At 41.4% G+C, this 57,671-nt stretch carries 40 protein-coding genes, 4 tRNA genes and 2 pseudogenes (2 of these 46 only partly in view); 35 read left to right on the forward strand and 11 right to left on the reverse strand.

What is annotated here, in order from left to right; translation table 11 throughout:
- The 4 genes from JK628_RS10395 to JK628_RS10410 form a co-directional block, all read left to right on the forward strand.
- Positions 1-1,643, forward strand: the 3' portion of a protein-coding gene (locus tag JK628_RS10395; protein WP_202289397.1) for an efflux RND transporter permease subunit. The gene continues 661 nt to the left of window position 1, outside the view; the window shows 1,643 of its 2,304 coding nt (coding positions 662-2,304); its start codon lies beyond the left edge, outside the window; it ends in the stop codon at positions 1,641-1,643.
- A 261-nt stretch (positions 1,644-1,904) separates the two neighbouring features.
- Positions 1,905-6,749: an NAD-glutamate dehydrogenase gene (locus tag JK628_RS10400; RefSeq protein WP_202289398.1), complete on the forward strand. Its 4,845-nt coding sequence runs from the start codon at positions 1,905-1,907 to the stop codon at positions 6,747-6,749.
- A 59-nt stretch (positions 6,750-6,808) separates the two neighbouring features.
- On the forward strand, positions 6,809-7,828 hold the full coding sequence (gene pyrD, locus JK628_RS10405) for a quinone-dependent dihydroorotate dehydrogenase (protein ID WP_202289399.1): 1,020 nt from the start codon (positions 6,809-6,811) through the stop codon (positions 7,826-7,828).
- Positions 7,829-8,003: 175 nt separating this feature from the next.
- Positions 8,004-8,537 carry a cell division protein ZapC gene (locus tag JK628_RS10410; RefSeq protein ID WP_202289400.1) on the forward strand — a complete coding sequence of 178 codons (534 nt, stop codon included), beginning with the start codon at positions 8,004-8,006 and terminating at the stop codon, positions 8,535-8,537.
- A 136-nt stretch (positions 8,538-8,673) separates the two neighbouring features.
- Here the strand turns inward: JK628_RS10410 and JK628_RS10415 are convergent, their stop codons facing one another.
- Positions 8,674-9,270: a peptidylprolyl isomerase gene (locus JK628_RS10415; RefSeq protein ID WP_202289401.1), complete on the reverse strand. Its 597-nt coding sequence runs from the start codon at positions 9,268-9,270 to the stop codon at positions 8,674-8,676.
- 411 nt (positions 9,271-9,681) lie between these two features.
- On the opposite strand from JK628_RS10415, the gene rlmKL reads away from it, so the two are divergent.
- The 5 genes from rlmKL (at position 9,682) to rmf (ending at position 16,229) form a co-directional block, all read left to right on the forward strand.
- Positions 9,682-11,817: a bifunctional 23S rRNA (guanine(2069)-N(7))-methyltransferase RlmK/23S rRNA (guanine(2445)-N(2))-methyltransferase RlmL gene (gene rlmKL, locus JK628_RS10420; RefSeq protein ID WP_202289402.1), complete on the forward strand. Its 2,136-nt coding sequence runs from the start codon at positions 9,682-9,684 to the stop codon at positions 11,815-11,817.
- On the forward strand, positions 11,807-12,046 hold the full coding sequence (locus JK628_RS10425; RefSeq protein ID WP_202289403.1) for a glutaredoxin family protein: 240 nt from the start codon (positions 11,807-11,809) through the stop codon (positions 12,044-12,046). Before rlmKL ends, JK628_RS10425 begins: the two co-directional genes overlap by 11 nt.
- Position 12,047: 1 nt before the next feature.
- Positions 12,048-13,958 carry an ABC transporter ATP-binding protein gene (locus tag JK628_RS10430; protein WP_202289404.1) on the forward strand — a complete coding sequence of 637 codons (1,911 nt, stop codon included), beginning with the start codon at positions 12,048-12,050 and terminating at the stop codon, positions 13,956-13,958.
- A 29-nt stretch (positions 13,959-13,987) separates the two neighbouring features.
- Positions 13,988-15,868: a DUF3466 family protein gene (locus JK628_RS10435; RefSeq protein WP_202289405.1), complete on the forward strand. Its 1,881-nt coding sequence runs from the start codon at positions 13,988-13,990 to the stop codon at positions 15,866-15,868.
- Positions 15,869-16,052: 184 nt separating this feature from the next.
- Entirely contained in the window at positions 16,053-16,229 is a 177-nt protein-coding gene (gene rmf, locus JK628_RS10440; RefSeq protein ID WP_202289406.1) for a ribosome modulation factor, read from the forward strand.
- Positions 16,230-16,301: 72 nt separating this feature from the next.
- Here the strand turns inward: rmf and fabA are convergent, their stop codons facing one another.
- Together fabA and JK628_RS10450 are read right to left on the reverse strand one after the other, a co-directional pair.
- Positions 16,302-16,817 carry a bifunctional 3-hydroxydecanoyl-ACP dehydratase/trans-2-decenoyl-ACP isomerase gene (gene fabA, locus JK628_RS10445; protein WP_202289407.1) on the reverse strand — a complete coding sequence of 172 codons (516 nt, stop codon included), beginning with the start codon at positions 16,815-16,817 and terminating at the stop codon, positions 16,302-16,304.
- Positions 16,818-16,883: 66 nt separating this feature from the next.
- Positions 16,884-18,593, reverse strand: coding sequence for a S16 family serine protease (locus tag JK628_RS10450; RefSeq protein ID WP_202289780.1), 1,710 nt, complete (start codon positions 18,591-18,593; stop codon positions 16,884-16,886).
- A 228-nt stretch (positions 18,594-18,821) separates the two neighbouring features.
- Between JK628_RS10450 and JK628_RS10455 the strand changes: the two genes are divergently transcribed.
- The 10 genes from JK628_RS10455 to rplY all read left to right on the forward strand — a co-directional run bounded on the left by JK628_RS10455 (position 18,822) and on the right by rplY (position 26,276).
- Positions 18,822-18,912 (forward strand) — tRNA-Ser (locus JK628_RS10455).
- 199 nt (positions 18,913-19,111) lie between these two features.
- Positions 19,112-19,756, forward strand: a complete 645-nt coding sequence (gene uvrY / locus JK628_RS10460; RefSeq protein WP_202289408.1) for a UvrY/SirA/GacA family response regulator transcription factor — start codon at positions 19,112-19,114, stop codon at positions 19,754-19,756.
- 27 nt (positions 19,757-19,783) lie between these two features.
- Complete coding sequence (gene uvrC, locus JK628_RS10465) at positions 19,784-21,613, forward strand: excinuclease ABC subunit UvrC (RefSeq protein ID WP_202289781.1); 1,830 nt, start codon at positions 19,784-19,786, stop codon at positions 21,611-21,613.
- A 47-nt stretch (positions 21,614-21,660) separates the two neighbouring features.
- Positions 21,661-22,209 carry a CDP-diacylglycerol--glycerol-3-phosphate 3-phosphatidyltransferase gene (gene pgsA / locus JK628_RS10470; RefSeq protein WP_202289409.1) on the forward strand — a complete coding sequence of 183 codons (549 nt, stop codon included), beginning with the start codon at positions 21,661-21,663 and terminating at the stop codon, positions 22,207-22,209.
- Between the two features lie 152 nt (positions 22,210-22,361).
- Positions 22,362-22,437 (forward strand) — tRNA-Gly (locus JK628_RS10475).
- Positions 22,438-22,447: 10 nt separating this feature from the next.
- Positions 22,448-22,521: transfer RNA gene (locus JK628_RS10480), tRNA-Cys, on the forward strand.
- An 82-nt stretch (positions 22,522-22,603) separates the two neighbouring features.
- Positions 22,604-22,689, forward strand: a tRNA-Leu gene (locus JK628_RS10485).
- Between the two features lie 1,098 nt (positions 22,690-23,787).
- The gene (locus tag JK628_RS10490; RefSeq protein ID WP_202289410.1) at positions 23,788-25,191 is read left to right on the forward strand and encodes a L,D-transpeptidase family protein; all 1,404 of its coding nucleotides are present in this window, start codon (positions 23,788-23,790) and stop codon (positions 25,189-25,191) included.
- 96 nt (positions 25,192-25,287) lie between these two features.
- On the forward strand, positions 25,288-25,836 hold the full coding sequence (locus JK628_RS10495; protein ID WP_202289411.1) for a DUF882 domain-containing protein: 549 nt from the start codon (positions 25,288-25,290) through the stop codon (positions 25,834-25,836).
- 152 nt (positions 25,837-25,988) lie between these two features.
- Entirely contained in the window at positions 25,989-26,276 is a 288-nt protein-coding gene (gene rplY, locus JK628_RS10500; protein WP_202289412.1) for a 50S ribosomal protein L25, read from the forward strand.
- Positions 26,277-26,337: 61 nt separating this feature from the next.
- Here the strand turns inward: rplY and JK628_RS10505 are convergent, their stop codons facing one another.
- The 5 genes from JK628_RS10505 to nhaB all read right to left on the reverse strand — a co-directional run bounded on the left by JK628_RS10505 (position 26,338) and on the right by nhaB (position 33,757).
- Positions 26,338-27,867, reverse strand: coding sequence for a SpoVR family protein (locus JK628_RS10505; RefSeq protein ID WP_202289413.1), 1,530 nt, complete (start codon positions 27,865-27,867; stop codon positions 26,338-26,340).
- 9 nt (positions 27,868-27,876) lie between these two features.
- Positions 27,877-29,145: a YeaH/YhbH family protein gene (locus JK628_RS10510; RefSeq protein ID WP_202289414.1), complete on the reverse strand. Its 1,269-nt coding sequence runs from the start codon at positions 29,143-29,145 to the stop codon at positions 27,877-27,879.
- A 52-nt stretch (positions 29,146-29,197) separates the two neighbouring features.
- On the reverse strand, positions 29,198-31,132 hold the full coding sequence (locus JK628_RS10515) for a PrkA family serine protein kinase (RefSeq protein WP_202289415.1): 1,935 nt from the start codon (positions 31,130-31,132) through the stop codon (positions 29,198-29,200).
- A gap of 439 nt (positions 31,133-31,571) precedes the next feature.
- Positions 31,572-32,081: a disulfide bond formation protein DsbB gene (gene dsbB, locus JK628_RS10520; protein ID WP_202289416.1), complete on the reverse strand. Its 510-nt coding sequence runs from the start codon at positions 32,079-32,081 to the stop codon at positions 31,572-31,574.
- 89 nt (positions 32,082-32,170) lie between these two features.
- The gene (nhaB, locus tag JK628_RS10525; protein ID WP_202289417.1) at positions 32,171-33,757 is read right to left on the reverse strand and encodes a sodium/proton antiporter NhaB; all 1,587 of its coding nucleotides are present in this window, start codon (positions 33,755-33,757) and stop codon (positions 32,171-32,173) included.
- A gap of 304 nt (positions 33,758-34,061) precedes the next feature.
- On the opposite strand from nhaB, the gene fadR reads away from it, so the two are divergent.
- Positions 34,062-34,781: a fatty acid metabolism transcriptional regulator FadR gene (gene fadR, locus JK628_RS10530; protein WP_202289418.1), complete on the forward strand. Its 720-nt coding sequence runs from the start codon at positions 34,062-34,064 to the stop codon at positions 34,779-34,781.
- Between the two features lie 86 nt (positions 34,782-34,867).
- On the opposite strand, the gene tamB is transcribed toward fadR, so the two are convergent.
- Both tamB and JK628_RS10540 read right to left on the reverse strand, forming a co-directional pair.
- Positions 34,868-38,878: an autotransporter assembly complex protein TamB gene (gene tamB, locus JK628_RS10535; RefSeq protein ID WP_202289419.1), complete on the reverse strand. Its 4,011-nt coding sequence runs from the start codon at positions 38,876-38,878 to the stop codon at positions 34,868-34,870.
- A complete protein-coding gene (locus tag JK628_RS10540; protein ID WP_443020002.1) occupies positions 38,875-40,719 on the reverse strand; it encodes an autotransporter assembly complex protein TamA in 1,845 nt (614 codons plus the stop codon). Before JK628_RS10540 ends, tamB begins: the two co-directional genes overlap by 4 nt.
- A 97-nt stretch (positions 40,720-40,816) precedes the next feature.
- Between JK628_RS10540 and JK628_RS10545 the strand changes: the two are divergent.
- The 8 genes and pseudogenes from JK628_RS10545 to JK628_RS10575 all read left to right on the forward strand — a co-directional run.
- Positions 40,817-41,563, forward strand: a pseudogene (locus JK628_RS10545) (isoaspartyl peptidase/L-asparaginase family protein); the annotation flags it as partial.
- A 65-nt stretch (positions 41,564-41,628) separates the two neighbouring features.
- A complete protein-coding gene (locus JK628_RS10550; RefSeq protein ID WP_202289420.1) occupies positions 41,629-43,290 on the forward strand; it encodes a recombinase family protein in 1,662 nt (553 codons plus the stop codon).
- Positions 43,291-43,634: 344 nt separating this feature from the next.
- On the forward strand, positions 43,635-44,195 hold the full coding sequence (locus tag JK628_RS10555; RefSeq protein WP_202289421.1) for a recombinase family protein: 561 nt from the start codon (positions 43,635-43,637) through the stop codon (positions 44,193-44,195).
- Complete coding sequence (locus JK628_RS23465; RefSeq protein WP_272931653.1) at positions 44,192-44,317, forward strand: hypothetical protein; 126 nt, start codon at positions 44,192-44,194, stop codon at positions 44,315-44,317. The genes JK628_RS10555 and JK628_RS23465 overlap by 4 nt, the downstream gene beginning before the upstream one ends.
- A 426-nt stretch (positions 44,318-44,743) precedes the next feature.
- On the forward strand, positions 44,744-45,508 hold the full coding sequence (locus tag JK628_RS10560) for a hypothetical protein (protein ID WP_202289422.1): 765 nt from the start codon (positions 44,744-44,746) through the stop codon (positions 45,506-45,508).
- 538 nt (positions 45,509-46,046) lie between these two features.
- Positions 46,047-46,316 (forward strand): HTH domain-containing protein, encoded by a 270-nt coding sequence (locus JK628_RS10565; protein ID WP_202289423.1) that lies wholly within the window; start codon positions 46,047-46,049, stop codon positions 46,314-46,316.
- A gap of 755 nt (positions 46,317-47,071) precedes the next feature.
- Entirely contained in the window at positions 47,072-47,533 is a 462-nt protein-coding gene (locus JK628_RS10570; RefSeq protein ID WP_202289424.1) for a hypothetical protein, read from the forward strand.
- Position 47,534: 1 nt separating this feature from the next.
- Positions 47,535-48,182: a hypothetical protein gene (locus tag JK628_RS10575; RefSeq protein ID WP_202289425.1), complete on the forward strand. Its 648-nt coding sequence runs from the start codon at positions 47,535-47,537 to the stop codon at positions 48,180-48,182.
- Between the two features lie 118 nt (positions 48,183-48,300).
- On the opposite strand, the gene JK628_RS10580 is transcribed toward JK628_RS10575, so the two are convergent.
- Complete coding sequence (locus JK628_RS10580) at positions 48,301-49,770, reverse strand: GIY-YIG nuclease family protein (protein WP_202289426.1); 1,470 nt, start codon at positions 49,768-49,770, stop codon at positions 48,301-48,303.
- A 529-nt stretch (positions 49,771-50,299) separates the two neighbouring features.
- Between JK628_RS10580 and JK628_RS10585 the strand changes: the two genes are divergently transcribed.
- The 7 genes and pseudogenes from JK628_RS10585 to hrpA form a co-directional block, all read left to right on the forward strand.
- Complete coding sequence (locus JK628_RS10585; protein ID WP_237524186.1) at positions 50,300-51,328, forward strand: isoaspartyl peptidase/L-asparaginase family protein; 1,029 nt, start codon at positions 50,300-50,302, stop codon at positions 51,326-51,328.
- A 134-nt stretch (positions 51,329-51,462) separates the two neighbouring features.
- The gene (locus JK628_RS10590; protein WP_202289428.1) at positions 51,463-52,200 is read left to right on the forward strand and encodes a hypothetical protein; all 738 of its coding nucleotides are present in this window, start codon (positions 51,463-51,465) and stop codon (positions 52,198-52,200) included.
- A gap of 159 nt (positions 52,201-52,359) precedes the next feature.
- Positions 52,360-52,734: pseudogene (locus JK628_RS10595) on the forward strand (isoaspartyl peptidase/L-asparaginase); the annotation flags it as partial.
- A 94-nt stretch (positions 52,735-52,828) separates the two neighbouring features.
- Positions 52,829-53,128 (forward strand): hypothetical protein, encoded by a 300-nt coding sequence (locus tag JK628_RS10600; RefSeq protein ID WP_202289429.1) that lies wholly within the window; start codon positions 52,829-52,831, stop codon positions 53,126-53,128.
- 62 nt (positions 53,129-53,190) lie between these two features.
- Positions 53,191-54,195: a Solitary outer membrane autotransporter beta-barrel domain gene (locus JK628_RS10605; RefSeq protein WP_202289430.1), complete on the forward strand. Its 1,005-nt coding sequence runs from the start codon at positions 53,191-53,193 to the stop codon at positions 54,193-54,195.
- Between the two features lie 245 nt (positions 54,196-54,440).
- The gene (locus JK628_RS10610; protein ID WP_202289431.1) at positions 54,441-54,854 is read left to right on the forward strand and encodes a CBS domain-containing protein; all 414 of its coding nucleotides are present in this window, start codon (positions 54,441-54,443) and stop codon (positions 54,852-54,854) included.
- An 85-nt stretch (positions 54,855-54,939) separates the two neighbouring features.
- Positions 54,940-57,671: the 5' portion of an ATP-dependent RNA helicase HrpA gene (hrpA, locus tag JK628_RS10615; RefSeq protein ID WP_202289432.1), read on the forward strand. Its footprint extends 1,150 nt past the window's final position; 2,732 of the gene's 3,882 nt are visible here — the first part of the coding sequence; its start codon is at positions 54,940-54,942; the stop codon falls past the right edge of the window.

Consider the following 57,671-nt stretch of genomic DNA (forward strand, 5'->3'; position numbering starts at 1 on the left):
TTGCCGAAGGTGCCAAAGGCGTATTGCTGTTTTTCCTCATTGCCATTCTTGTCACCGCTGTCATGGTGTACTTTTTCTCTAAATCAATTGTGCTGACTGTTTTACCACTCGTGTGTAGTTTAATTGCTGTTGTGTGGCAACTTGGTTTGTTAACCGTTGTTGGTTTTGGCTTAGATCCTATGTCCATCTTGATACCATTCTTGGTATTTGCGATAGGAGTAAGTCATAGCGTACAGATGATTAACGCAGTTAAGCGCAGAGTGGGTGACGGACAAAGTACTAAAGCTGCGGCTGCGTTAGCGTTCAGAAGTCTGTTGATCCCAGGTGGTGTGGCGCTGTTATCGGACACAATAGGATTTTTGACCCTTCTGGCGATTGATATCGGTATTATTCGCGAACTGGCAATTTCTGCGTCTCTAGGTGTCGCGGTCATTATTTTAACCAACCTGATTCTATTGCCACTTGTTATTTCTTATACCAATGTGCAAGCTCCACAGAGCAGCGCCGCGGTTAAAGTAAATAATATTTGGGTCAAGCTATCAAAGTTCGCAACGCCTAAATATGCAGTATGGGTATTGCTCATTACTACTGCTTTATATGCTGTAGGGTTACAGCAAGCGAATCAAATGAAAATCGGTGATCTTCAGGGCGGGGCACCCGCACTGCATTTAGATTCTCGATATAATCAGGATACTTTCTTCATTACAGATAAGTTTTCAATTACCACAGATGTAATGACTATTATTGTAGAAGCATTCCCAGAAGCGTGTACTTACCACTCGGTACTAACTCAAATTGATGAGTTTGAGTGGCAAGTGAGTAACACTGCAGGTGTTGAGTCGACTGCGAGCTTGGCTTCGGTAGCTAAAAGAGTCAACGCTGGCTTTAATGAAGGTAATCCGAAGTGGCAAGTCTTGCCTAGAAACACCGCAAGTCTTGTACAAGCGGTAGGGCGTGTACCCACAACTTCAGGTTTATTAAACAGTGATTGCTCCGTTATGCCTGTGTATCTTTTCCTAAAAGATCACAAAGCAGAAACCATTGAAGTCGTTATCGCCAAGGTTAATGAGCTGCAAACGAAGATGAATAATGAACAACTCATGTTCAGGTTAGCATCAGGCCCTGTCGGCGTCATGGCGGCAACTAACGAAGCGGTTGCTGAAGCCCAACTGCCAATGATGCTGTATGTCTATGGTGCTGTGTTTGTATTGTGCTTGATAAGCTTCCGCTCTTTACGTGCCACTATTGCGGTTATTTTACCTTTGTATGTGGTATCGACTTTAGCGCAAGCATTGATGACACAACTTGATATCGGTCTTGCGGTAAGTACTTTGCCGGTTATTGCTCTAGGCGTCGGTATTGGTGTTGATTACGGGATCTATATTCTATCGACAATGGCGGTAAGGTTACGAGATGGTATGCCGGTACAGCAAGCGTACTATGAAGCATTAGTCGAGCGTGGCAGTGCGGTAATATTTACCGGCTTAACACTTGCAATAGGCGTGAGCACTTGGTTCTTCTCTGCGCTTAAGTTCCAAATGGACATGGGTATATTGCTCACGTTTATGTTTTTAGTAAATATGTTAGGTGCCATAATTATCCTACCGGCAATAGCAGCGGTATTTTGGCGGCAACCCAAGTAAAGGCTGAAAAAAGAGAAGCGAAAGCTTCTCTTTTTTTTGCATAAAAAAACGCTATCAGCGATTGTTATTTCACCGGATAGCCATAAAAGCTGCGAAGCATTCTTTTTAGGAGGCACTACCACTAAAATAGTTCTCGAATTATGGCAGATTTAGTAATAGACTTCGCGCTATGACCTAGGTCACAGAAATAGGCTCAGGTCAGATTTGAAGCATCCATAAAAATATAAAAGCGCTGCCATAGCCCCCTAAGGAAACAGCAACATGGCCTTGAAAGATGCAATGCCTTCAGTACTACTAGAAAATGTAGTCAACCTTATTCACTCTAAAGTACCCAGTTCACAAGCAAAGCAAGTAGAACAGTTTGCGACTTGCCTATACGCGCATATGTCGAAAGATGACCTTAATGCCCGTAATGACAGCGACCTCTATGGTGCTGTTTTGAGTCAGTGGAACGCCCTTAATAAAACATCCATTGGGGAAGGGCACATTCGTGTGTTTAACCCAAGCCAATCGAAACATGGTTGGGAGTCAACTCATTCGATCATTGAGATCATTCAGCCCGATATGCCTTTCTTAGTAGATTCTGTCGGTATGGCAATTAATCGACTGGGTATTACGGCACACATGATGCTCCATACTCCCATGGCGATTGAGCGTAAAGATGGCTCAGTGATCCGAGTCAGTTATAGCGCTGATGAACAAGCTGATGTTGATAAAGTTGCTGTATTTTTAATTGAAATCGATAGACAAAGCAGCGAAGCGGATATAAAAGCGTTAACCAAAGAGATTGAGTCTATTATTGCCGACGTCGCTGCATCAGTACAAGATTGGGACGTTATGTCTGCCAAGTTGGGCGAGACGATAAACGAACTGGCTAGTCGACCATACCCCGGCACGAAAGAAGAGCTAAGTGAAACGACTAAATTTCTTGAGTACCTCAATAACCACCACTTTACCTTACTAGGTTACAGACGTTACGATTTACGTAAAGTGGAAGGTGATTTAGAGTTGGTAGCAGACAAGAGTACAAGTTTAGGCTTGATGACAAAGTCCGCAAAAACCAATACCGAAACCGGCTTATTACTGTCTAACTTCTCAGAAAGTGCCCGTAAAGAAGCGCTTGATAGCAGTTTGTTGGTATTGACTAAAAGTAGCGAAAAGAGCCGTGTTCATCGCCCAGCTTACGTAGATTATATCGGCGTAAAACGTTTCGATGAAGAGGGGAATGTTATTGGCGAAGACCGCTTTATTGGTCTGTACGCATCTAACCTGTATAACCGCAGCCCTCGTGAAATTCCACTGCTTGCTGAAAAAGTGCAGCGCGTGCTTGATCGCTCAGGCCTAGCGCCTCGTTCTCACGATTATAAAGCATTGATGCATATTCTTGAGACGTTACCGCGTGATGAACTCATTCAAGCAAATGTTAAAGAGCTTGCTCGTGTTGCACACGGCGTGCTTGAGATGCAAGATCGCGACAAACTAAAACTGTTTGTCAGAAAAGATGGTTTTGGCCGCTTCCTATCTTGCTTAGTATATGTGTCTAAAGAGCGTTACAACACTAAGTTACGTGAAGATACCCAGCGGATTTTGGCTCAACATTTTAATAGTAGTGAAGATGTTGAGTTTACAACATATTTTTCAGAGTCAACCTTGGCTCGCACTCATTACATTATCAAAGTTGATAACAATAATATGGATGTCGATGTGGCAGCGATAGAAAATAATTTGACTGAAGCAGCTCGCTCTTGGGAAGACAAACTGGGTAGTGCTTTAATTAGTGCTCAAGGTGAAGAAATTGGAACAAGCCTGATTAAGAGTTACGTCGATGCGTTTCCTCGTAGCTATAAAGAAGATGTATTGCCAAGTTCTTCTGTCGTTGATATTCAACATCTTGAAGCGTTAGATGATGATCATAAGCTAGGCATGTTGTTTTATCAGCCGCAGGAAACAGCACTTAAAAATAGCAAAGTGCGTTTAAAACTATTCCATAAAGACGAGCCGATTCATCTTTCTGACGTGTTACCTATGTTGGAAAACTTTGGATTACGGGTCATTAATGAGCGTCCATATGAAGTGATTACCGCAGACGGTGATACTTATTGGATCCTAGATTTCTTAATGACAACTCAAGCAGTTGCCACTGATAATTTGGCTGATAGCCAAGAGCGATTCCAAACTGCATTGTCGCAAGTTTGGAGAAAAGAGCTTGAAGATGATGGCTTTAACCGCTTGGTATTATCAACCAGTTTGACAGGGCGCGAAGTCTCCGTACTGCGAGCCTACGCTAAATATATGCGTCAAATTGACTCTACCTTTAGCCAAGCTTACATCGAAGAAACTTTTTCGAGCTATCCTCAAATAGCTGATTTACTCGTTAAAATGTACATTCGTAAATTCAACCCAAAGTTGAAAACACGTACATTAAACAAATTTATTGAGCAGATTGATCTTCGTCTCGATGACGTTTCAAGCTTAGATGATGACAGAATTATTCGTCGCTATCTTGATTTAATCAATGCAACCAATCGTACTAACTTCTATCAAGTTTCCGCTTCTGGTAGCCCTAAATCATATATCTCTTTCAAGTTCGAACCGGAACTTATCCCTGAGATGCCAAAGCCATTACCTAAGTATGAAATTTTCGTCTATTCCCCTCGGGTTGAAGGTGTTCATCTACGCGGCGGAAAAGTGGCACGTGGTGGACTGCGTTGGTCTGACAGACGAGAAGATTTCCGCACCGAAGTGCTTGGCCTAGTGAAAGCACAGCAAGTTAAGAACACTGTAATTGTTCCTGTCGGTGCTAAAGGTGGTTTTGTTTGTAAGCAACTGCCGACAGATGGCGGTCGCGAAGCCTTTTTTGCCGAGGGACAAGAGTGTTACCGATTGTTCATTCGCGGCTTGCTCGACATTAGCGATAACATTATTAATGGCGAAGTGGTTGCTCCTGAAAATGTCGTTATACACGACGAAGATGACCCATATTTAGTGGTTGCAGCCGATAAGGGTACCGCTACATTCTCTGATATCGCTAACGAAATCGCTGAAGAGTATAACTTTTGGTTAGGTGATGCATTCGCTTCTGGTGGCAGTAACGGTTATGACCACAAGAAGATGGGAATTACCGCCCGCGGCGCTTGGGAATCCGTTAAGCGTCACTTCCGCGAAATGGGCGTTAATTGCCAAACGACAGACTTTAGCTGTGTAGCAGTTGGAGACATGGCGGGTGATGTATTTGGTAATGGTATGTTGCTGTCTAAGCATACACGCTTAGTAGCAGCATTTAACCATATGCATATCTTTATAGACCCAAATCCAGATGCAGCGACGAGTTATGTTGAACGTGAGCGCTTATTCGCATTGCCTCGTTCAAGTTGGGAAGATTACAACGCTGAGTTAATCTCAAAAGGCGGCGGCATATTCCTACGTTCTGCTAAATCGATTCCACTGTCTGCAGAAATGAAGAAGATGTTAGGCACTCAAAAGGCCTCGATGCCACCGCTCGAGTTGCTCAAAGAGTTACTAAAAATGCAGGTCGATTTGATCTGGAATGGCGGTATTGGCACTTATGTTAAAGCAACAAAGGAGACCCATGCAGAAGTGGGCGACCGCGCCAACGATGCTATCCGTGTCAACGGCACCGAAGTTAGAGCCAAAATTATTGGTGAAGGTGGCAACTTAGGTTGTACTCAATTGGGTCGTATTGAATACTGCGCTAATGGCGGCCGTATGAATACTGATTTTGTTGATAACGTCGGTGGTGTTGATTGTTCTGATAACGAAGTCAATATTAAGATCTTGCTTAATGCGCTAGTCGCTGATGGTGAAATGACTGTTAAGCAGCGTAACCGTTTGTTGGTCGAGATGACCGACGAAGTCAGTCGTATCGTGCTGCAAGACTGTAAAGATCAGACCCGTACAATCTCTGTTACTCAAGTGCGTGGGGCTGAGCAGTTAAAAGAGCAGATCCGTTTTATCCATTACCTCGAAAAAGCAGATAAGCTAGACAGAGCGCTTGAGTTCTTGCCTAATGAAGATGAGCTTGCAGAACGCTTAGTTAATGGTAAGTCGCTGACTCGCCCTGAGCTTTCTGTACTTGTTGCTTACGCAAAGATGGTTCTTAAAGAGCAGTTATTAACGACTGAGATCACTGAAGACAGTTTCTTAAGTCAGTTACTTATCGAATACTTCCCTAAGCAGTTGCAAGAGAAGTACACCGACAATATGGCTGCACACCCATTGCGTGGTGAAATTATAGCAACTTCGTTAGCCAATGAACTCGTTAATGATATGGGCCTTAATTTCGTACAACGTATGCAAGATGAGACTGGTGCCTCAGTAGCAGAAGCTGCTATTTGCTATACTATGGCTCGCGAAGTGTTTGGTTTAGCAGATTTAACTAAGTCAATTACTGATCTAAATGGCATTATTCCGGCAGTTGTACAGTGCGAAATGTTGCATCAGTTACGACGTAATATTCGTCGTGCTAGCCGTTGGTTCCTACGTCATCGTAACCGTAATCTAAATATTGAACAGACGATTGAGTTCTTTAGACCTGTTTTTGATGAGCTTAAAGCGAATGTGCATCAATATATGGTTAATGATGAAGTCGCTGGCATACGCGCAGAGTCTGATGCACTGATTAAAGAGGGTGTACCAGAAGATGTAGCAATGGTGGTCGCTAACGTTAGTACACTATTTTCTGCGTTAGATATTGCACAGATTTGTGATCTTGAAGCCAAACCGGTTCCGTTGGTTGCTGAAACTTACTTTAAGTTAGGCGCGAGCGTTGATCTGCATTGGTTCCTCGAGCAAATTAGTGCACAACCAGTATCGAATCACTGGCAAGCACTGGCAAGAGCAGCATTTAGAGAGGAGCTTGATTGGCAACAGCGTTCACTAAGTTCTGTGGTATTACGAACTTGTACTGAAAGCTGTGATGCTAACAAGATCATTTCAGAGTGGATTGAATTGAATCAAGGCTTGTTGGAACGTTGGTTCCATATGCTGGCTGATTTCAAAACTTCGCAAAGCCATGAGTTTGCAAAGTTCTCTGTAGCCCTACGTGAACTTAATCTTTTGATCCTTCACTGTGAAGGTCAAAAGTAATCTGATATAAATCAGAGGCCCTGGCAATTGCCGGGGCTTTTTTCGGTCTAGGAGAAAGCATGTTTTATAAAATAGCACAAAAGTTCATGTTTCAGATGGATCCTGAAGTCGCCCATAATTTGGCGATCGGCAGTTTAAAAGCTACGGGCCATTCGCCCCTAAACTGCTTCTATGCACAGAAAATTAAACTAGCCCCGGTGACTATGATGGGACTGACATTTCCAAACCCAGTCGGTCTAGCTGCGGGAATGGATAAAGATGGCGAATGTATTGATGCTTTTTATGCGATGGGATTTGGTCACATCGAAGTTGGTACAGTTACGCCACGGCCTCAACCAGGCAATGAGCAACCAAGGTTGTTTAGACTTAAACCTGCTAAGGCTATTATCAATCGAATGGGCTTTAACAATAAAGGCGTCGATAGTTTAGTTGAGAATCTGAAAGCGGTAAAATCAGCTGCGATGGTTGGTGTTAATATAGGCAAGAATAAGGACACACCAGTTGAGCTTGGAAAAGACGATTATTTAACCTGTATGGATAAAGTTTATCCCTATGCAGCCTATATAGCGATAAATATTTCTTCACCAAATACTCCCGGTTTACGATCGCTACAATATGGAGATCTGCTAGATGATCTTTTAGGATCACTTAAGCAAAAGCAAAAAGATCTCGCCGAAAAGCATGGTAAATATGTACCGATAGCATTGAAAATCGCACCGGATCTTTCGAGCGAAGAGATTGAAAAGATTGCAGATTCACTTATTCGTAATGAATTTGATGCAGCAATTGCAACCAACACTACGTTAACTCGTGATGGTGTTAGTGGGTTGCTTAATGCCAATGAAGCTGGCGGTTTGAGTGGTAAGCCATTGAATTCATTGTCTACTGTAGTAATTAAACTGCTTGCTGATTGCCTCAAAGGTCAAATCCCTATTATTGGGGTCGGTGGTATTAATTGTGCTGCGGATGCTTTAGATAAATTAGATGCTGGCGCTCAAATGGTACAAATTTATTCTGGCTTTATTTATCAAGGCCCGCAATTAATAAAAGATATAGTGGAAGCGTATCGTATAAAATAGCAGCATTACGAACGTTAATTAATATACTTCTTAAGGAAACGATCATTTGGATCTAGTAATAGATCTCAATGATCGTTTTTTATTTTATATGATCGTGATTTTCGTTTTAAATTTATTTTGATATTGATGAAATTATCATCTATTATCCAGTTGTATCTAAATAAAGGTAAACGTTATGTTATTAATGCCAACAAGGGAATGGCAATGGGGATATAATGAAACATATGGTGTATTAACTGTTTCGTTAGACAGTGATATGGAATTTCTATCACCATATAAATTAAAGTCCCTAATACCTGATGCCAAAATTAAAACTGAGTTTAGCGTTGAACACGCTAAGTTCTATATTGCTTTGGTTGATCGTTTATCAAAAACACTTTCGCTCAACGATGCACTCATTGTCCAAATAGCACTGAACGCTACGGCTGGACATTTTTTATTAAAACCCCAAATGCCCAAATCTTGGTTTTTCGAAGTGTCACACGAATGTGTGTATAGTGGTATAGGCAAGATTTTCCAGTTGAGAACCTGTCAACATACTGTGCCTGCAATGGTTATAGAATCCGGATTACAAGCATCATTGGTGATGATCTTGTCTCAAGAGTGTCGCTTGACAGATTCAAAAACGTTAACTCAATTTGAAACAATTAAAGTCATGCATAATCGTTTAGCGCCTTTGGCTGTAGAGAGAAAAATAAACGCAGCTTAATCAGCATAGAGTTAATTGTAACAATAAGCATTCTTTTTTGATCTAGAATCAATAAAAAAACCGGGATCTGACTAATTATCAGTTCCCGGTTTTTTTATTGTTAAAGCTAAGTAACTAGAGATTAGTTATTTGCTTATTAACTTGTTGGGCAGCTAACTTCGGCAACAGTATCAATAGTAATTTCGTCAACCGGAACATCATTCCCAAGAGTAGGTACAATACTGATTTGATCAGCGATATCCATACCACTAATCACTTGACCAAATACTGCATAACCTGCATTTGACGCTGACGCATCTAAGTGTGGGTTATCTAATACATTGATAAAAAATTGCGATGTGGCTGAGTCTGGGTTAGTCGTTCGCGCCATTGCAATGGTGTTGCGTTCATTACTGATCCCGACACTTGCTTCATTAATGATAGGGTCATTAGTCGGTTTAGAAACAAGCCCAGTGGTGAAGCCGCCACCTTGGATCATGAAGTTGTTGATGGTTCGATGGAAAAGAGTGCCATCGTAAAATCCTGAATCAACATAGTCTTTAAAATTTTGTCCCGTAACCGGCGTATTGGTTAGATCAATAGCGAGTGTCATATCGCCTTTGTTTGTCGACATTAAATAGCACACATCAGCTTTTAAGGCGGGTACGACTGTAGGCGGCTCTGGTGTATCTGAACTATCTGAGCCACAAGCGGTAATGGTTAGACAGGCTAATAGTGGAAACATTTTTTTCATATTTGGACCTTATTATTATGTTTGTAATTCAGGCTAAGCCTTGTTTCGACATTGTTGCTTGAATGCGTTTTAAATGCAGTGTACATGCTGATAAGATGTGATCAATAGAGGCGGAGGGAAAGTTACAAAATGTCGCACTTTTAATAGGTTAAATCGTGTGCTTAACAAGTACAAATAGACTGTAGTGCTATAAATTGAATGCAGCTTGACGTCTAACCAAGGTTTGTCACAAGCAATATAAATCGCGTTAGCGCTGTTCGTTCTCACAAAGGAGATCGGTAAAGTGGATAAAACATCGTACTTTTATTATCTCATTTAGAATATATCGGCTTTAAGCCAAGATCTTTTTATCATTTAGTGGCGCTTACGGGTATAATCACTAACTAATTTTTATTCAGTGTCTATCTATCGATGTTAAATTTTTTTGCTGCTGCTCCTCGGGGCTACGAATACGCGTTATCGCTTGAATTAGCGGAGCTTGGCGCTTCAGATATCAAAGAAAGTGTTGCGGGGGTATATTTTACTGCTTCGCTAGAACTTGGTTATCGGATCACCTTGTGGTCGCGACTAGCCAGCAGAATCATTTTAGTGATCTATAAAGGTCCCTGTGAGTCGCCTGAGCAACTCTATAATGCTGCTTATGGTATTGATTGGCAGATGCAGTTCTCTAATCGCAGTACTTTCAGTGTTGATTTTCATGGCATGGGTGGCTTTATCAATAATACCCAATTTGGTGCTTTGAAGATTAAAGATGCGATTGTTGACCGCTTTCGTGATGATGACTTTTCTCGCCCGAATGTTGAAAAAATTGATGCTGACTACAAAATTGATGCACATTATCGTCGTGGCGAAATTACTCTAGGCATAAACTTCTCTGGGCCAGCGTTACACAAACGTGGCTATCGCTCAACAACGGGTGAAGCACCACTGAAAGAGAACTTAGCTGCAAATATGCTAGTACGTAGTGGTTGGAAAAAGTCACCGGTGACATTACTCGACCCATTCTGTGGTAGCGGTACAATCCTAATTGAAGCGGCAATGTTGGCATGTGATATTGCCCCCGGTATTCATCGCGAGCGCTTTGGTTTTGAAAAGTGGTTACCCCACAATGATAAAGTGTGGCAAGAGCTATTAGACGAAGCGCATGCCAGAGCATCTCTCGGTAAATCACGCTGTAAAGTTAAGTTTTATGGTTCTGATATCGATTCTAGAATTGTAGCGCTCGCTAAGCGCAACGCCGAAAATGCTGGAGTATTAGAGTTTATCGATTTTAATGTCGGCAATGCGTTGAATATAAATGTTCCTGAGTCGAGTGGCTATCTAATTTCAAATCCACCCTATGGTGAAAGACTCGGTAACATGACCTCTTTACTGCAGCTTTATTACCAACTCGGTGACAAATTCAAAGCAGAATTTGGCGGTTGGAGTTTGGCAATTCTTAACAGTGACGTTGAACTGCTATCTGCATTAAAGCTTAAAGCCGATAAACAGATGAAGATGAATAACGGTGCATTAGAGTGTGCTTTTAATCTTTATACTGTCCACGCAGAGAACACTCGCCGGGTGGATCCTGCCACGATAAAACGAGACGGTGATGTCAGTGATATTGCTGTACCGTTTGCCAATCGCCTTAAGAAGAATTTTAAGCAGTTACAAAAATGGGCAAAGAAAGAGGGTATCGACAGTTACCGTCTTTATGATGCTGACTTGCCTGAGTACAATGTTGCCATCGATTTGTATCTTGACCATGTGGTTATTTATGAGTATGCAGCGCCGTCAGAGATCCCTGAATCAGTGTCTAAGCGCCGACTAACTGATGTGTTGATTGCTTTGCCGCATGCTATTGGTATCGATCCCAATAATATCGTGTTGAAAACCCGTGAGCGTAAGAAAGGTATCAGCCAATACGAAAAGATGACTGCGAATAAACTTGAATTGATCACCACCGAGTATGGCGCTAAATTTAAGCTCAATCTGAAAGAGTACCTGGACACCGGTTTATTTTTAGACCATCGTTTAACCCGCAAAATGGTAGGTGCAAAGTCTAAAGGCCGCAGTGTTTGTAATCTATTTGCTTATACAGGTACAGCATCTGTCCATGCAGCGATAGGTGGCGCTACGTCGGTTACCACAGTGGACATGTCTAATACATACATTAACTGGGCGAAAGAGAACTTTGCACTTAACGGCTTGAATGATGACAAGTATCAGTTTGTGCAAGCGAACTGTTTGCAGTGGATTAAGCGTACTCATGACCGATTTGATCTTATCTTTATCGATCCACCGACCTTTTCAAATTCGAAACGCATGGAAGACTCATTCGATGTGCTGCGCGATCACGTGCCATTATTAAGCAATTTGATCAAGATACTCAATCCTGGTGGCGAGATTATTTTTTCTAACAATAAGCGCAAATTTAAGATGGAAATAGCGGATTTAGAAGCGGCTGGCATGGTTGTTAAAAACATTGATAACCAGACGCTACCGCTTGATTATAAACGCAATCCGCAAATCCATAATACTTGGCTTATTACGCATGCCGAGTAAGGGCAGTAATATAGTTTTATATCACACAGATGCTTGTCATCTGTGTGAACTTGCAGCAGAGTTACTTCAACAAACACAAGTAACCTTTGTTGCCCGAGATATTTGCGATAATGAGCAATTGGCTGAAAATTACGGCACTCGCATTCCTGTTATTAAAAAGACAGTATGCAATAGTGAACTAAATTGGCCATTTGACCTCGAAGCATTAGAAGAATTTTTAGGAGCGTAAGTTGAGTTTAGTACGGATAAATAACGGCTCTTTAGCCTATGGTTATACCCCGTTATTGCAAAAAGCTGATTTCACAATTGAACCCGGTGAACGTGTTTGTATTGTAGGCCGAAATGGTACTGGTAAATCCAGTCTTATGAAGGTACTTAGTGGCGATGTACTGCTTGACGAAGGTGAATTTAATATTGCTACCGATGTTAAAGTCAGTCGTTTACAGCAAGATCCACCTAAAGCAGAGCAGGGAACTGTTTATGCCTATATAGCCGCAGGCTTGAAAGAGGTGGGCGAAAAACTTGAGCGTTATCACCAGTTATCTCATGATGTTGCTACAGCATCGATGGATGATATGGAGCGCATGCTGAAGCAGATGGAAAGGCTTCAAGGTGATATTGATCATTTAAACGGTTGGCAGTTAGACAGTCGTATTAACCAAAACTGCGAACTATTAGGCTTAGATCCTGATGCTGCATTGTCAGAATTATCGGGTGGTTGGCAACGTAAGGTAGCCTTGGCGCGCTCATTGGTGAGCGATCCGGATCTATTATTACTCGACGAGCCTACTAACCATCTTGATATCGATACCATTGAATGGTTGGAACAGTTTTTATTGAGCTACCGTGGCGCTATCGTTTTCATTAGTCACGATAGAGGTTTTATCGATAGAATGGCGACGCGTATCGTCGATCTTGACCGTGGTGTCGCGACATCTTGGCCGGGAAGTTACCAAGCTTACCTAACGGGTAAAGCTGAATGGTTGCGAGTAGAAGCTGAGCAGAATGCACTCTTTGATAAAAAGTTAGCCGAAGAAGAGGTGTGGATCCGCCAGGGGGTAAAAGCCCGTCGAACTCGAAATGAAGGACGCGTACGCGCACTTAAAGACCTTCGAGTTGAACGTATGGCTCGGCTTAACCGTCAAGGTGGCGCTAAGATGGCCGTCGCGGATACCGATCGTTCTGGCAAACTTGTGTTTGACATAGAGAATCTAGAGTACAACCTTCCTGAAAAGAATTTGGTTAAGAACTTTAATACCACCGTTATGCGCGGCGATAGAATTGCACTTATCGGTCCTAACGGTTGTGGTAAATCGACCTTAGTTAAACTGCTCATTGGTCAGTTAGAAGCGCAGTCTGGCACGGTAAAAGTGGGTACTAAGCTCGAAATAGCCTATTTTGACCAATATCGTGAAGCACTTGATCCAGAGAAAACAGTTGAAGATAATGTCGGTGAAGGCAAGAAAACCGTCACTATCAATGGTCAAGACAGACATATTCTGAGCTACTTGCAGGATTTTCTATTTTCACCAATGCGAGCACGTACACCTGTTAAAGCCTTGTCTGGAGGTGAAAAAAATCGCCTGCTACTCGCTCGCCTGTTGCTTCGTCCTGCAAATCTTATTATTCTCGATGAACCAACAAACGATCTCGATATCGAAACGTTAGAGTTACTTGAATCTTTACTGGCTGACTATAAAGGAACCTTGCTACTGGTCAGCCACGATAGAGCATTTATAGATAACACTGTAACCAGCAGTTGGTGGTTTACGGGGAATGGTGGCTGGAGTGAATATGTTGGTGGCTACCAAGATGCCGTATCTCAGGGCGCTAAATTTTATTCTGAGGAACCTCAGGAGATAAAGAGTGTCCAACCTCCAGTTGCTGAGAAAAAACCAGTAGAAGTAGTGAAACCGATAAAGAAGTTATCGTTTAAATTACAACGAGAATTAGAGTCTTTACCTGCAATGATGGAACAGCTAGAGCAGGAAATCGAGACATTGCAAAGTATAATTAGTGGCCCTGATTTTTATGCTCAGGAGCAAAAAATAGTAAATGAGAAGCTAAAGACTTTGTCCGATAAGGAAGGTCTACTCGAGAGTTACTTCGAGCGATGGGAAGAGCTCGAATCATTGAAGTAAGCTAAAAATAAAAAATGGGAAGTGAGTTCATGAAGTTTAAGTTGGAAAAAACCCTCTCCTTAGTGGCTGTAGGCGTATTAAGCGTACTTCAAGGTGTACAAGCTGCACCCGTATATGAAATCAAAAATTTAGATGCGGATACCTTTAACCTTAATGGCACTATTGCTAATACCCGTAACGGCTATGGCATGTCAGTTAATAATAATGATGAAGCGGTTGGCGCAGCAAAAGGTAAAAAGAAGCTTACTGTAGATGAAAACGATGATGGTGTTATTGACATCGAAGATGGTGTTTCCGATGCAGAAACCATTACCTACTCTGTTAACCTGCCGATTCTAGCCAATAACTTTACATTTACCTCTATTAAGAATGATGCCAATACACCTTGGTTACCCACATTCGAGAGTGTAAATGGCACCACTGCGCCTACTTTTCCTGAAGAGGACACCGTTAACTCCGTTGATACTTTTTACTACGGTATTAACGATGCAAAGCTAAAAGTTGGCGCAATGACGGCAACTGAGCAGCAACTTGCTTATTCTGGCTCAAGCACCACACAAGAGTTTTGGTATTACCGCGAGTATGAACAGCGCGGCTTCGTCAAGGATGATACAGATACTGAAATAGCACTCATCCCGCCTTATTTTGAGTATGTATCAGAGCAGGACGATGGTGATGTTACCGTTAATATTGGTGGCTTCTCTAGTGCAACAGCTGTCAATAATGCCAATATGATTACTGGCTATGCCAGCACTGATATTAGTGCAAGCAGTGAAAGTATCATCGATTCATGCGTATCAAATAATAGTGAAACAGCACCAACCGATATTTGTGTTCAGAATAGGCAGTTTGTGAATACTTACGGTTATAGCGATATTCAATATCAAACGCGTGGTTATGTATGGCGTTATGAGAACGGTGCGATTACAGAAGCAAAGATACTGCCCTTAGGGTTGGAGCCGAAGAACGATAGTGTTTATACCAGCCAAGGCTTGGGCATAAACACTGCTGGTGTTGTCGCTGGTCGTTCATATGTTTACCGAAATGGTAATAGCGATAAACTGTACTTTGACGCCGCTTATTGGACTGAAGCTAGCGACGGTTCTTATGAATATAACTGGGTGGATGTTGATACCGTTAAAGACGTACGCTCATCAATAGCGTATGACATCAATGATAACGGTATTTTGATTGGCAGTTATAATAAGTACATCGAAGGTTATACTCGCGATAAGTTTTTCTATATCGATACCAGTGATGCAAATGCTGAAGTGGTTACCCCGAATGATTTATATAACTCACTATCGGATTTAAGTAGCCGTGGCCGCAGTATTAATAATAACGGTCAAGTGGTTGGTTATATAGAAACGACTCATGATAAAGAGAAGCCGCGGCCAAAAGCGGGCTTTCTTTATGATATCGATAAAGAGGAGTTTAGTAACTTAAATGATCTACTGACTTGTAAGTCAAAAGGCTTTGAGAAAGACGCTGAAACAGATAAGTGGGTTCGTCACCAAGTTGAAGTTGAAGATGGCTCTGGCAAGACGCTAACTTACAGCAGCGAAATCGTTATCGTTGAAGCCAATAGCATTAATGACAGTGGCACTATAGTTGGTACCGCTTTTATTCGTAAGCCTTCTTATGAATTTGATATTGACGGCAATATTGTCATCGGTGAAAATGGACTGCCATTTTTCTTACTTGATGGCTATGGTAATCCGTTTACCTCCTTTTTACCGCGCATGATGGTGATCCAGACGGATGGTACTGAAGCGAGCGATGAGTGGAAAGCGGCTAACAACTGTATTGATGAAAGTGGTGAGAGTGAAGACTACGTAAGACAAGGTGCGGCAAGCCTTGGCTGGTTGTTAATGTTACCGCTGGTTTGGTTGAGACGTAGACGGAAATAGATGAGTAGACTAAATCGAGGCAATTAGCCTCGATTTTTTTTATATTTATTTTTACCACACAACTCAATAGCTTAATATTTAAGCGCTAAGATGTGAGTTTTTTTTGATTGATCTCTGCTGCAAATAGTTTTATTCATAGTGCTGAAGCATTAGCTTCTATCATTATGGAAGAGAGGACGCTTGCATGAAGAGACAAAAAAGAGATCGATTAGACAGAGCTTTTTCGAAAGGGTTTCAGGCTGGGGTTGGGGGCCGTTCTAAAGAGATTTGTCCATATTCGACACTCGATTCAAAATCGCAATGGCTTGGTGGTTGGCGAGAAGGTATTGATGGTAGGTTAAGTGGATTGTTTAACAAGTAACGCTTAAATAGGTACAACAGAAACGCCCTCTAATTTGAGGGCGTTTTCGATCTTGGCGACTTAAATTAGAATTTAGAAGCTTGAAGTATCTTTGAAAATACCTACTTTTAAATCCTTTGCGCTGTAAATTTCACGACCATCGACTTCCATAGTGGCGTCTGCAATGCCCATGACCAATTTACGGTACACTTTACGCTTAATCGTTAGCTTATAGGTTACTTTTTTAGCTTCTGGCAGCACTTGACCGGTAAACTTAACTTCGCCTACACCTAATGCTCGTCCTTTACCTTCAGCGCCTTCCCAACCAAGGAAGAAACCAACAAGTTGCCACATAGCATCTAAACCTAGACATCCTGGCATCACTGGATCTGACGCAAAATGGCAGTCGAAAAACCAAAGGTCAGGATTGATATCTAGTTCAGCTACAATTTCACCTTTACCGAACTCACCGCCATCAGCATTAATTTTAAGTACGCGGTCCATCATTAACATATTGTCTTTCGGTAATCTCGGAGAGTTAGGTCCAAAAAGTTTACCTAGTCCACAGGCGACAAGGTCTTCTTTCGTAAAACTGTTTGCGTTACTCATTATTTTTTATTCTCCAGCAATTTGAGCGCCAAGATTAGCGAACACGTGTACGCTAAACAACTCCGATCAGCTAGAAAATGACAATTTTTCGCGCAGTTTCACAAAAAAAGACTTTTCTTCATCTTGATAACCGGCTAATGACTCCAATCTTGTCTGTACTAAGCCATAAAGTGAATCATCAGGGAACTGGTTGTCTTGATCTGCATTGCCTGCTGGGGTTTGCATTAATATCTCAGCAGCTTCATCAATATGCTTAACTTGGTATAAAGTGAATAGTCCTTTTTCTACCGCTTCAATAACTGATCGGTTTAAGTTTAGCTGCTGCATATTAGAGCAAGGGATAATGACACCTTGGTGACCGGTTAAACCACGTCGTTGACACAGCTTAAAGAAGCCCTCAATTTTTTCGTTAACACCACCAATTGCCTGTACATTACCGAATTGATCAATCGCTCCTGTTGCGGCGATACTTTGTTTTATCGGTTTCTCTGAAATAGCGGAGATTAAACTGCAGTATTCTGCAAGCGAGGCACTGTCGCCATCGATCTCTTGATAAGACTGCTCGAACACGATATTAGCATTTAGATGCAAAGGAGCATCTTTACCAAAAATGCGATACAAGCAGGAGGACAGGATCATCATTCCTTTAGCGTGAATGTTACCGCCTAATTCAGATTTGCGTTCAATATCGGCGACCTCTCCATCACCGTAATGCACCGATGCGGTAATTCTTGCAGGCTCGCCATAACTGTATTCGGCATTTTCAATGACGGTTAAACCATTTATTTGGCCAACCATTTCGTCTTGCGTAGGAAGATTGATGAACAGATCGTCAAAGTTCTGCTCTGAAAGCTTTTCTGAGGCGTTGTGACGTTGGTTAAACATGTCAATACTATGTTGGAATACCTTGATGCCAATATGCGGCTGATGCGCGTATGCGCTAGCTTGAACTAACAGCTGTTCGATGTTAATTGACATCAAGCTTAATCGCTGTTGATGATCTGCTAATCTGGCACTGTATTCAAGCACTGCTAGTCTAACTTCTCTATCCAAAGTTAGATTAAGATCATTTAAAATACAGTTTAACCATTGGTTATACTCATCTAGGCTAACTTCATTTAGGTCTATTTCGTTGATGAGTTCCCCTAAAAGAGGGAAATGATTTGAAAAGCTGGCCTCACCTAACCAGCATTGCCCGTACTGGTTAATTGACCCTATGAGTATTATTTTACAGCCAAGTGAAAAAGGCGGAAGGCTAGAGTGGACTTGATACTCTTTTTTATCGAGTACTTCCAGAAGTAGATCCCAAAGCGCATCACGTTTCCAAATTGAATCCGCACAGACAAATAGGTAATGGCAGTTAGCAAAGGCTCCCGCTTTATATTGTTTGGTTTTTTCATCGTAGCGACCAATAAGGTCATGCTTTTTGATGGTGCCGGAAAGGTATTGATATTGAGTCTGTTTAGTCGTTAAAACGACGGCCTCACTATTCATCCCATCTTCATGCCAAGAGGTTGTGTTGTCTTGTAATAGAAGGTTTTTAGTAGAGAATACGCCTTCTGTATGGACAAGTGCTTCGATGATATGTTTGCGATCACAGCCTGAGTAGTCGGCTAAGTACATATGTTGGTTGTGAGTGTGGCCTAAAAGTTTGAATGCATCACGAACACGCGACTGACCGATGAGTCGCATCTCAGGAGAACTTTCAGTAACTATATCCGCTGGTAATGTAAATTGCGGTTTTAGTGCAGCAGTGGGAATAATGTTTGAGTTCATATATATCATGTAAGTTTTTCTATTAACCCGATATTACCATAGTATTGCTGCTAGCCATCAATATGTCAGTGTTAGCTGTTTGCATAATAATATTCCGAGCATAGGGAGACACAGAGCATAAAGAAACGTCAATTTGTTGGTAAGATAGCCAGTTGTGCAGTTGGCTGCAAAATTTAAAGCATTTGGTATTTACAATGACAGCTTAAACGCCTAGTATCTACGGCGTTCGGAGAGATGGCAGAGTGGTCGAATGCACCGGTCTTGAAAACCGGCATGGGTTTGTAGCCCATCTAGGGTTCAAATCCCTATCTCTCCGCCACATTAAAGAAGGCAGCCTAATAGGCTGCCTTTTTGCTTTCTAGCTAACGCGTTGTTATCAAAAGAAATATTCAATATTGTCTGCTTGGTACTTATATAAATTTATCTTTCTAATTTGAAGTTTATGGGCTAGATTAGACTGAATAAGATAGCTCGGATCTAGTTTGATTCAAGCCAGATTAATTTAAGGTAGGGCAGCTTTGATATCAGTATATTTGGTCGATGACCATGAGCTTGTACGCACCGGTATTCGACGGATTTTGGAAGACGAACGCGGAATTAAAGTTGTAGGTGAAGCGGGTGATGGAGAGACCGCTGTACAATGGTGTCGGAAAAACGAAGCAGATGTCATTTTAATGGACATGAATATGCCAGGTATTGGAGGCTTAGAAGCCACACGTAAAATACTTAGGTTTCAAGCGCATGCCAAAATTATAGTACTAACGATACACACTGAAGATCCTTTTCCCACCAAGGTAATGCAAGCAGGGGCTTCTGGTTATTTAACCAAGGGTGCGACCTCTCCAGAGGTGCTTCAGGCTATTAGACAAGTCGCACATGGACAGCGTTACTTATCACCTGAAATCGCGCAGCAAATGGCGCTCAGTCAATTTAATCAATCTGAAGATAACCCATTTAAAACGCTTTCTGAAAGAGAGCTGCAGATCATGTTAATGATCACCAATGGTGAAAAGGTCAGCGATATTTCTGAACAACTTAACTTGAGCCCTAAAACGGTTAACAGCTATCGCTATCGTTTGTTTGCAAAGTTAGGTATTGGTGGTGATGTTGAACTCACTCGATTAGCGATACGCTATAAGATGCTCGATACAGGCCAGTTCTAATAGAGTCAATTGACAGATAAAGAGCGTATGACAGAAGCGTTTAATTCCAATGAGTTTTTGAAAACTGTGACCTCATCACCCGGTGTTTACCGAATGTATGATGTTGCAGATATCGTTATCTATGTTGGTAAAGCCAAAGACCTAAAAAAACGGTTATCTTCCTATTTTCGTAAAAATGTAGCCAATGTAAAAACCCAAGCACTGGTCTCTAGAATAGCCAATATCGATGTCACTGTAACCCACAGTGAAACCGATGCTCTGATCCTAGAAAATGATTACATTAAGCAGTACATGCCTAAATACAATGTCCTGCTTAGAGATGACAAGTCCTATCCATATATCTTGTTAAGTAACCACAAGCATCCGAGACTCTCATATCATAGAGGCCCTAAAAGAGATAAAGGCCAATATTTTGGACCTTATCCAAATGGCGGTGCTGTCCGTGAGAGTTTACACCTACTGCAAAAGATATTTCCCATTCGTCAATGTGATGACCTGTATTACAAAGCAAGGTCTCGTCCCTGTTTACAGTATCAAATTGGTCGTTGTAGCGCGCCGTGTGTAGACAAGGTATCGCTTAAAGACTACCAAGAGCAAGTGACATTAGCGGCCCTATTTTTAAAGGGTAAAGACCAGCAGGTCACTAAAGCACTCGTTGGAAAAATGGAGCAAGCTGCTGGTGAGCTCCATTATGAGGATGCCGCACGTTACCGAGATCAGATCACCGCGCTAAGGCGAGTAGCGGAGCAGCAAGAAGTCTCGCACTCTTCAGGTGATATGGATGTGATCGGTGTGCACTTTGCATCAGGAGTCGCTTGTTTTCATCTGTTATTTATTCGAGAAGGCAAAATATTCGGTAGCCGCAGTTATTACCCCAAAGTGCCTGTTGATACAGAGTTGTCTGAAGTACTGCGCGCTTTCATGTTTCAGTTTTACCTTAATTCGGACAGCCAACGTATTACGCCAAAAGAGATCCTGGTTAGTGACGCTTTTGATGAACAAGAACAGCTTGCTGGTGCCATCAAAGCAGCTCAGGAAAGAAAAGTGGAAATAAAATCCCAAGTTCGCGGGGAGAGAGCACGTTTTTTACGTTTAGCAGTAACCAATGCGACTAATGCGGTCAACACCAGGCTTTCTCATAAGAATACCGTAGAACAACGCTTCTTATTACTGGAAGAGGCTATTGAAGTTAGCAATAAAATACAGAGAATGGAATGTTTTGATATCAGCCATACCATGGGGGAAAGCACGGTAGCATCATGCGTTGTGTTTAATAGAGAAGGTCCGCACAAAGCCGATTATCGTCGTTACAATATTAATGGTATCACCCCTGGTGATGATTATGCTGCAATGAAGCAAGCTATTAGTCGTCGTTTCGATAAAGTGGTCGCAGGTGCCAAGGTACCCGATATATTGTTTATTGATGGTGGCATAGGGCAGCTGCGCATCGCCCAAAAAATAGTGGATGAAAAGTTTGTTTCGTTAGATCATGCGCCGACATTGATAGGTATTGCCAAAGGTGAAGGTCGTAAGCCGGGTCTCGAAACATTGATCTATGGTGAGAATGAAGTGTCTTTTTCTTTACCTGCAGATTCAGGTGCTTTGCACTTGATCCAACATATACGAGACGAATCTCACCGTTTTGCTATTACTGGACACCGTAATAAGCGTCAGAAAACCCGCAACACCTCTTCACTTGAATCTATCGAAGGAGTCGGACCTAAACGGCGTAAGGCACTATTGCAACATTTAGGTGGATTACAGGAAGTTAAGGGAGCGAGTGTAGCAGAATTGGTAAAAGTACCGGGTATCAGCTTAGAAATGGCACAAACAATACATGATGCATTGCGAGGGTAGTAAAATTAAGGCAAGATTGGCGCTGCTTTTGAATTTTAGGTTTTATGATGCCGTTTAACATTCCTATTGCTTTAACACTGTTCAGGTTATTACTGTTACCTGTATTTATCGTTCTTTTTTACATGCCTGACAGCTGGGCTCTTTTTGCCGCTGCTTTTGTCTTCTGGTTAGCAGCGGTGACAGATGCACTCGACGGGTACGCAGCACGAAAATTAAAACAATCAACTCGATTTGGTGCTTTTCTTGACCCCGTAGCAGACAAAATCATGGTGACGACTGCGTTGGTGTTGCTTGTTGCTCAATATGATAGTGTTTGGCTGACCTTACCGGCATTATTTATGATTGGCCGTGAGATCGTTATTTCTGCCTTAAGAGAGTGGATGGCTGAAATCGGTAAACGAGGTGCAGTTGCTGTCTCTTGGATTGGTAAATATAAAACAGCTGCACAGATGACTGCCATAACAGGATTAATTTGGCAGCCAAATGATTTTATTATATATAGTGCATTTGGTTTATTTTACGTTGCAGCTGTTCTGACTTTTTGGTCGATGATGAGCTATATAATGGCTGCTTGGGGTGATTTAACCGCCGAGTAGCTCGTTAAAAAAACAATAAGATTAATTAGTGCGCAAGCAGTTATTTATCTATAAATATAGCGTTGACTCTCAGACATAAATCGGTAGAATGCCATTCCGTAGTCAAGGGGAAGCGAACTAAGCAAGAACTTGATTACAGATTAAATTGAAATGCGACATTAGCTCAGTTGGTAGAGCGATACCTTGCCAAGGTATAGGTCATCGGTTCGAACCCGATATGTCGCTCCAATTTAATAGTGGCGCGATGGCAGAATGGCTATGCTGCGGATTGCAAATCCGTCGATCTCGGTTCGACTCCGGGTCGCGCCTCCACAAATTAAGAGTTTGATGAGTGGTTAAGTAATTAACGACAGTGTTTCTACCGATAACACGTATCATCAAAGTCAACGAGTTTGCCCGAGTGGTGGAATCGGTAGACACAAGGGATTTAAAATCCCTCGCTTAATAGGCGTGCCGGTTCAAGTCCGGCCTCGGGTACCATCATTCAAGCCTCGACATTAGTCGGGGCTTTTTTGTATCCAGTAATTATTGAACTCGGTTAAGTCCATGCTATTGGAATTTGAAATCCTCGCTACTCTTAACAAGGCACGTGCTGGTTCAAGTCCGGCCTCGGGTACCATCATTCAAGCCTCGACACTAGTCGGGGCTTTTTTGTATCCAGTAATTATTGAACTCGGTTAAGTCCATGCTATTGGAATTTAAAATCCTCGCTACTCTTAACAAGGCACGTGCTGGTTCAAGTCCGGCCTCGGGTACCATCATTCAAGCCTCGACACTAGTCGGGGCTTTTTTGTATCCAGTAATTATTGAACTCGGTTAAGTCCACGCTATTGGAATTTAAAATCCTCGCTACTTTTAACAAGGCACGCGCTGGTTCAAGTCCGGCCTCGGGTACCATCATTCAAGCCTCGACACTAGTCGGGGCTTTTTTGTATCCAGTAATTATTGAACTCGGTTAAGTCCATGCTATTGGAATTTAAAATCCTCGCTACTTTTAACAAGGCACGTGCTGGTTCAAGTCCGGCCTCGGGTACCATCATTCAAGCCTCGACACTAGTCGGGGCTTTTTTGTATCCAGTAATTATTGAACTCGGTTAAGTCCATGCTATTGGAATTTAAAATCCTCGCTACTCTTAACAGGGCACGTGCAGGTTCAAGTCCGGCCTCGGGTACCATATAATTCTCTTCGGAGCTTTGCGAGAAAGCCCCAACGAAATTTGGGGCTTTTTTGTATTTAAAACTTAAACTGAAATCCCTCGCACTTTCAAGACCAGTCTGGGTACCCTGTAATCCTGTGCTAGGCTTTCTAGTGGCTGAACTTGCCAATAGGTCATTTGAGCTGCACTCGTTTTATCTTTCATCGTAATCAATGCTTTAGCTGTTACTTAAATACTTTGCAAAAGCAAAAGCAAAAGCAAAAGCAAAAGCAAAAGCAAAAGCAAAAGCAAAAGCAAAAGCAAAAGCAAAAAGTTGATCTATTTTTGAGCTAGATACAGTTCATTTTTATTCTTAAAGCGGTCATATACAAAACATGATTATTTGCCATACTTAGTTTGTTGTGATGAGTAGGGTGTGTATATGCAGTTTGCTAGTGTTTTATTCTGTTTTATTCTTGCTATTGTGAGTTTCTCTGCGGAAGGGAATGAGCGAAACATTAGTGCTCAACGTATGCTATCTCAGCAATTGGCGCTAATGTTCGTGGTAGAGCCTGATCCTAAGTATGAGCTTGCTAAGCAACGCTTATCTCAGTTCCTTGCTTCTAGTGATGAAATTGCCAGTATAGAGCATGAGATTGTTGGGTTTTGGGCCCGCAGGCACATCTCTGTCCGCAACCCTGACTATAAGTCAGTTAAAGACCCATACGTAAGAGCGATGGCAATAGAGCCTAGCTTACCAAGTTACCTACAACTACAGAATCGTTTACGACATCTACAATGGCTCTCGTTGAAAGACCCATGGACTCCTATTGAGATAGAAGGTCTTCTAAGGCCTAATAGGGATCATTCGGCTATAGCAGAGATCGCTATGCGGTTATGGTTACTCGGAGATGCTGCGCCTCCACTCGTGATACCTGAAACGCCAAATAACTATAATGATGCGCTGGTGAAGTCAGTAAAAAGATTCCAGATGAGGCATGGTCTAAATCCTGATGGGATCATTGGACCAGAAACATTGAAATGGTTAAACGTACTTCCCAGTGAAAGAGTTTCAATACTGGCCATTAACTTTATTTTGAGAGCCGAGTTTATGGCACAGCAAGCGCGAAGCTTTCTTGTAATTAACATTCCAGCGTTTGAAATGGAGTTATTTAATAATGGCAGAGTTGAGTTGGCGTCAAGAGTGATAGTCGGCAAGCCTTATCGTCAAACCCCATTACTCAGTGGCTCAATCTCAAACGTAGTGATTAACCCTAGCTGGAGAGTGCCTAAAAAGATTTTATACAATGACCTATTACCACAGGTTAGGAAAGACGGGAACTATATTGAAAAGCGGGCGTTTGATGTTTTTGATCGCAACGGAAATCAAGTCGTTAAATCTGCAGAACAGTGGCGTGATTTAGCGACGGGTCCATTCCCATTTCGGTTCGTTCAACGGCCTGGAGTCAATAATACCTTAGGTAGGTATAAATTCTACTTCCCAAATGACCATAGTATCTTTTTACACGATACTGAAGACCAAAAATTATTTCAGCGTAGCAATAGGGCACTTTCATCGGGTTGCATACGAGTGGAAAATGTTGAGGGATTGGCTAATTGGATCGCAGCAAACTTAGTTAAAGATAAGCAGACATGGGTTGACAGGCATGTAGATACTCAAAAAACCCAGTGGTTTGCTCTTAATGCGACACTCGATGTCCATCTAGTGTATTGGACTGCATGGATTGATAAAAATAACCTCGCTCAATTTAGAAATGATATCTACCAGAAACAACTGCTGACAGCGGTTTCAACTTCTACAAAAGACCAAATCAACGACTTATAGTATATATAGCGATATTTTATACTGATTATTTGCATTCCAAAAATAAACAGGTTAATTTGCCTGCCAGTTGTAGGAAAAGTAGTCAATGGTGAAAGTGTGACCGTAGTATGTTCTGCTCGTAGACAGTTATTATTAGGCCTTGGTGGTGTTGCAATGTTTTCAATGCTTCCGACAAAGGCACAGGCAAGCCGTTCAACCAAAGGGGTTCGTAGCTTAGGCTTTTATAACCGCCATACTGGTGAGCGAGAGCAGGGAAGCTACTGGATTGACGGTGATTATCAGAGTGATATTTTGACAGATTTTAGTCAAGTTTTAAGAGATCATCGTCAAAATGAATCTGCCCCCATGGATAAACGGTTATTTGACTTTGCATATAAATTAAAAACTTCTCTGAGTTTTGATGATGAGTTTCATATTATATCGGGCTACCGTTCGCCAAAAACGAACGAAATGTTAGCTAAAAGAAGTAATGGTGTCGCAAAGAAAAGCTACCATATGAAGGGTATGGCATTAGATATAGCCGTCCCTGGTGTCGATCTCGCTGATGTAAGAAGTGCCGCGATTGAACTAAAGTTAGGTGGGGTTGGTTACTACCCTAATTCCGGATTCGTGCATATCGACACGGGACCTATAAGAACTTGGTAACAGTGGTAGCTATTAGCAATGGGTGAACTCGAAGATTCTTTTGTTTAGTTTACAATTGTATGTTAGTATCCGCCCGCTTTTAGCCAGTAGAGGTTGGTCGAAAATCTCCACTGTAATTATTGTTATCTTATTTATATTAAGTGAGTTTTATTATGTCTTATACAATCGCTGCACAAATCCGCACTGAAATAGGGAAAGGTTCGAGCCGCCGCCTACGTCATGCTAACAAAGTTCCTGCTGTTATCTATGGTCCAGGTAAAGAAGCTATCTCTATCGTTTTTGATCATAAAGATATCATCAACATCCAAGCGAACGATGATTTCTACAATACAGACCTAACTATCGCTTTAGATGGTAAAGATGTATTAGTACGTGTTCAAGACATGCAACGTCATGCGTACAAGACTTTAGTTGAACATATTGACTTTAAATTTGCTTAAGTTTTAAGTGAATTGAAAAAGCGCCTAATTAGGCGCTTTTTTTGTGGGAGAAAAACGTGATTTAAATATTGGCGGCATTGTCTAACTTGCGTTCGGGGCAGGCGGCTATCACCTTATGTTCTCCATTTTCACCTTGTTCAATCCTTACATCAAATCCCCATAAACGATGGATATGTTTGACGACCTCATGCCGGGTGTCAGCTAATGGGATCCTAGCATTTGGAACATAACGTAATGTTAAAGACCTATCACCTGATACTTCTACATTATGGACTTGTATATTTGGCTCTAGGTTAGACAAGTTATATTGCTGCGATAGTTTCTCTCTTATCTCCTTGTACCCCTGCTCGTCATGAATCGCTGACACTGCTAGGTGATTTTTATTGTCATCATCTAGAATTGAAAATAGCTTGAACTGACGAATGATGTTGGGTGAAAGGTATTGACTAATAAAACTTTCATCTTTGAAATTTTCCATTGCAAAGTGCAACGTTGTTAGCCAATCACTCCCTGCAATATCAGGAAACCACTCTTTATCCTCTTCGGTAGGTTTTTCACATATGCGACGAATATCAATAAACATGTTGAAGCCGAGGGCGTATGGGTTTATGCCACTATAGTGTGGGCTATTGTAGCTAGGTTGGATGACAACATTGGTATGGTTTTGTAAAAACTCCAGCATAAATCTATCTGTCACCAGTCCTTCATCATATAGGTGGTTAAGAATGGTGTAATGCCAAAATGTAGCCCAGCCTTCGTTCATCACTTGGGTTTGTTTTTGTGGGTAGAAGTATTGGCCCATTTTCCTCACTATTCGAACAATTTCTCTTTGCCACGGTTCTAAAAGTGGGGCATTTTTTTCAATGAAGTACAATATATTTTCTTGCGGTTCTGTTGGGAAATGCTGTTTTTTAGCCATTAACTCCTCTTGAGGTGTTTCTGGCACCGTGCGCCATAGATCGTTAACTTGGCTCTGTAGATAGGCTTCTCTATCTTTTTGGCGCATTTGCTCCTCTTTAAAGGAGATCTCACTTGGTCGTTTATATCGGTCCACACCAAAACTCATTAGTGCATGGCATGAGTCAATGATACTTTCAACTCTTTCAATACCATGCAACTCTTCACACTCACTGATATAATTTCGGGCAAACACTAAGTAATCTATTATCGAACTTGCATCAGTCCATGTTTTAAACAGATAGTTGCCTTTAAAAAAGCTATTATGTCCGAAACTGGCATGGGCCATCACTAAAGCTTGCATGGTGATAGTATTTTCTTCCATAAGGTAGGCGATGCAGGGTTCTGAATTAATGACAATTTCATAAGCTAACCCCATTTGTCCGCGCTTATAACCTTGCTCGGTCTCGATAAAACGTTTACCGAATGACCAATGAGTGTAACCAATAGGCATGCCTATTCCAGCGTAGGCATCCATCATCTGTTCAGCAGTGATAACCTCAATTTGATTAGGGTATGTATCTAACCGATAATGGTTAGCGACGCGTTCTATTTCGGTTAAATAGCTTTGTAGCAATTCAAAATTCCAATCGGGTCCATCATCTAATGGTTTTCTTTTTACTGTTTTGTCCATAACGCCCCCTCACACAGCTTGTTTCTTGAATAGCTCTCTAAACACGGGATAGATATCTTCGGCTTGTTTTATGTGTTGAACCGCGATGTTGGTGTGTGTTTTCTGTAATGTTTCGTACTCTCGCCATAGTGTTTGATGCGCTCTGTTGGTTATTTCGATATAACTAAAATATCTGACAACAGGCAGTAACTGTTTTTCGAGGATCTGATGACAAGAGGGTGAATCATCAGCCCAATTGTCTCCATCAGAGGCTTGTGCTGCATATATATTCCACTCGGTTGCCGGATAACGTTTTTGTTGGATCTCATGCATTAATTTAAGTGCACTTGAAACAATGGTTCCACCAGTTTCCTGTGAGTAGAAAAATTCGTGTTCATCGACCTCTTTTGCTTGGGTATGGTGGCGAATATAAACAACTTCCAAGTTTTTATAGGTGCGAGTTAAAAAGAGGTAGAGCAAGATATAAAAACGTTTTGCCATGTCTTTTGTTGCTTGATCCATCGAACCTGAAACGTCCATAAGGCAGAACATAACAGCTTGGCTTGAAGGAACTTCACGTTTAGCGTAATTGTTATAACGTAGATCGAAGGTGTCAATAAATGGCACTTTCTTTATTCTGCACTGCAGATCGTCTATCTCTGCTCTAAGGGCTAATATGCGTTCAGCGTTAGAACCTGCTGTGTCTTCAAGTTCTGTCAACTCTTGTTGTAGTTCCTTAAGTGTACGTTTCTTGGATGATGTCATTGCCATGCGACGTGCAATAGAGGACCGTAAAGAACGGATGATATTGATATTGGCTGGCACGCCATCATTGGTAAACCCAGCTCGATAAACTTGATATTCCACTAGTTTGTTAAGTCGATTGTTTTGCAGGTTAGGTAACTCTAAATCTTCAAACAGTAACTCCAAATACTCGTCTTTTGAGATCTGAAATACAAAATCATCATTACCTTCGCCAGAATCAGAGGCTTCACCTTGTCCTGCACCTTGACCGCCACCAGCAGGGGGTCTTTCAATTTGATCACCACGGCTGAATTTATCGTTACCTGGGTGAACTCGCTCTCTCACTCCACCACTGCCTTGGTGAAATGTAGGTTCGCTAATGTCACGGGTGGGAATGCTTATTTTTTCCCCTTTATCGACATCGGTGACACTGCGGTGTGTAACAGCATCACTCACCGCTTTTTTTATCTGTTTTTTATAGCGATTAAGAAATCGCTGACGATTAACTGTACTCTTGCCTTTTGCATTGAGCCTACGATCTATGAAATTGGCCATTCGCACCTCCGAGCCAATAAAGCGAGGGATGAATCTCCCCCACTTGGCTTTATTAAGAAGATTTTCTGACTCTCAGATACCATTCTGATAGCAATCTAACTTGTTTTTGCGTATAGCCTTTTTCCATCATACGGTTAACAAAGTCATCATGCTTTCGTTGATCATCGGTAGATGTTTTACCATTAAAGGAGATTACGGGAAGCAGATCTTCAGTGTTAGAGAACATCTTCTTTTCAATAACGGTTCTGAGTTTTTCATAGCTAGTCCATAACGGGTTAGTGCCTTCGTTATTGGCTCTTGCTCTAAGTACAAAGTTAACAATCTCGTTCCTGAAGTCTTTGGGGTTACTGATCCCCGCGGGCTTTTCTATCTTTTCAAGTTCAGCGTTGAGGGCTGCTCTATCAAAAAGTTGCCCTGTTTCCGGGTCTCTGTATTCTTGATCTTGAATCCAAAAATCTGCATAGGTGACATAACGATCAAAAATGTTCTGTCCATATTCGGAATAGGACTCTAGATAAGCCGTTTGGATCTCTTTACCGATAAATTCCACATACTTAGGAATAAGGTAGCCCTTTAGAAACTCTAAATATCTCTCAGCAGTTTCTGATGGAAACTGCTCTTGCTCAATTTGCCGCTCCAATACATAAAAGAGGTGCACTGGATTTGCGGCAATTTCTGTATTGTCGAAGTTAAATACTTTTGACAATATTTTGAATGAAAAACGGGTTGATAAGCCAACCATCCCTTCATCTACGCCAGCATAGTCTCGATACTCTTGATAGGATTTTGCTTTAGGGTCGGTATCTTTAAGGCTTTCGCCATCATAGACCCGCATTTTGGAGTAAATAGAGGAGTTTTCTGGAGCAACTACACGCGAAAGTACACTGAATTGTGCCAAAGTCTCCAACGTACCTGGTGCACAGGGTGTATTCGCTAACTCTGAGTTTGTGAGTAGTTTTTCGTAAATCCGTACCTCTTCAGATATACGTAAGCAATAGGGGACTTTTACGATATAAACTCGGTCTAAAAATGCTTCGTTGGTTTTATTATTCCTAAAGGTTGTCCACTCTGATTCATTAGAGTGGGCGAGAATGATACCTGCAAAGGGCAGAGCTGAAAGCCCCTCTGTACCGTTATAATTTCCCTCTTGGGTTGCAGTCAATAGAGGGTGAAGCACTTTAATCGGTGCCTTAAACATCTCTACAAACTCCATCATACCTTGGTTTGAACGGCATAATGCGCCTGAATAGGAATAGGCATCCGCATCATTTTGTGCAAAATGCTCTAACTGTCGAATATCGACTTTACCGACAAGCGATGAGATATCTTGATTGTTTTCATCACCAGGCTCTGTTTTTGCAATTGCTAGCTGATCTAAGATTGAAGGGTAGACTTTGACCACTTTGAACTTTGAAATATCACCGCCAAACTCATGCAGACGTTTAACAGCCCAAGGCGACATAATACTTTTTAAATAGCGTTTTGGAATGTTGTATTCTTGTTTGAGGATCTGACCATCTTCATCAAGATTAAATAGGCAAAATGGATGGTCATTGACAGGGCTACGAACACCGTCAGCAGTAAGTACATAAATGGGCACCTGTTGCATTAGTGCTTTAAGTTTCTCTGCTAATGAGGATTTACCGCCGCCCACTGGCCCTAGGAGGTAAAGGATCTGTTTTGACTCTTCCAGTCCTTGGGCTGAATGTTTCAAATAAGCTACAATTTGTTCTATGGCTTCTTCCATGCCATAAAAGTCTTTGAAGGCTGGATATCTGGCAATCAAACGGTTTGAGAATAGCCGACTGAGTATAGGCTCTTTTGAGGTATCAATTAACTCTGGTTCACCAATGGCGATTAATAGCCGTTCGGCTGCTGATGCAAATGCGCAACGGTCCTCTTTACATATGCTCAAAAACTCCTCTAATGAATACTCTTCATCAAGTTTTTTTTCATAGCGCTGTTGGTAATGCTCGAAAATACCCATAAACCACCCCCTAAACAACCTAAATAGAATTAGAGGCTGGATAACAGCGGCCTCCTACTATTAAGATTAGACCTAATTTGCAAAGGCTGAGATGAAAAAGTAAATAAAAACAATAAGAAATAGTTGCAATTGCAATAGTTGCAGTTGAGATTAAACTAATAATAACGTTTTGTTAGTCCAAATTTGAGGCTGATGAATCGTCTATTTTTTACGTCTCTTGGTTGTAAAAATACAGGAGAACGATTAGATATCGCCGTTGTTTATTGTGGGTTGTCTAAATGCAATCGGTATCACAGGAGGATAATGAGTATTGACTAATGGGGGCATGAAAGCAGTAAAACCCGAGCTTATAGAAAGCTCGGAATAGTCACTTGTTGTATATGAAGGCAAATGTCTTGGCTGGCTTGATGTTACAACCACATTTGAAAGCGAAGATTAGCTACTTCTTCAACCTTAAAGCGGGTACAAAAAAGACTAGCAAGGCAACAAGATAAGTTGAAAACGCCACGATCATCCACTGACCCATCGTTATACCCATCATCTCCCAAGGTATATCTGAACACATTCCTGTTGGCATAAACACTGATGGAAACCATTCATGCAGTGGCATCCAAGTTGGAAACTCCGGAAGAAATGAACAGGTTGCAAATGGAGATGGGTTGGTTTGCATATCCACGAGTTCTAGTGCTAGTTTTAGCCCCCAAACGGCGCTTACTCCCCATATGCCCAACGCTGCCAATCTAGCAATACGAGATTGGTAACCAGCTAAACCTACAACCGCAGCAAACAAAATACCAAAGATAGCTAGCCTTTGATAAATGCACATAACGCAGGGGTCGAGTTTCATAACATATTGAAAAAACAGTGCTGCTAACTCTAATAAGACTGCGGTAGCAGTAAGGGTCAGCCAAGCGGCTCGTGATTGGGCAAAACGGGTTAATGCATTCAACGACAAGGTCTCCATTGCAAATAAAAAACGCCCTGAATAGGGCGTTTTATATGACTAACTATTATTAAAATAGTTCAGTTATTACATTATCAATGTGCTGATACTGCACTATTGCCAGCTTCTTGAACAGTGTGATGGATCAACATTTCTGTATCGTAGAAATATTGAGTCATCTGTTCTAAGGCCCCAAACTGTATCGCAAGTATGCCTACGATAGACAAAACAATCGTATAAGGCAATGCCATCCAAACCATACGTCCGTAGGACAGACGAATGAGAGGAGCAATAGCGGATGTGAGCAGGAACAGGAATGCAGCCTGGCCATTAGGTGTCGCTACTGACGGTAGGTTAGTACCAGTGTTAATCGCAACGGCGAGAAGGTCAAACTGATCGCGGGTGATTTGTCCATCAAGCAATGCCGCTTTCACTTCATTGATATAGACCGTACCCACGAACACGTTATCACTCACCATCGAAAGCAGTCCATTGGCTATATAGAAAATAACTAACTGGGTGTTGCCTTCATAACTTAGCGCCCATTGAATGACTGGAGCGAAAAGCTGTTGATCGATAATTACACCGACAATAGCAAAGAAAACAGCTAATAAAGCAGTAAATGGCAAAGCCTCTTCAAACGCTTTACCTAACGCGTGTTCATTGGTCACACCATTAAACGCGGTGGTTAGAATAATAACCGATAGGCCAATTAAACCAACTGATGCCAAGTGAAAGGCCAAACCGAAAATTAGCCAAATACCAACAAGTGCTTGTACTACCAGTTTCATCTTATCGTGTTTAGTACGATGGGCATCTTCGTGTGCAGAATAGTCAGATAAAATCTTATGCACCGCATCTGGTAGCTGTTTACCATAGTCAAAAACTTTAAACTTTTCGACAAGGTAACAAGTAAGTACACCGGCAAAGAAAACAGGGATAGTCACAGGAGACATGCGTAATGCGAATTCAGCGAACTGCCAATTTGCTTGAGCTGCAATAATGAGGTTCTGTGGTTCGCCGACCATGGTACAAACGCCGCCTAATGCAGTACCAACACCAGCGTGCATTAATAAGTTTCGTAGGAAGCCTCTAAATGCTTCCAACTCCTCTTCACACAGTTGGCTTTGTCCATCACTAGTATGATCATGGTTGTCATTAAAGCTCTTACCCGATGCCACCTTGTGATAAATAGAGTAGAAACCTACCGCGACCGCAATAATGACCGCAATAACTGTTAGTGCATCTAGAAATGCAGATAAGAAAGCTGACGCCACACAAAACATGATAGACACGGCGACTTTAGAGCGCACCTTGGTAATCATTTTGGTAAAGGCAAACAGCAGTAGTTGCTTCATAAAGTAAATGCCTGCAACCATAAAGATTAACAGTAGCAATACTTCTAAATTAGCTTCAATTTCATGCAATACTTGACTGGGAGAAGTCATGCCGATAATCACGGCTTCGATAGCGAGCAACCCTCCAGGTTGCAACGGGTAGCACTTGAGCGCCATAGCAAGGGTAAAGATAAATTCTAAGACCAGCAGCCAACCCGCAACAAACGGATTAATATAAAAAACGACTGGGTTGATCACTAGAAACGATAATATTGCGAATTTGAACCACTTCGGCGAATTGCCTAAGAAGTTATCAAGAAACGCCTGACTCATTGTCACAGGCATGGAATCCTCACTCTGGTATTTTTATAGTTTGATAATAACAAAAAATTAACTAAATTTGTTGTTACTAATAAATCAGTCGATGCTAAAGGTAAAACCTTTTGGCTAACTTAAAAAGCATTGTCTGCCTAAACGGCTACCTAAATCAAAAAAAATCATATAAAAATCATCGTTAGCGTGTTTTTTGAACACATTTGTAGGTTTATCGTCTCAGCATTTAGCTAATACTCCTGTTTGGGTTTCCATTTTAACTAGCTCTGGTATGATCAGTATTAGAATAATACTAACAATTGGATGAAGTAGGCTGATGATCATCAATGCGAAAGGCCCTGCAAGTTTTGCAGAGAAATATATTGTACGATCAATTTGGGACAATAAATTTCCCCCCGGCTCTATTTTGCCAGCTGAACGAGAGTTGTCAGAGTTAATCGGTGTCACCCGCACCACTTTAAGAGAAGTGCTGCAACGATTAGCACGCGATGGGTGGTTAACCATCCAGCACGGCAAACCTACCCGAGTAAATAATTTCTGGGAAACGTCAGGTCTTAATATTCTTGAGACGATTGCCGAACTCAATCCCGATGGATTTCCTGAGCTAGTAGACCAATTGCTATCAGCTCGTAGCAGTGTTAGCGCGATCTATTTCAGAGGAGCTATTCGTAATAACCCTGAAAAATCGGTTGAAGCATTATCAAGGCTTGATGAGCTTGAAGACACTGCACAGGCTTATGCTGATTTTGATTATGAGTTACAGCATACATTAGCATTTTCGTCTGGCAACCCGCTGTATGTATTAATCCTTAATGGATTTAAAGGCTTATATAGTCGCGTTGGCCGCTACTACTTCTCTAGTGCAGATGCTCGCGCGTTAGCAATGGATTTTTATAAGCAGTTACAGCAGTTAGCAATAGATAAAAATTATGCTGAAGTGGCCTCATTAATGCGGACCTACGGCATTAATAGCGGCATGATGTGGCAAAGCTTAAGAGATGATATGCCAGTGGGGCTGGGTGAATCTAATAAGTAAATAGCGTGCTCATAACGATGTAGTGTAATTATTGTTATCGCAAAAAAGCCATCAAACATGATGGCTTTTTTTGTGTCTCGGATAACTTACAAGTCAAAGCTGTAATAGATATCTAATGATTGCTCAATAGTGCCGGATACGGTCTCAAGATAGAGTTGGGACAATAGATAGTAGCGCACTGTCATCTCATATCCTGGATTGAACACTCCAATACCATATTTAACCATTAGGTTTTCGCCAATAAAGCCACTAATGGCGAATCGACCATCATCATTGGCGTCAAGCTGGACATTTGAAAATCCAATTTTTTCGATGATCCCGGTCGCAGTATTACCGATATTGCCAATAGCACTGCCACCAATTTGATTACTTAGACTAAGTGCAGCCCCCATCATGAGGCCACTATTCTGATCTCCATCGCTACTGTTGAGGCCTGTGCCTCTAATAATATAATTTAAAATTTCTGCCTGTTCTTTCGCAGGGTTTGAAAAAAGGTTAACCACGGGTTTCATTGGTGTGCCAGTTATGCGAACACCTGCAATCACATCTTCTTCCTTTATTTCACGTGCTGCTTCAATATTTAAATTAGGCACATCCAGTGGACCGATGAACTGCATTTCGCCTGCTCTAATCTGCAGTGTCTGCCCCATGAACTTATAGGTTCCATCGATGACTTTAATTTCACCAAACAGCAGAGGAGGTCTAAAAGGACTCTGTTTTAACTCTAATTTTCCTAGTAGCTTGCCATTGAGGCCCATGCCGTCAACTTTAAGATTATCGCCGATATTTAAATTGACCTCTGCCGAGACAGCTAAAGGCGTCGCTTTTTTCGTCTCAGTGGTGAGGCTGTCTTTAAAGACTACGTCTTTTGAAACTGCGACGCCTCCCTCTGGGAGCTGAACAATAGTGATGTGGCCTGAAGGCACATTGATATCACCCTTTACATCTACAGAGTGGTCGGTAAAGCTGATATTGAGATCTGTGCCCACGTTTAAAATAGCCAAAGGAGGTTGAATAACAGCTAAGTCATCACCTTTGATATTAAAATTGCCTTTAATCTGCTTATCTAGCCAATTAAGCTGACCATCAATATAGGCCAGCCCATCACCCATTTTTAGCTCTCCGTCAATTTGCGCTTTCTTGCCTGCAAAAATTAGATTCAGATCGATATCCTCTACCAAGGTTGGGTTTGCGGTTGCCAAAATGGAACCTTTCTTAAGAGATATTTCACCTGAAGCCTGTGGATCGCTGAGTGTTCCACCAATTGTTAAGTTACTTGTGATAATGCCCTCAAGTATTTCCAATTGAGGTAATAGCTGCGCCAATGCATGCAAGTTTATTTGCTGTAGCGATAGGGTACCGTCGATAGCTCTATCTGGTGTTACATTTATTGTTAAATCAGCATTCAAGCTGGCGACTTCATGAGACTCTAATGCAACTGACGTTTTAAGGTGTTGCTCATTTAATAGGCTACTAATTTGAACTGAGCGATAGCCGATTGAAACTTCGTTCTTGTTAGTGGCTTTTGCTTTGAAATCTAAGTTCCCTGGTGCGAGATCAAGTTTTAACGATCCGCTAGGTTTGCCCTCGTTAAACCACTTAAACTCAGATGCAAAGGTAGCAGGACCATGCCAGTTAATACTACTAGGGAGCCAAGGTTTAATTAGCACCCCAATATCGCCAATATATTCTAGTTTAGCTTCGCCGCTGAGACCTAGTTTAACGGCTGTTTTAGAGCACAGTTTGCCACTGAGATGGGATAAGCAAAAGGGGTTGATTTCACCTTTAGTTTGCCCAAGGTCGTAAACAGCATTTAGTGGCATATCTAGACTGACATCGCCAAGAGTTGATGATAGTGATAATTGGTTTATAACAGCAGTTATTAGGTTATTTTTTTCATCATACAGGCTGTTTAGCTCTGTTTTTAGCGCCAACTCTCCTTGGGTTTCTATGTTCAAGGATTGTTGATTAAGGTCGCCATCGCTATTAATGTTAATAGCGTCTAAATTAATATCATTGTAGCTGAAGTTTTTAGCATCAAGTGAAGCAGTAAATGACTGATTATCCAGTGGCTGGTATTGGCCTTTTAAAGTGAGTGTATCAAGCTCTAGCTGGCTAAATTTCAGATTATTACCGAGTAGAGATATATTAATATTTGGCTGCTTCGATTCACCCGATACATCAATATCACTGTTAATCTGTCCGCGAGCATCTGGGTGCCACAAACTTAAATCTGGTACTTTTAAGTCGCCAGTCAAGGCCCAGCGTTTATCAACTTCGCCTTTAATATAGAGTGAACTTTGCAGTGCATGAATATTAAGCCCTGGAGAGCTTAGGTACCAATCTTGATCTAAGGTTAAATCTCCCTCTAGCGTTAAAGGATAGCCTGCGACATCGCCATTAAGGTTTGCCTCTGTGACCCCAATAGACCATTGAGCATTCTTTAGCACAAACTCGCCTGTTGTTGCCATCGAACCATTGATATTACTCTTGGGAAGAGGTTGCTTTAAGCTTAAATTTAACTGGCTTAAATCGAGTTCATCGCTAATAAAATAGCTGTTCCATGACAGTACGTCGCCATAAGTCAAACTGCCATTTAGGCCTACATTTCCCATAGGACTTTTTACATCAAGTTGATCGAATTCAAATCTGTTTTCTTTATGTTTAAATTGGGATTCAATCTTTAACATTGGATGGTAATCGGATCTAAAGTGAGTGTTTAGATCGACTTGCTGTAGATTAAGATCACCCTTTGTCTCCAAGTTAATATCTGTGGCAATAAACTCAGGTTTAACTAATGGCCATTGTAACTTTTTTGAACGCAATGATATTGAGTAGGGCATTGTTGGTTTCGACAGTGCAATGCTTGATGACAGGTCAAATTCAAACTGTCCCTGACCTTGAATATCAGTGTTAAGTTGGTTAAAACCTTGCTTGACGATGATGTGCAGTTGCTGATCACTTAATCCAGGTACCTCAGTGACATGGCCAAGATCTAGGTCAAGTTCAAAGTCCATCGGATAATCTTTTGCTAGCGACATTTGCCCGTCCAAGTCAACGGTGCCATAACTGTGACTTGCTGAAAATTTCTCTATGTTAATGAGAAAGGTTTGATAGCTACCACTTAGGTATAGATGCTTAAAGTTATCTTGTCTTGGGCCCAGAATCAGATCACCATTTTTGATCTCTAGCGCTTCTACATAGACTGGAATGGGCATAAATACTTCAGGTAAGTTTGCCATCGCCCACTCGGCATCTTTTCTATGGGTGTTTAAATCTTTTTCTGCAGTACTTGCCGTTATTGCGGTGGATGGCTTTGTCTGTTGAGTTACAGTATCTGCTTGCTTGTCCGTTACTGTCTCTCCAAGTGGGATGGAGACTAACAGGTCTTTGGCATAGATATGTCTCGCTCTAATTCCGGTGCTTTGCCACTCCGCGCTCAGGTTTAGCTCGGCAGCATTGAAGTCCATGTCATTGACACGGACTGTGACTTGGCTCAGGGAGCCTATATCTAGCTTTATGCCAAAGGGCAGGGTGATCTCTTGGTTTTCTTCGATACCACTGAGTATGTTGTCGACCGTCTGACTTTGGTTTTTAGCTTGTTCGGCGTTTTTACTCGTTATCTCTACATTAGTGGTAGCAGTATTTGTGTTGTCAGTAGAGGATGGCTCACCAATCAAAGCGGTATCAATCTCAACATTGACTTTACTCGCGTTTAGTTCATTCACACAAAGCTGTTTCTGCACTAAACACATCGGGTTCCAATCCAATACAAGGTTGGTTGTTTCAACCTTTACACCAGCCATTTGCCAATTACCGACTTCCAACATTAAGCGGCGATTTATCTTGCCAGATTTATAAATCACGTTGAGATCGGGTACGAACATATCGGCTAACCGTACTGCGATATGCGTTCCGAAGTTGGTTCCGATAATGATGGCGAATAAGATCAGCAGCCCTAATGGGATGTAAAAAATTGTTCGACTTACGCGCTTAAACCAACGCCAAACCTGTTGAGATACCGTTTTGGATGCTGCAGCCGATTCAGCTGCCTTAGCATTGCTCGTGCTTGGAATGTTGCTATTTGATCCACTCATAGCTCAGCTCCCATGGTGATATGGATCCGCCAAGGTCTACTGATAGTATCCGTCTCTTTTAAGCCAACACCTACATCAAACTTTACCGGGCCAATGGGTGATATCCAATGCACGCCCGCACCAACAGAGGTAATTGCTTCAATTTGATTGACGTCGAATGCATTACCGGCATCGACAAAGGTAGCGACTCGCCAATTTGGAGTGACGTAATATTGATACTCGATGCTGCCGACCATTAAATAGCGGCCACCAACGACTTCTCTCACGAGATCTCCATCGTCATTAACAGAATCAATAGATGGGCCCAGCTCGTTATAACTGTAACCACGAATACTTTGGTCACCACCGGCAAAATAGCGCAGCGAGGGAGGGATCTCAGCCAAGTTATTCTCGTTGGTAAGGTTGGCAGCTAGATCTAAACGAGAGACAAAGCGATGTTTATCAAAGAAAGTTTCGATCCACTTAAACTTTGCTTGAAAGCGTGCCAAGCGGACTTCAGAGCCAAGGCTAGGATCAGCAAACTCTAAGCTGTAGTATTGCAAAAAACCAGACTTAGGATCGAGTGAGTTATCTCCACGAGATGTTTTAGACACGTTAGCACCTAGTAGAACGAATCGCGGATCATAATCGATACCAGACTGGGTATAACTCTCTTTCATCACTTCTGCAGAATAGTTCAAAATCCACTGATGGCCTAAACGTTGTTGGCGGATCACTGCAAAGAGCATTTTTGAAGATTCGAGCTGGCCGGTGTTTTTGAACTTTTTATCTTCAGTGTCATATACTTGGGTAACACCATACTTGTCGCGCAACATGCCAACACGCAGTTTAAGTTGGTCATCTAGTGGGTGACTCAAAGGTATAGTATAAGTGGTTAAAAATTTGGGTCTGTCAGGAGCCCATTCTGCCGTTGTTTCTTGGGAGTGACCATAACTATTAATTTGCGGAGTTCGCCAAGTGACTCGTACTCGCGGCTCGATACTATTATCGACAGTATTACCAATATCGACGCCTAAACCCAGTTCAATAGAATGATCTGGCTTAGGGCTCAAGTCGACTCTAATGGGTACGAGCAATCCGTCTACCTGCTCAACTAAGGGCAAGACTTTAATGTTTGAGAAATAACCGGTATCCAGCAGTTGTCGATTCAGTTGACCAAGATTCCCCGTACTATAGGGAGCATCAATATCAAACGGGATCAGCTCTTGTAGGATCTCTGGTTGCAGCGTGTGACCGGTAAAGGTGACTTGGCCAATGTGATAGCGCTTACCTGAGTTGTAATGCAGGGCTATTTTTGCACTATTATAGTCTCGGTCTACCTCAATTTCTGCTTTTTCAAATTTACCGTCAAAATAGCCGCGAGCTAACGACAAGGTAAGCAGTTGCGCTTTTAACTTTTCATAAACACCATGATTAAGCCTATCTCCTGGACGAATTGATAGCTGGGCCAGCCACTGTTCGAATAGAACGTCATCACGGAGTTCGCCGCCCACTTGTATATCAATCCAACGAACCGTTGTAGGTAGACCAGGTGTGATGACGTAATTAAGCAGCCAAGGGCCTTTGTCTTTGGTAATAAATTCTTGTTTAATTTTACTGTTGTAGTAGCCCATTGAATGCATCGCTGCATTGATATTGTCTTCAGCGTTAAAAATAAATGCGCGCCTTTGCACTTCTGAATCAGGTAAAGCGCCTAGATGTGCTTCGACATTCCGTGCCAAACTGCCTTTTACGCCCTTAATATTGAGCGTGAGCAAATCGTTTGCGAGAGCGGCAAAAGGAGTCAGTAAGACACTGATCAACATTAACGAATGGGTCGTTGCTCGAATCAAACTTATCAAAAAATATCAGGCTCTTATTATTAACTTTAAGTTTATGTACCTATTGTTACTAGAATCGCGAACTCAAGCAAGTTGCTGATTGTAATTATGGTCGAAAATGGTTACAAAGAGGGCAAATAAATATAAATGGATACTGTTTGTGAATTATTCCCCTATTTTAGCCGTCTGCCTGCTGGCATTCGTCGGTGTTAGCTCAACTTCATATGCCGCTGAGAAGCCGTTTTCGATTGCGATACACGGTGGTGCGGGCACGATTTCTAAAGCCAAGTTGACGGAGTCGCAACAAAAAGCATATCGCGCCAAATTACAACAAGCCATCGATGCGGGTTATAAAGTATTAGAAGATGGCGGTGATAGTCTTGAGGCTGTGCAGGTATCAATTAATGTACTGGAAAATAGCCCGTTGTTTAATGCCGGTGTTGGGGCAGTTTATACTTATGATGGAGCACACGAGATGGATTCCTCAATCATGGATGGTAAAACCATGAATGCGGGCGCAGTAGCGGGGGTACGACATATTAAAAACCCAATTGATCTGGCCAGAACTGTAATGGAAAAATCACCTCATGTGATGTTATCTGGCCAAGGCGCTGAAGAGTTTGCCTTAACCCAAGGTTATCAGTTGGTTCCTGCAAATCACTTTGATACCGAAAGCCGCTACAAACAGCTGCAAAGAGCCAAAGATAAAATTAAAATGGCGGAGTCCAATCCCGATTATCAGGCGAGTACCGGGCATAATTATAAGCAAAGTGCACTCGATTATATGGAATTGGATTATAAGTTTGGTACCGTTGGTGCTGTGGCTTTAGACCAAAACGGCAACCTTGCAGCTGGCACATCCACTGACGTATAACTAATTGACCCTAAACAGTGTTATAATGCATCCACTAATCTAACTACATGATGCATATGAAAAATAAAGCCTATTCGTACCATCGAGTCAGTACCGAAATACAAGCCAGTTCAGGCGATGGCATGCAACGCCAACGAGACAATGCGCTCAAATTCCTCAAGAATTACCCCGATTATATTTTACACGACGAGATTAATGATGCTGGTGTATCAGCCTATAAAGGTCATAACCTCTTAGCAGATGCTGGTCTAGGTAAGTTCATTGCCGCAGTCGAATCTGGCAAGATTGAACATGACTCACTATTAATATTGGAAAATGCTGACCGACTCTCTCGTCAGGGTATACGTAAAGGTCAGACTATCATTCAATTGCTATTCGACTATAAGATCAATATCGGTCTAGTTAAGTTCAATCTAATACTTAGACACGATGACGAGAATGACATAAGTGGAGCGATGTTAGTGGCGGCAGCTCTATACCTTGGTAGATTGGAATCTGAACAGAAGTCAAAACGGATAAAAGAAGTATTCGACATTCAACGACGGTCGGCAGCAAAGGGCGGCAAGAAGTTAGCACTAGCTAAGAGGCCATGGCTGACGTTATCTGATGACCGTATGTCATTTCTAGTAAACTCAGACAAAGTGGCTATCGTTAAGCGGATCTTTGATATGAAGATCAGCGGCTTAGGCATCATGAAGATCGTGGATGCATTCAATACAGAGGGGGTATCTACGATAGGCTTTGCTAAATCTAACTGGAATACGACCTTAGTTACCAATACCATCAAATCTAGAACTGTATTAGGTGAATACCATCCTAGAACGGTACAAGTAATTGATGGCAAAGAGAAAAGAGTGCTAACTGGTGAGCCGATAAAGGATTATTACCCACGTATTATACCCGATGATGTATTTATTAAAGCCAATGCGACATTTAAGTCAACTGTAGTCGGGAGAACAGGTACTTATCAGCACTTATTTCGTGGGTTCATGAAGTGTGCTTGCTGTGGATACTCACTGAGCTACAAGAACTCTGGTAAATCTAAGTACACAGGGGTCAAATACCCCGATCGATTGTACTGTAATGGCGAGAAATCACGCTCAACTGACTGTAAAATAGGTCATATTCATTATAAACCCATCGAAGATATTGTTTTAGGTGTACTTAAGTTCCTAGATTTTAAACAGATTTTTACTCCATCTGACAATACAAATCAGATCTCATTGCTCAATGCTCAGAAAATCGAGTGCGAACATGCCATTTCCAACTACACCGTAGCAATTGGTACAGTAAAGGGCAACGCTCTGCCTCTGCTTTTACAGAAGCTTGGGGATTGCCAGTCAGATTTGACAGAGGTTAACGCTAAAATTTCGGATCTTATGCATTCGACTGTAAATATCGACAAAACCATTCTAGATCTCGACTTAAGCATTGACTCAAATCGACGCCAGTTAAATCAGTACATAAGTAAGTTCGTTGACTATGTATCAAGCGATGGCTGGGAAATGTCTATTAAATTTCGCCACCAGCCGCATGCATTGACAACTGAGTATCATCGCAAGAAAGGTTTACCAGAAAGTGATCTCAAAGAGCTGGCGGGTTGCTATCAAAATTTCTTTAATACAACGAAGGAGGAATTCAATGCAATGGATAATCTCGAAGGTGTCATTACAGAAGATTGCACCGATTGGGAACAGCACGTGGAAATGGAAGACTAGGAGCGACTAATGATAATGCGAACTACGATCCAGAGCTTAGATGAAAATAATAAGTTTGTACGAAAAACTAGGTTTATGACAAAAGAGGCAATACGCATCGAGTTGTTCTTAGGTAATGCAGCTCTAGTTCTACTTGAGGATGGATATCATTTCTTTTATCCGTACGGGTTGGAGTCATTGGATCGGAAAATAAAATGACTTATCGCCAACTAAAATCTCTATTTAGAGCACTCCCTAAATATAAATAGAAACAATCTCTGATACTTTCTATTTAGGGTGGTAATTAAAATAGAATATGGTATTCTACTGATGTCTTAGAGTCTAAATAGAATAGTGGAGGGGTTATGAAGACAATAATCTATGCTCGTACATCAACTGACGAGCAAAACGTAAATCAACAAGCGAAGCATCTTGAAAAGTTGTATCCGCATTTCGACTACTCAGTCACTGAGCAGTTCACGGGTACAACCTTAGATCGTCCTAAGTTCCAGAAGATGCTTAAATCATTAGAATCTGGTGATTCATTGGTCGTACTAAAAATAGACCGTATCGGTCGTGACGCCATTGAAGTCCAAACCGTTGTATCTGAGCTTACTGATAAAGGAGTCAAGGTCATTGTTTCGGATCTCGACGGTATTGACTTGTCATCCATGGCTGGAAAAATCGTACTAGCTGTGCTGGCACAAGTAGCAGAAGGTGAGCGTAAAACAATGCTAGAACGTCAGCGCATTGGTATTGAACGTGCGAAGACGGAAGGTAAGTACAAGGGACGTAAATCAACTGATCCTAAAATAGTACATCGCATTAAAGAGCTGCATGCACAGAAGATGAAGGTAACTGAGATAGCTGGCGCATTGGACGTAGGTGTATCGACCGTATATAAGATATTAAAGGAGGCATCATGAAGGTACTCAACGAGATACTAAATACTCAGCTTGGTTTTGAAGACAATGAGCTTATGCCACTAGGCTATGAGAGTGAAGAACCAGAAGGCAGTGAACAAGATGAGGAGACAGAAGAGGACTAGCACCCTTCCTACTAGATTCGCGTCAGAACCCAAATCAATAGGCTAAGCTGGTGGAACAAATCAGTAATCATAGGCGGTGCCTTGGAATTGATGGGGGGGCCTTGTCAGATGAGGTAAGCTCCTCACAGGCACTAGGCAATTTTTTCGAAAATATATCCTGGATAAAATCCAATCTTTTCCCTAGATAGATGCTAAGTACACATGTGAGTATTCGGTTGACTTTATGTTGTTTTTTGTGTTAATATATCATCTATTCCTAGCACTTAATGGCACAGGTTACTCAGTGCAGCCATGAAGCAAGACCCGCTTACCTAAAGCGGTTAACTGACACAGACAGACCCCAAATTAAGAGAACGTCTAATTTTGCACTCAGCCACCAGCTGAGAGTTAAGTCGTCTTGTGTCTTGATATAGGAGCTTATAGCCTATGAAAAGTAAAACAGATCAAACCAACGTACTCATCAACGATTACACCATAGCTGGTAGCCCAGAGGCTAAAGAAAAAGATGGTCGTGGTGGCTCTCGTAAAGGTGCAGGTCGTAAGATTGGCTCTAAATCCAAAACGCCATATACCCAAACTCGTGCAACTGTGTATTTTGATAACGAAATATCATCACTAGAAGTATTCGATAATGAAAGGGATTTAAATATCATCTTCACCCGTAAACCAACGGATATTCAAGCACGCCGCGGGGTTAAAGATCAGTATGGCAAGGCTAAGTGGTGGTGTCGTATTGATGGTGAGTTGACGTTTAAGGAAAACATATCAGCTATAGCACGCGATACATATAAAAAAGTGTCGGATGCTAATTTGAACAGTCAGGATAAAACCTATAAGAGCATAGTTAATGCTCACAATAATTTCGTCAAAGATGAGTTCTTAGGTGTGGTAGTCGATAAGGTGAAGTTAAAGGAAATAGATAGTCAGATATTAATTGAATTCAACGAGTCTACTCGTCATTCCGCGTTATTCAAATGTGCTCGTAATGGCTCACTAATGAAAGAAAAATCCTTTGTGGGAATAATGACCATAGCATTACTCAATAACACGTGGTATTGCATAACAACCTCATCTCATAAAGAGGTTGGTATGCGTACCGAGAAACATATCATTGGTATGGGTGATATGGATAAACGTGCAGGTGGTTACTTGTCAGACTTGGGACTTCATAACTTAGCCTTTAAAGACTGATCTAGTCCCTTACAATCAAAAAATAGTCCCTTAAAATCAATCTTTACTCGTAAGTTGCTGATTTTATACGTATAGCTGTGCCTGCTACTAACAACTAGTGCGTACCGCTAAGAAACAACTGATTCAACTGATTAAACGTACCGTTTTGGTGCGATGAATAAGTCAAATGACCAAAGATAAGAACACAGGAATCCGTCGGTACGGAGGATTACTTATTTTGAAATCCTAACCGTCGGTACGGAGGTTGGATATTCAAAATACCCAAGAATGATATCTAAAGATTAGCATCAGAAAAGCACTGATGCGAATCGAAGCATCAACCAAAAAGCGGTTGATACTACTTCTTCACTTCTTGGATTTGAAGTCATTGATTTAGTACTAAAGAGTACAGATCGTTTTATTGACGGTACGACCAGCGTAATGATCCATTACAAATTTGTACAATAAGTAAAGTGTTACTGGCTCATGACACTCCTATCGTCTGCAGCACATAATTTTCAGACAATAGGAGTGTAACCAACATAGAGGAACCATAATTATGAAATACCAAGAGCACCATATTAAAAACTATGCATCAGAGAGCCGTCAAATACGCTCAGATGCCAAAGCAACTCTAAAGGGGATGATTATATCCCTTAAATTACATCACACTCATAGCATCAGTGAGATAGCTAAGATGTTTAATAAGTCTCACCGGACTATCAGTTATTACATCGAAGAGTTAAAACAGTCAGGCCATATCCCTGCAATTCGTATTAATCCAACGAACCAGCATACTAAGAATAGGCAGAGCTTCGTTATAGGGTAGATAGATACTCTTGTCACTGGCTATGCAACTTAGCTTGTATGGCAGACAGAGAGAAAGAGAGCTTAACTCATAATCAAATAATGCGGGGAATGTGGCGAGCTTATGCTAATGGCCATTAGACTACGATTTTAGTTACAATAAGCGACTTTTCCACACCTGAAGTTGTTGATGAGGTGTTATTTTAACTATAAGGCAGACTCTATTCTGTCCAAGGCGTACCATACATTTTGCCCAAAGTGTGGTTACCTTTGAGTAAAGATGAACTAATCGTCTTCAGCGGGGGATGTGCTGATACAGCTGCGAAACGCTGCAAATACAATCCCTGCAAGCTCTGCGATAACTACCATGTCATGGACGGTCACGGCCAGTATTTACACTGGGTAATTAGAGCCTTCATTTCTGCTGTAGTTGTTCGACGTCTAAATCGGAAATGCCCCAAAGTAAGTTTGCAGATAATGTTATCAACTCAACAACAATTGTATTGAAGCATAAAAAATTAATCTAAATTATGAATGAGATTAAACCTTACCTTTCGCTTCCAATTTTCGAATGGGGGAACTATCAAATACACATAACGGTGTATCGATAATTTCCTAACTTTTTTGTTGTCTTTAAAACAATAGGTTATAGTTGGATGGCGAACATTATCAAGACGCACAAATAGTAATTACAAATGCATCATAGATAACAATACAATCAGTACTGCTGTTTAAGTAGACGTTATTTGGTACAGAAAATTGGAGGGTGAGATAAAAGTGAAAAATAAATTGTGTGCATGGGGAAATACGACCAAGCTTGGTGCTGGTGATCATACTTGGGTTACGACATATACTGACGGAACAGGTGAACCTGATACTCACTTAGGCGATTATTGGTATTGCTGGGGAGTATCACATTCTGCGGCAAGTATTTTAGGCAAAAGTGACATTGGTGCTGATTTTGCTCGTCAAATTGCAACACCAAACGATCCAGAAGAGAATGTCGGTATTAAATATTTAGTAGATGGTCTATGTCATCAAATGGCAAATAGGTTACTAAGATTCACTTATGATAAATCTACAGGTAAACGAATCAAAGTATCAAATGCTTCAGGTTACCAGCTATCAAAAGCTATGTATGGTGAGTATGGAGGCAGCTCTTTTACTACTGATGGTAAAAAGAGACTCCAGCAATGGAAAACTATGGTGATGCAATATCGAAATAATAAGGAAAACTAATATGCAGAATGACGATCGTGTTAGTGAATTGATGGAGCTAAGCGCTTCTATGACGAAGGATATTTCGGAAGGTATTGTATCGCGAGAAATAAAATTAGCGCATAATAAGAATTTGGTTATTGAACTATTATCTCAAGGGATAATTAAAGAGATTGAACTAAAAGATATAATTGAACGCTGTTTTCAACGGTTTCTTTCTGAAGTTTCAGAAGCATATGGTAATGATATATGTCAGGATATATATGAATACCTTCCTGGAGATAAGTTAGGTTTCTTAAATGAATACGAGCCTGTTGATGGTGTTGATGCAATCAAGTTGGCGGCAGTTGAACTAACAGAAGCTTTGGAATTAATTTGTAGTTTTCCAGCAGATAAAACACGAGAGCGCGCAACTTTAAAATTGGCATCTGATGATTTGAATGCAATAAGTTTGAAGTTATCTCGACGAATAATTCATGAACGAAAAGTAATAACTGATGTATCTTTAGGTCTTGTTGCAGAAGCTAGTGTAATTCGAACTACAATTTTGCCTGAGTTTACCTCTGTTTTATCCGATAGTAACTTTAACGATATTAATACTAAAATTAGAAGCGTTACTTCTGATTTAGAAGATCTCGAAAGTCAGCTTCCTCTGTTTCATGCTGAATAACAATGCCACCAATTGACGTATTTGACTCCGCAGTTTTGATGTGGAGCTCTATGTGCTCAGTAGGTTCATCGAGGCGTAACTTATTGCTGACGTTATATGCTTAGTGGCCATAATTGATTCATTTGAAATAGTAACGATGAGCTTCTAACAAAAGTCGATATCTATTTTCCTCTTTGAATATACAGAGCATACTATTTACGTGACACTTGATTTTAAACGTGTCTAGTATTATTTTTTCTAGCCTAACTCGGCCGGGTTTGTTGTTATCTAGCCAAAGCAGATGAATATCAGGTAGATGTTCCCACATTTTGTATGCTGACTTATTTTTAATAACATTCCCGTGCTCCCAAGGAATCAGACCGCATTTCTTTCTTAGTGCTCTTTTTTCATTATTAGTGTTAATTTCTGTTCGTTTTTGTCCTAAGTCGATCTCGAAATCCGACACTTTTGGTAAGCAATTGAAAGTACTAACTATATAAGTATAGCCATCAGTTGAAAAACACTCTGTATGACCATTTCCCATATAATTTTTCATCTTTTCACTCGAGATGTTAAACTCCTTCAGTGAATGCTGTAGTATTTTCTCAAATTTATTAGCAACAAATCTACTTTTAGATTCTATGTAATTTAATTCATATACATCAGTAGGTTTTTTGAATTGGTAAGTTGCTTTTCGTGCAAAAATACACTTAGCGGTTCCAATTTTAAGCCATTCAAATCCATCTTCAGCAACCATGTGTAGTAAATACAAGCCATTTGGGCTTGACCAATGGTCACCACATTGTTTACAGGCAAACCATTGCCTACGAACGTGTACAGTTTGCAATTCCTGTCGGTGTCCGCATGACAACTCATATACTTTGTAGCCCGACGCATCAGAATTTGAAATTAACTTAATACCTGCACTTACTGCCTCTTCTTGATACTTTATTTCGTTGCAGGTATCGCATCGGAAAGTATTACTTTTAATGCAATGAGTTTGTATAGTTTGTCTGTGACCACAAGACAAAAACTCATATTTATTTGGGTTTCTATTAGTCCCTTTTTCTATAAATTCCAATCCCCTTAACAGTAAGAGAGTTTCTAGCTCTATTTTTTCACAAGTATTACAACAAAATGATTTGTCGCGCACATGGTCTTGTCTTATTTCTTGTCTGTGACCACAAGGTAGTTCAAAAAGTCGATAGTTTGTGCCTTTCTGGGACGAAGATATAATCTTTAGACCTGAAATAAATGCTTCGTTTTCGATCTTGCTATGTTGGCAAAGTGTACACCTAAATCTACCATCTCTTACATGCCCAGCTTTTAAATCCTGTAGGTGTCCGCACCGTAACTCATATTGGCGGTATTGCTTACCTAATACACTATCCCCAATGTATCGAATCTCTTTGCGTTTTGCTTCTTCTATGTATTTGTGTTCAATGCAAACACTACACTTGAAATTGTTATTCCTAACATGAGTAACTTGTAGCTCACATTCATGACCGCAAGATTCAAACCGATAGGTTTTGTAACCGCATTTTTCAGAGTTACGCAATAATTCTAAGCCAACAGATTTTGCTTCGGTGAGATGTTTAGGGTTTAACATAAAAATTAGAAATTAGAGGGTAAGGAAGTAGCATTCTATGTCAATTAAAACGCATAGAACATACATTTAAGAGTGATTCTCAACGCTTGGCATTCATTTATCTGATTGCCATATGTTCCCTAATGGCAGCCATTGCTTTCAGAGCTAAATCATTTCTGTCCAAATGTGAGCTAGCAAAGAAGTATAGTCTGTGTGATCACCAAGCGATTATGTCATTAGAGACAGTCATAATTTGGCTAGCTATTATGCACTTTATGTCAGAGATGCTTATATCTTTTAGCTAAGCCATTGTGAGTCGGAAGTAGTCTACGAATCACTTTGTTGACTGTGTATTTACCACTCTATAAGGCAATACGCAGCACCCGTGACTGGTTTAAATTGCTTTTGGTATACCTCGTGTGGAATGGGGGCGTTAACGTCTTACAGTGCGTTATACGGGTAGTTGTTTCAGCCATATCTCTATGTTTTTCTTTTGCTTCACGCTGCAATCCAATAGTATTGATGTAAATGTATTAACTAGATGAATAAAATGAAAATAATCACTGTTTTGTCATGTCTCTGCGTTCTCAGTACATCTTTTGCTAGCTATGCTAATGATGCTCCATTTGCCATTGCTATTCACGGTGGGGCTGGAACTATTCAACAGAGCAGCTTTACTCCTGAAAAAGAACAAGCATATCGATTAAAGCTAAAAGAAGCTGTTGATGCTGGTTATGTGGTTTTAGAAAAAGGTGGTACGAGTCTTGATGCTGTAGCACAAGCGATTAATGTGCTGGAGAACTCTCCATTCTTTAATGCAGGTATTGGAGCCGTTTACACTCACAATGAGCAGCATGAGATGGATGCATCTATCATGGATGGTAATACTATGAAGGCGGGGGCTGTTGCTGGGGTTAAGCATATCAAGAACCCTATCGATTTAGCACGTCTCGTTATGGATAAATCTGTCCACGTCATGTTATATGGTGAAGGTGCCGAGGAATTTGCGTTAACCCAAGGGGTTGCACTTGTTGCAAATGAGACATTCGATACACCTCATCGATATGAGTCTTTACAGCACGCAAAAGAAAAAATGCTCAAATCGCAATCCGAGAACAAAGATTATATTGCATCACATAATGAGCTTGAGGTTGAATATAAGGTTGGAACAGTTGGAGCTGTAGCACTTGATAAACAAGGAAATATTAGCTCTGGAACTTCAACTGGAGGTATGACAAACAAGCGTTATGGTCGCATTGGCGACTCGCCAATAATAGGTGCGGGAACGTATGCCGAAAATGGTGTTTGTGCAGTATCTGCAACGGGTCATGGCGAGTACTTTATCCGTTATCATGTGGCAGGAGATATCTGCGCTCGGGTTAAGTATCAAAATAAGTCGATTATTCAAGCAGCTGATGAAGTCATTAACCAACGTCTAATCACGGCTGGTGGGACTGGTGGTGTGATAGCCATTGATCATCGCGGTAATATTGCTACGCCATTTAACACCGATGGTATGTATCGTGCTACTCGTAAAAGTGGTGAAGAAGCACAAGTGATGATCTGGCGAGATAAGTAGTCAATCACATAAATAACAGTGTTAAAACTATATTGTTAAGGCATCGAGTATTAGCTTAATGCCTTTTTTGTGTACACATGTGTACACTCCTTGCAAGCTCCTATACTATAGACGCAACAATTGTAGGAGATAGCATGAAAAAAATATTTATAGGCGTTTTAATTTTTGGATTATGGGGTTGTGGTAGTTCATCAGAAGAAGATGTGCCAACCCCACCTGAATTACCAGTATGTGAACAAGAGTGGCGTACGGATGTGATGCAGGGCTATCCAGGCGGGTTGAACATACAGCGCTTATACGATGTTTGCACCAATGAAAGAGTGTTGACAGAGTGGTTTGATGACGATTATGCAGAGATGCCACATGAACTGGCCAATTACCGTTCGCTCCCTATTGAAGGTGGTGAGTACGATAGTAACTTCATTTATAGAATCCAATACCGTCAAGAGGGGGATTTCTTAGGCTATGATGATGCTGGGGAAGTGATTTATGACATTAACAGATACTTCCTTAATTTTGCATATATAGATAACAGCTTTAGATTTATGACAGGTAGAGTTGAGCGAGGCAGTATAAAAGATACATATATTGATATTAGCAACTATCCTACACCTCAGAGTGATGGTCAGGTGTTTACCTATTTTCAATACGACTATGATAACTTTGATTATAATGAACCCGTTTATATAACCCAATGTACACTATTAGAAATTGAAGGATCATACTCTGGAGCATGTAAGCACCATGATGCGACTTATATCATAGATGAAGCATTCAAAGAGATGATTGATTCGATCAATAAGAATGATTCAACACGAGATTACGGAATCATTTATGAGAGAGCGATTAAAGAATATTTAGGGATTTGGTAGGAACTGATGGGCTGCCATTGAATTTGGCAGCCTAATCCATTCAATATGTTCCTTTGGTCATGATGTACAAGGGGGCTACCTTTCAGATAGCGTTATCATTTCTAATACATATCATCATTGATGGTACCAATCCATTTTAGCCATAAAAACTATTTAGGGTTAATTACCCATACCTCTACCGGTGGAATGACGGCTAAACGATTTGGACGCATTGGTGATTCTCCTGTTATTGGAGCGGGCACCTATGCAGAAAATGGCGTTTGTGCGGTATCTGCCACCGGTCATGGTGAGTTTTTTATTCGTTACCATGTAGCTGGTGATATCTGTGCCAAAGTTAAGTATCAGAAAAAGTCTATAATTCAAGCTGCAGATGAAGTGATAAATCAGCGTCTTATTACTGCTGGTGGCACTGGTGGTGTAATCGCAATCGATCAACGAGGCAATATTGCCACGCCGTTTAACACCGAAGGCATGTATCGTGCGACTCGTAAAAGCGGTGAACCCGCTCAAGTGATGATTTGGTCTGATCTGTAGGGACTTAAATGTGTACTAGTGCCAACGAATGGGCGTTAGTACACATTTTCATTTACACTGTTAGTTAATCCAAACGGTAAAATCCAATTGCACTATGGCTCCAAAACCTGATCGCATTACAGCAATGCAGAATATCATCGACCAAGTAAAGCGTGAGCTACCCTTAAAAGATCCTGAAACGTTTGTCTGTGGTCCTGATGGTAGTTGTATTGGCTGCCCTAAAAAATTAGTCGAACTGGTTGATAGTGAGCTGTGCTATTGGGAAAGTGCCATCGCCAATGGGGAGACTCCGCAACTAGGAGATATTAGTCGCTTTGCCAAACTATGTAACAATGTGAGGCGAGGGCTTATACGTAACGATGCCCTATCTAAGTATCAAAATTTAAATCAATAACATTACTGTGCTTCCTTTAATCTCTAAAATAACAAAGGGGCTCACACCGGTACCAGTTTAACATGCGCTTACTCAATGTCTTTTTCTGTCAGTTTTGCTTATCAATACTGCTAGGTACATATGCTAACGCAGCAGTCCAATCCATAGACTCTTTGGACGCCATGGTGAGCAATGTTGCTCGACAAAATATCGCGACCTCGATTGTATTGACTGATGCGAACTTGATTACTTTAGGTGTGGTCAATTTTGATCCTAGCTCAGTGGTAGATCTTGCTCATTTGGACACGGGTTCGGAGAGCTCTCTCCAGCGCCGCCGTGAGCTTAAAACTTATTCTTTACCTTGGACTAGCAGTTGGTCAGATAGCATTACCGATTGGCAAACCTCAACCTATCTCAAATTATCCTACATTGGCTCTAAACAGTCGGTAGATTTTTCACAGCCTGCGAATCAGATAGATCAATTATTAGAAAAAAGTTATCTGTTCCAAGCTGAGCAACGATGGCGATATCCAGTATCAGAACATTGGAAGGCTCTGTTTGGCATCGGTGCCCAAGCCATTTGGTATGAAAATAAATTTGAGTATCGTAGCGTTTTAAAACAGTTTGAATCTTTATTTGATAATGGTTTATTGAATACCTCTTATGGGGCGTTGATGATTGACCCCTCAATTGAGTTTCGTTATGACAATCTTGTTTTCGGACATCGTTGGCAGTTTATCAGCCGTTACCGTTTTGCTATTGGCCGTACGTTATTCACCGATTCTGCTCCACAGGATGTGTCTATAAAAGTAGGCCGCTTTAGCAATACATTGATGTTTCATTATCAACTCCCGAAATTGGTTGATTACGACAATGAACTACGATTGATGTTTAAGCGCATCGATTTATCGGGTGATGCCGTTGCACCTTTGGCAACGGATCATTTTTATGAGGTTGGTGCAGGGTGGGTGATAGACACACCTTGGTTGTCCTCATTGATTGACAATATTGGCTTAGGGGTTACCGTTAATATAGGCAGTGTGCTAAGTGGCGGCAGTGTACTGCTGTTGTTCAATGAAGACATTTAACCCATATTTATAATCTTTCCGTCTATATTGATATTGGTGACACTAGAGCAAGAGCAACTCAATTTACATCACCTCTGACATGATTTTCCGCTGTAATACGGTCATAGTTAACAAACTACTGCTTAAGTCTGCTACGGCTAAATTAGTGAAATCGAGTTTTACGTTTAACGCTATCGCTTTAATCCTCTGCCGTATTGATAAATATTAGCTAAACTAAAATAGAAACAAACGAATAGGGGAAGATAATGGATTCAATAAATGTAAAAGAACATATGGATCGCCATCCAGTCATGCTTACACCTTCGATGTCTATAGCGACAGCTGTAGAAAAGCTGCTAACAAACAATAAGTTAGGTGCTCCCGTCGTCGACGACGGTAAACTCGTGGGTTTCTTATCTCAACAAGATTGCTTAGCTGTCATGCTCAAAAGTAGTTACCATTGCGATTTAATCGCGATCGTTAAAGATTGTATGCGAACTGAGGTTTTGTCGGTAGAGCCCAATAGTAGTGTGTTGGCTTTAGCTGAACAAATGCTAGGCCCCAAACCAAAAGTTTATCCCGTGGTTGATAATGGCAAAGTGGTAGGCACTATTAATCGAACGAATGTTCTCGCGGCAATAAATACCTATATGCAACAGTGTTATTTAACGCCTGCCTAATGAAAGTATTTTTATGTCAGCTATACCACTGAAGTGCGTTCCTTGTTAGGATCAACCTCTTTGATTTTGGCCATGGAATTTGCACTTGAGTTCGCAACAGCATCACCTATCTAACGCATTTTTAAGACACTGTTATGAAGCCGACGCCGCACAGATTAGGCGTCGTCTATTTAGGCTACGTAAAGAGCCTGATTCAGAAAAGAAAACTGCAACGTTAGATTCTCTAGAGCAGCTCGCGCTAGCCTCTCGCAAAAAAGTTGAGCTTCGCCTTGCGAACCGCCCAAAAGTGACCTTTCCTGAAAACTTACCTGTATCGCAAAAACGTGATGAAATTGCCACCGCAATTGCCGGTAATCAAGTGGTCATCATTGCCGGTGAAACGGGTTCGGGTAAAACTACACAGTTGCCAAAAATCTGTTTAGAACTTGGTTTGGGTACCCGTGGTTTAATTGGTCATACTCAGCCTCGTCGACTTGCCGCTCGAAGTGTTGCTACGCGCATTGCAGAAGAGATGAACACACCACTGGGTGAAGCTGTCGGTTTTAAAGTTCGCTTTGCCGATGCGATAAAACCAGAGTCCTACATCAAGTTAATGACAGACGGGATCCTGTTAGCGGAATTAACTTCAGATAAATTACTTAACCAATATGACGCGATTATTATTGATGAAGCGCATGAGCGTAGCCTTAATATCGACTTCATTTTGGGTTATCTGAAGAATGTTTTAAAGAAACGCCCTGATCTAAAAGTGATTATTACCTCAGCCACCATTGATGTTGAACGATTTTCACAACACTTTAACGGCGCCCCAGTGATTGAAGTATCGGGTCGAACTTATCCGGTTGAAACGCGCTATCGGTCATTGGTAAAAGATAGTGATGAAGATTTAGATCTCATGGACGGCATTTTTGCAGCTACCGACGAACTGATCAATGAAGGTCTTGGTGACATTCTTATCTTTATGAATGGTGAGCGGGAGATCCGTGATGTTGCCGAGCAGCTTAATCGCCGTCAATACCGAGATACTGAAATTCTGCCCCTGTACGCCAGACTTTCCTATGGGGAGCAGTCAAAAGTCTTTAAGAGTCATGTTGGCAGACGAATCGTTTTGGCCACAAATGTCGCTGAAACCTCACTTACTGTGCCCGGTATTCGTTATGTCATCGATCCCGGTACGGCACGCATTAGTCGCTATAGTTATCGTACTAAAGTGCAGCGTTTACCGATTGAAGCTATTTCTCAGGCGAGTGCCAATCAGCGCCAAGGCCGCTGTGGTCGTGTGGCTCCTGGGATCTGTATTAGGCTTTACAGCGAGGATGATTTTACCTCTCGCCCTGAGTTTACCGATCCTGAGATCTTACGCACCAATCTAGCATCAGTTATCTTAAAAATGTTGGCGATTGGACTGGGAGATATCGAAGGATTCCCGTTTATTCAGCCACCTGATGCGCGTTACATTCGTGATGGTTTTATGTTGCTAGAAGAGCTACAAGCCGTAAGCATGAAGAAAGGTCAGGTTAATCTTACGTCATTAGGCAGACAACTTGCCCATATTCCTGTAGATCCGCGTCTGGCACGGATGGTAATACAAGCACAAAAAAATGGCTGCTTACACGAAGCATTAGTGATCACCTCGGCTTTATCAATTCAAGACCCGCGTGAACGTCCAATGGACAAGAAACAAGCGGCCGATGAGGCTCACAACCGTTTTAGCGATAAAGACTCAGATTTTGTATCTTTTTTGAACCTGTGGGATTTTTTAAAACAAAGTCAGAGAGAGCTCTCGAGTAATCAATTTAGAAAACAATGTAAGGCAGATTTTTTAGCATACTTGCGTGTACGTGAATGGCAAGATCTCTACGCACAGCTTAGACAAGCGACTCATGAACTAAAGTGGAAGCTTAACGACACTAGTGCCGAAGTGAATTATGAATTACTGCACAAGTCATTGCTCACCGGATTATTAAGCCATATTGGTTTTAAAGATAAAGACAGAGAATACCTTGGTGCCCGTAATAGTAAGTTCTTTGTTTTTCCTGGTTCTCCTCTAGCCAAGAAAGGACCCAAATGGCTTATGGCGGCAGAGTTGACTGAAACGTCGCGTTTATTCGCCCGTTGCTGCGCTAAAATTGAACCTGAATGGATAGAGCCGCTAGCAGAACATTTGCTGAAAAAAAGCTACATAGAGCCCCATTTTGAATCTAAACAGGGTTCGGTTGTTGCACTAGAGAACCAAATTCTTTATGGCTTACAAATCGTCAATCGTCGTAAGGTTCAATATGGGCCGATTGAGCCAGTTGAAGCCCGTGACATCTTTATCCGCTCAGCACTTGCTGAAGGGGAGTTAAGAACCAACGAAGCATTCTTTATCAATAATCAAAAGTTATTGTTAGATATTGAATCACTTGAACATAAATCTCGTCGCCGCGATATCTTAGTCGATGAGCAAGCGCTGTTTCATTTCTACGAGCCTAAAATACCGGCCGATATTTACAACGCCCCTAAATTTATAAAGTGGTGGAAAAAGGCTAAACAACAACATCCAGATCTACTCGACTTTGAACGCGAAGCGTTAATGCAGCGCAGTAGCGATCACGTATCGGCATTGGATTTTCCTGAAAAATGGCATAAGGGCAATTTGACCCTCACGGTTAGTTACCATTTTGAACCGTCGTCGGCAGACGACGGCGTATCGGTGCATATTCCAGTGGCATTGATCAATCAGGTCGACGATGTTGACTTTGACTGGATAGTCCCAGGACTGCGCGAAGAAAAGTGTATTGCACTGATTAAGTCATTGCCGAAAACTTTGCGTAG

The organism is Shewanella sp. KX20019, assembly GCF_016757755.1.
Classification (GTDB): domain Bacteria; phylum Pseudomonadota; class Gammaproteobacteria; order Enterobacterales; family Shewanellaceae; genus Shewanella.

Bases quoted from the DNA above. Each gene is read 5' to 3' on its own strand.
- JK628_RS10400 (WP_202289398.1), top strand. From the start codon at position 1,905: ATGGCCTTGAAAGATGCAATGCCTTCAGTACTACTAGAAAATGTAGTC.
- pyrD (WP_202289399.1), top strand. From the start codon at position 6,809: ATGTTTTATAAAATAGCACAAAAGTTCATGTTTCAGATGGATCCTGAA.
- JK628_RS10410 (WP_202289400.1), top strand. From the start codon at position 8,004: ATGTTATTAATGCCAACAAGGGAATGGCAATGGGGATATAATGAAACA.
- JK628_RS10415 (WP_202289401.1), bottom strand. From the start codon at position 9,270: ATGAAAAAAATGTTTCCACTATTAGCCTGTCTAACCATTACCGCTTGT.
- rlmKL (WP_202289402.1), top strand. From the start codon at position 9,682: ATGTTAAATTTTTTTGCTGCTGCTCCTCGGGGCTACGAATACGCGTTA.
- JK628_RS10425 (WP_202289403.1), top strand. From the start codon at position 11,807: ATGCCGAGTAAGGGCAGTAATATAGTTTTATATCACACAGATGCTTGT.
- JK628_RS10435 (WP_202289405.1), top strand. From the start codon at position 13,988: ATGAAGTTTAAGTTGGAAAAAACCCTCTCCTTAGTGGCTGTAGGCGTA.
- rmf (WP_202289406.1), top strand. From the start codon at position 16,053: ATGAAGAGACAAAAAAGAGATCGATTAGACAGAGCTTTTTCGAAAGGG.
- fabA (WP_202289407.1), bottom strand. From the start codon at position 16,817: ATGAGTAACGCAAACAGTTTTACGAAAGAAGACCTTGTCGCCTGTGGA.
- JK628_RS10450 (WP_202289780.1), bottom strand. From the start codon at position 18,593: ATGAACTCAAACATTATTCCCACTGCTGCACTAAAACCGCAATTTACA.
- uvrC (WP_202289781.1), top strand. From the start codon at position 19,784: ATGACAGAAGCGTTTAATTCCAATGAGTTTTTGAAAACTGTGACCTCA.
- pgsA (WP_202289409.1), top strand. From the start codon at position 21,661: ATGCCGTTTAACATTCCTATTGCTTTAACACTGTTCAGGTTATTACTG.
- JK628_RS10490 (WP_202289410.1), top strand. From the start codon at position 23,788: ATGCAGTTTGCTAGTGTTTTATTCTGTTTTATTCTTGCTATTGTGAGT.
- rplY (WP_202289412.1), top strand. From the start codon at position 25,989: ATGTCTTATACAATCGCTGCACAAATCCGCACTGAAATAGGGAAAGGT.
- JK628_RS10505 (WP_202289413.1), bottom strand. From the start codon at position 27,867: ATGGACAAAACAGTAAAAAGAAAACCATTAGATGATGGACCCGATTGG.
- JK628_RS10510 (WP_202289414.1), bottom strand. From the start codon at position 29,145: ATGGCCAATTTCATAGATCGTAGGCTCAATGCAAAAGGCAAGAGTACA.
- JK628_RS10515 (WP_202289415.1), bottom strand. From the start codon at position 31,132: ATGGGTATTTTCGAGCATTACCAACAGCGCTATGAAAAAAAACTTGAT.
- nhaB (WP_202289417.1), bottom strand. From the start codon at position 33,757: ATGCCTGTGACAATGAGTCAGGCGTTTCTTGATAACTTCTTAGGCAAT.
- fadR (WP_202289418.1), top strand. From the start codon at position 34,062: ATGATCATCAATGCGAAAGGCCCTGCAAGTTTTGCAGAGAAATATATT.
- tamB (WP_202289419.1), bottom strand. From the start codon at position 38,878: ATGAGTGGATCAAATAGCAACATTCCAAGCACGAGCAATGCTAAGGCA.
- JK628_RS10550 (WP_202289420.1), top strand. From the start codon at position 41,629: ATGAAAAATAAAGCCTATTCGTACCATCGAGTCAGTACCGAAATACAA.
- JK628_RS10555 (WP_202289421.1), top strand. From the start codon at position 43,635: ATGAAGACAATAATCTATGCTCGTACATCAACTGACGAGCAAAACGTA.
- JK628_RS23465 (WP_272931653.1), top strand. From the start codon at position 44,192: ATGAAGGTACTCAACGAGATACTAAATACTCAGCTTGGTTTTGAAGAC.
- JK628_RS10560 (WP_202289422.1), top strand. From the start codon at position 44,744: ATGAAAAGTAAAACAGATCAAACCAACGTACTCATCAACGATTACACC.
- JK628_RS10565 (WP_202289423.1), top strand. From the start codon at position 46,047: ATGAAATACCAAGAGCACCATATTAAAAACTATGCATCAGAGAGCCGT.
- JK628_RS10575 (WP_202289425.1), top strand. From the start codon at position 47,535: ATGCAGAATGACGATCGTGTTAGTGAATTGATGGAGCTAAGCGCTTCT.
- JK628_RS10580 (WP_202289426.1), bottom strand. From the start codon at position 49,770: ATGTTAAACCCTAAACATCTCACCGAAGCAAAATCTGTTGGCTTAGAA.
- JK628_RS10585 (WP_237524186.1), top strand. From the start codon at position 50,300: ATGAAAATAATCACTGTTTTGTCATGTCTCTGCGTTCTCAGTACATCT.
- JK628_RS10590 (WP_202289428.1), top strand. From the start codon at position 51,463: ATGAAAAAAATATTTATAGGCGTTTTAATTTTTGGATTATGGGGTTGT.
- JK628_RS10600 (WP_202289429.1), top strand. From the start codon at position 52,829: ATGGCTCCAAAACCTGATCGCATTACAGCAATGCAGAATATCATCGAC.
- JK628_RS10605 (WP_202289430.1), top strand. From the start codon at position 53,191: ATGCGCTTACTCAATGTCTTTTTCTGTCAGTTTTGCTTATCAATACTG.
- JK628_RS10610 (WP_202289431.1), top strand. From the start codon at position 54,441: ATGGATTCAATAAATGTAAAAGAACATATGGATCGCCATCCAGTCATG.